Below are 57,671 nucleotides of genomic sequence, written 5' to 3' on the forward strand. Positions count from 1 at the left end.
ATTAGCTGAGTTAAAAGCAGATTATGTGTTGAGTGGCGCACTTGAAAAATATATAAAACAAAGGATTGATTTAACTAACGATCAATCTTAGGTATCATTCATTATTTTGTCTTTTACTATTCTGGCAGCTTTCTTTAATGATTCAAAGTCGTTTTTATTTAGTTTTGTACGTTGTATTTCCAATTCTATAAAACAACGCAATGCTTCGGAATCCTTATGTTTAGACATAAGTTCCTTTTTAATTTGGTCAATATTTTTTATTGTATCATCAGTCATTCAGAGTTTCCTCTATCTTACCTAAATTTTCCTTTAAATCTTCGCTTGTAACAGATGTCATTGCTTTATAAGAGACAGTTTCAGATGTTTCAGGAATAATATCAGCTAAATCGCTAACAAAATCAATATTTCGCTTTAAAGGGTTCAACTGTTGTCTTAAGGTTTCTAACTTATTGAAATCTTTAGATATAATTTTGAAAATGTAGTATAGAATGGCAGTGATAACAATGGATAGTAGTGTAATAGTCGTATAATATATACTTTCGGGGAAGTCTTGACGATCCCAAAGTGTCCACGTTATAAAATAAGCACCAGTAATAACAAATGGTATACTCATGCATCTAATTGCATATATGATAAGTCTATGTTTAATGAATGTGGATAGAAGAATAAGAAGAGAGGAAACAAATAGTGCCACAGGAAGTCCAATTGCATACAAAAACCTTCTAACGTTAGTAAAACCAACGAAACTGTATTTTTCTTTTAAAATAGCCTTTTGAGCAGAATATTCATCTTTATTGATTATCCCATCATCATAAGATTTCTCTAGTTGAATTAATTCTGGAGCTTTTTTGTCATAAAACATGTGACTGTAAGGAGCAGTGATACCAATTATAGATATCACTGCTATGAATATTACAAATATTATAACTATCCTAGTTCCCGCGATCTCCTGGATCTTCCACTTCTTCTTTGTCAATAGCGAATGTTGTGTCATAATTTTCAGTTTCTTCAGCTATACTTGTTGGTGTACAAGATGTTACTGATGTCAATACTAATAATGTTGCTGCTACTAATAATAATAAATTTCTCATATCTATAAGTTTATTTTAGATTTATAATACTTAAAGGTACTATAAAAAACTTATAGATATGGGTTAGTTAACAGTTGATAAATAGAGGGGAATCTAATTTTCTAACGAGATATATTATTCAATAATGCTAATATAAAAACTATTAACATAAAAGCCATTCAGCGGACTATAAAATCGATAAAACGCACAGCTTATTTTATTTTTCAAGTAAATTAACGTAAGAAGAAACTTAATTTTATAGTAATAGTTCAATTTTGAGTTATTGACATTAGTTATTGTAAGTTGTTTGATGAAAAATGAACATTAAGTGTTTAATGATGTATATTATCCGTTTAATTAATGAACATCAAATTAACACTAATTAATACAATTAATCGCTTCGTTTTTTTTCAAAATTAACCTAAATACACCTAAACCTTTTATTTATAGCGATTTACATGTAATTGTTTGATATTTAAAATTATACGCTTCGTTTTACCCCCTATAAAATTAGTGGTTTATGTTGTGTTTTTGGTTTTTAACTTTATTTCGATAAAAAAGAAAGGAAAAATTAACTTTTTATAAAAATCCTCTAAAATTTTGTATTTTGGCGATTCAAACTTAATGCGAAACACAACTAATGGCAAAAAAACTAACTCCATCTAAAATCAATACCTTCTTACTTTTCAAACTTCCTTCTGCATTTTTTTCTGGTGTGCGATTGAAAGAAATCACCGAAGAAGCTGCTACTGTAAGTGTGAAGCATCGCTGGATCAATCAAAATCCTTTTAAATCCTTGTATTGGGCTACACAAGGAATGGCTTCCGAATTGGCTACAGGTGTTTTGGTGATTCAGGAAATTGAAAATTCTGGCGAAAAAATTTCAATGTTAGTGCGTTCGCAAAAAGGGACTTTTACCAAAAAAGCGACCGGAAGAATCAATTTTGTGTGTAATGATGGAGCAAAAGTGAAAGCGGCTATTGAAGAAGCTGTGAAAACGGGAGAAGGGCAGAGTTTAATATTATTTGCAGAAGGTTTTGATGCTTCTGGCGAATCTGTTTCCAATTTTGAATACGAATGGGGAATTAAACTCCGAAAGAAAAAATAGTGTAACAAATGCTGTTTTTTTCTATCTAATTAAATATTCAATCAACACTTCGACTTAGTTCAGTGTAAAAAAACTTAAAAAATGACAGCACACGAAATAGACTACCACATTTATGGCGAAGAAATGCAATATGTGGAAATTGAACTTGATCCGCAAGAAGCCGTAATTGCCGAAGCTGGAAGTTTCATGATGATGGACGATGGCATTAGTATGAATACTATTTTTGGCGATGGAGCCAATCAGGAAAAAGGAATTTTGGGGAAATTATTCTCCGCTGGAAAACGAATTTTAACAGGCGAAAGTTTGTTTATGACTTCTTTTTTAAACGAAAAAGCATTTGGTGTTCGAAAAGTAAGTTTTGCTTCTCCGTATCCCGGAAAAATTATTCCAATTGATTTAACAGAATTTCAAGGCAAATTTATATGTCAGAAAGATGCATTCTTATGCGCTGCAAAAGGCGTTACCGTAGGAATTGAATTTTCTAAAAAGCTGGGTAGAGGATTTTTTGGAGGCGAAGGCTTCATCATGCAAAAGCTAGAAGGCGACGGAATGGCGTTTGTACATGCTGGCGGAACGATGGCACGAAAACAACTAGCACCAGGCGAAACATTGCGTGTTGATACAGGCTGTATCGTAGGATTTACAAAAGATGTAGACTATGATATAGAATTTGTGGGCGGCATTAAAAACACACTATTTGGCGGCGAAGGAATGTTTTTTGCCACCTTAAAAGGTCCGGGAATTGTGTACATTCAATCCTTACCATTTAGTCGTTTGGCTGGGCGAATTATTTCTTCGTTACCAAGTGGTGGTGGAAGCAAAGGTGAAGGCAGTATTTTAGGGAGTATTGGCGATTTGTTAGACGGCGATAATCGCTTTTAGAGGAGTTATATAGACTTAATAAAACCTTAAAGTTTCGTCTAAATTCTGTTAAAGTTTATAGTTAGAAGTGTAAACATAACTTTTTTTTACTACTTTTAAAGTATAAAACTGAATGCTTATACACGAAAACTACGCTAAAAAATTTTAACCTTAATCCTCGTTAAATATGGCAAGAGCGATGTTTGATTACACCAAGACTGTGCTTAAAAAAGTAAGTTTTGATCCTTCACTTTTTTGTAAAGAATTACAAAAAGCTTTGCAACGGTTGCTACCGCACGAGATCGAAGAATTGAAAATATGGATCAATTCACTCGTCACAGCAAATCCACAATTAGATCAATGTTTAATCTATTTAAAACCATAAAAAAAGCCGCGATACGTCGCGGCTTTTTTAGTGAACTCATTTAAACGAGTCTAATATATCGTTCTTTTTTATTGTTGTACAGGACTAATAATTTGCACATTGTGAAACGCAATCGCACCGCGTACAATGCCCATAATCACACCGCGCAAGGCTTCAATAATTTGCATCTTCAATTCACTTTTGTGGAATAGTAAACTTACTTCTCTCGCAGGTCTTGGTTCTGCAAAATGGCGTAAATATTTACGTTCCGATTCTTTAATATCTAACGTATGCAAGTAGGGAAGAAGCGTCATGCCCAAATCTTCATTCGATAATTTAATTAAGGTTTCAAAGCTTCCACTTTCCAGTTGAAAATGATCGTCCACAATAGCTCTAGGCGTTTTACACAAGTTGATCACGCCGTCTCTAAAGCAATGTCCGTCTTCTAGCAATAAAATATCATCAATATCTAAATCGCTAGTTTCCAGTTCTTTTTTGTCATACAAACGGTGGTTTTCTGTCGTGTATCCCACAAAAGGTTCGTAGTATAACACACGTTCTTTAATTTGATCGTATCCCAATGGAGTTGCAGCAATGGCGGCGTCTAAATGTCCATCGTTTAATCTTTTAATAATCGTTTCAGTTGTAAGTTCTTCTATTTTCAGATTGACTTTCGGATACTTTTTTATAAACGTTTTTAAAAACATTGGCAATAACGTGGGCATAATGGTCGGAATAATTCCCAACTTAAATTCGCCGCCAATAAATCCTTTTTGCTGATCTACAATATCTTGCATTCTTCCAGATTCATTCACAATATTTCGTGCCTGCTCTACGATTTTCTTTCCAATTTCCGTGAGTTGAATGGGTTTTTTGCTCCGATCAAAAATCTGAATCTCTAGTTCGTCTTCCAATTTTTGAATTTGCATGCTCAATGTTGGTTGGGTGACAAACGATTTTTGAGCAGCTAGGGTAAAATTTTGATGTTCGGCGACTGCCAAGACATATTGTAATTGCGTGATTGTCATTAGTATAGGTTTGAGTGATAAAAATATAAAAACTATCAATAAAACTTATACTAAATCGCGTTAAATGTTAATTAAATCTTCTTAAACAAAAAATGAGCCGTTTGTGAGTTATAAATTTCACGAGTTTATGATTGGTAACGTTACTTTATACGATGTTGTATTCCCTCAGAAATATAGTTCTTGGTGATTTTTAGATTAGCTCTTTTTCAGCATATATAAAAGCAAAAAGCGACATCGTATATGTCGCTTTTCTAATAATTATACATAATGTCCTATGAAAGTTTCTCAATACTAAACTCTCAATACTCACTACTAATTATAAGATGATTTGTAAGGTAACATCTTCTTTGCCCACAGCAAACTTTGCTGGATCAAATTGAGGCGGTCCGTAGCTCATAGGATTGTTTGAAGTTCCATAATCTTCTAAAGGCATTCTACTCTCGTCAAAATCCATTTGTCCGTTGTTATTTTCGTCATGAATGCAAATAATTGCGTATTCACCTTTAGGAACGTCTGTAAATGTAACCTTTACTTTGTTGCCTTCAATTTTGCTGGCTGTTGCTTTCACAGGATCCGTTTTCATAAATGTACTTTCTGTGTATAAAGCAAACAATACTTGTCCGTTGTTGTTTTTAAGTTTATCAACAGTTACGGTAATAGTAGCACCTTCTTTTGAAGTAGTTTGAGCGGTTGCTGTAAAAAGTCCTGTAACGAAAACGGCGATTAAAAGTAAATTTTTCATGTGTAATTGTTTATTGATTAATGATTTATTTTTTTATTCAGTAACACTGAACTGAGTCGAAGTGTTGTTTGATGATTCAAAAGTGCATAGAAAACGGAAGAGTGCACAAAAAAAGATACCAAGTTGTATTTTTTGATGGATGAATTGTAATAAATGGTATTATTTGATTTTTCATCACACAAAAAATAGATAAAGTAAGGGAAAACCATATTGAATTAATTCAACTTTAAGCTAATTTGTGAAAAACAAAAAAAAATAGATTATGAAAAAACTTATTTATGTATTGGGGTGCTTTTTACTCCTATTTTATTCTTGTACAAGAGATGATAGTTTTAAAGTGATTCCAGAAGAAACTGAGGGATCAAGTAAAAATGTTGAAAATTCAGGCATTATACATGAACGTATGGTAGAACTGGGAGCGCAATTGCAAAATCCCTACACTGTTGAAAATATGCGAGAAGCTTACCAAGAAATAATTGCAGAAAACCCAAGTTATGACTTAGGAGTAAATATTACTAAAAGCCATTATTACATACGATTTCTACCTAAAGATACGATTCAACAAGGTGAGTTAGAAAATTACGATCAGGAATTAGAATTGTATGATTATCCGCTAGATTATAAAATGATTGAAGGCGGTATTTATTATCATGATCCTACCTTACCTGAAGATGGATCTACATGGCAATATACCGTAGTTGATGTAAATTATAGGATTCCAAATATCCGACATGAAATCCTTGCTGAATTATATATTCCAGAAATTTTAGAAGAAGACAGAAACTCTATATTAGCTAGCAATCCCGAATTTGTTGTGACGCTAGTTGATCAGGCACTTCGTAGAACGGGAAACTTGGAGGAAACCACTGAAAAGTTTTGGGGACCAAGCCGTTGGACTCCGAAAGGGAGAATACGCGTATGGGAAGATATCGCAGGTAGTCAGGTGCCACTACATGGCGTAAAAGTTAGAGCAAGGAGATGGTTTACAATAAAAACAGGATTAACTGACGTGAACGGAAATTACCAAACAGGAAGATTTAGAAGAGATGTTAATTATAGCATTAAATGGAAAAGGAGTAAATATAGCATTAAAAAAAGCACCATACATTTTGCGGCAATTTATAATGGACCTAAGAGAAGAGGCGATTGGAATTTAGATATAGGTAAAAGTTCTAGAACCTTCAACTTTGCACACATACATAGAGGTGCGCATCGCTACTTTTACAAGAATATAGGAACTTTAAAAAGACCAGGCATGTTCAACAGTTTACGAATTGTGAGCAGCAATGGTCAGGGCACAGGCGTAAATTACGGAAATAATTGGCAATTTATAAGTCCTATTACTTTCTTAGCGTTTCCTAACATTAAAATTTGGCGGTATAATAGTAGTGGAAATCAGAAAAACTCAAATACAATTTTTGAGACTACTGTCCATGAAGTTGCCCACGCTTCTCACATAGAATTGATGAATGGAGGTCTTATACAATACGCGCAAGTAGATAAAAAAATATACGAAAGTTGGGCAACCTGTGTTGAATGGTTTATAGCGAAAATCGAATATAACGAAGCTGGTTTTCCAAATTACGGAAATGCCAGCGTCAGTTCAGAATATAATACTAGACGTGGTTTGCATAGACAGCAATGGCCTGTAACGCCTACAAGTGCAGATTATACACCTATATTTATTGACATGATAGACAACTTTAATCAATCACTAGAAGCATCAGGTCAACCGAGCAATAAATGCCCAGATGGTGGATGGTTTGATGGAGCGAATTGCTATATTGGAACGCCACCTAGTGGTACAACGGCTTTTATTTGGAGTGATAATTTTTATTACAGTGGCAGTAATTGCACCTATCCAAACTCTTGGTTTGATGGAGCAAATTGCTTTTTACAAGACATTCCAAACAATTCTATTGGATTTATTTGGTCAAACAATTGGTATTTAAGACCTGCGGGGAATAGTTCATATCCGTATGATGAGATAAAAGGGTACGATATTGGGCACATGGAAAGTAATGTGGTAAAATACTCGTATGGATTAACTAGTCTACGACAAAAATTAAAAGCTAACAAACCATCAGGAGTTACAGACAAAAAGATAGATGTGTATTTCAATTTTGCATTTTAACAGGAAAATAGCAAAAAAGTAATTTTCTGGGAACTTTTTTAAAGTCATAAGCGTCTATATACATAACAAGCGCATAGAAGTACGATGGTATAAAAGCAACGTTTTTTAGGTTATCAAATTATATTTTTAGGCTTTCACACTATGTATGTGCATTGTTGTTAGTTATTGATTTAGGTTGGCAAACTCCGTTGCAAAGCGGAGTTTTTTTAGATAAGAGATACTTGTCATGATAAAGTGATCTTACACACTTTATGTAAATTATTTATGTATTTTATATGGAATATATTTGTTACTTATTATTCAAGCTTTTTAAGCTAATTCAGAAAAAACAATTATTTTAGTCAAATATTGTCAAGTCAAAAATAGGCTTGTGAAAAGTGTAGAGATATATTACGTGGATTAAGTGAGTCCAAATAGTTTTATTAAGTAAAATAGAGAAAAACAAACGAATGCCACAAAAAACTAGTAAAAGTATTTTCCGAGTTTTTATAAATATGAAAAAATGGAATAGTTATAGCTTGGCTAATCGATACACTTGTTTATGAACTCCAACACGAAAACTTAGGCTTACTTGCAATCAAAGTAACTGAAAAGAAAATAGAATATCTAAAAATTCAAAAAGAGCTAATGAATATCACAATAGACACGGCCAAAAATAAAGCAGAACTCTTGAAGTATTTTAGATATCGATCAAGTGAATTTATAGCAGAAGTAAATAAGGAATATGGAAATACTGAATATAAAAAGAAAGCTAAAAAACTTAATACACTAATTAGTAGAGCCCGAAATACTATAATTGAGATTGTAGAACAAAATGGGAAAAGTGATAATTGGTCTAATCAAGAAGTTTTAGAATGTGTTCTAATGGTTACATACTGTAATTTTGTAGTCATGTTAGAGGTTAGAAATTCTGTTTGGCCTTATGAATACATGGCATTTTCAAGAAGGGTTGGAGAATTATGGGAGCCATTTTGTAAATTAACTTTTGAATATCCAATTAACGACTTAAAATTATTTGTTCCACCTCTTTTTGCAGATGTTAAAAAACAATTGGCAGACGAAGTTCAAGAATATATAACTAATCTAGATATTTTAGAAGAACAAAAGGAACAACTTACTAAATACTATGATAAGGTTTGGGGTTTGGTCATGTCAGGTGAAATTCAACTTGAACTAGACTTACACTTTATATTTGAGGGTAAAAAATATGTAGTAGATTTCAAAAGTGGATTTGGCTCAAATGAGAAAGGGAACGTTAACAGACTTCTTCTAGTTGCAGGTATTTATCATAATTTAGAAGATGATTACGAACCTTTAATTTTTGTACGAGCGACTGAAAATAATAATTATTTCGACACTTTAAAGAATTCAAAAACTTGGAGTGCATTCTCAGGGACAGACACTTATAAAGAGCTTCATAAATATTCTGGATATGATATTAGTGCATGGATTGTTGACAATATAAATTGGATAGAAGACTTAGACAGTGCTTTTGTGAAGCATTTGAAAGAGAATGACTTAATTCAATATTTAACTTGGTAGAATTATGGTTAGTGAACAAAGAATATTTCAGGCATATTATACAAACTCAGAGTCAATTGTATCTTATATGGTTGATTTGTTGGACTTAAATGGAACGGAAACCATATTTGAACCATGCGCAGGAGATGGAGTTTTTATCGATCCTATATTGGATAAATATCAAAATATTCAAATAGATGCATTTGAGTTAAACGAAAGTGCCTGCGCTAATTTAAAATCAAAATATCAAGATTTAGAAAATATATCTATTAAACAAACAGATACATTAACAGATTTAGATTTAGAGCTTTTATGTTCAATAGGTGGTAAATATGATGCTGTTATTGCAAATCCTCCCTATGGAGCATGGAGAAATCCTATTGATAGAGCAACTTTAAAGAAAAGATTCAACGGATTTTATGCAAAAGAAAGCTACTCTCTTTTTCTGTATCGAAGTATAGAATCATTAAATGAAGGAGGAAAATTAGTTTTTATTATTCCTGATACATACTTAAACTTAAATATGCACAAGGATATTAGAAAGTATATACTATCTAATACTAAAATAAAAGAAATCGCTTTATTTCCATCCTCATACTTTCCAGGAGTAAATTTTGGATATGCAAATTTATCAATCATTGCATTAGAGAAATCTAGTGATTACAAATCAAATATAGAAAACAAATTTGAAATCATTAAAGATTACAAATCTGTTGAAGAGCTAGGAAACAATAAATTAAAGCATCTAACAAAACTAAATATTAAACAGAAAAATGTTTTAAATAATCAAGGCTATACTTTTCTTATAAATGCAAACCCAAATGTTTCGGATTGTATTAAACAGACAAAAAAGCGTATTGGAGATATTTGTGAATGTGTAACAGGTTTTTATTCTGGAAATGATAAGGAGAGATTAAAAGTTCTTAGCAAAGAAATTCGTAATTCAAAACGGTATGATGAAGTTGACAAAGAAAAAATAACTTACGACTGTAGTATAAGACCTTTAGATGGTATAAATAATGAGAAAATATATGTCCCAATTGTTAAAGGCGGAAACGTAAGATATTACAAAACGGATAATTGGTTTATGGAATGGTCAATTGATTCTGTAAGTTTTTATAAAAAAGATAAGAAAGCTCGTTATCAAAATGCTTCTTTCTATTTTAAAAGAGGCATTGCTGTACCAATGGTTAGTTCAAGCGCAATAACAGGTGCCATAATTGAAAATAGGCTATTCGACCAGTCAATAGTTGGAATATTTCCAAAAGAAGAAAACCTTATATATTACTTGTTAGCATTTTTCAATTCACCAACTTGTAATAGGCTAATTAGAACAATAAATCCCTCAACTAATAATTCGTCTAACTATATAAAGCGTATTCCGTTTATTCAACCTAGCACTGAACAAGAAAAAACTATAACGAAAAACATTAACCAAATTATAGAACAAGTCAAAATTTCTGGAGATTATAATGTAAGTCTAGAAGCTGAAAATAGTAATATAATTGCTGAACTATATGGATTTTAGTATAACAACTAATTCTAAATAATAACTTGATTACTAAAGGAAAAGACTGAATGAAATTCGAAGTGGTCCACTATCGTAAATAAAAAAACTTTGAACTTTGGTAGTATCCAAGAAACTATAATGCTTACACCAACCCACGAGCCTTCATCTCCAAATACTTATTAATAGCATCAATAGTTAAATTTTCTGGAGTCGTGAGAATAGAATGAATTCCATACTTTTTAAGTTCGTTGACAATCAAACGTTTTTCAAAGGAGAATTTCTCGGCAATGACTTTGTCGTATGCTTCTTGAATGGTGGTGGCTTCGTTGTCGATCAACTGGTCTAATTCGGTGTTTTTAAAGAAAATAACGACCAATAAGTGACTTTTGGCAATTCCTTTTAAGTACGGCAATTGTCGGTTGAGCGCTTCTACGGTTTCAAAATTTGTGTACAACAATAGTAAACTACGATGTTTTATGTTTTGTTTTATGTTCGCATACAAACGCCCATAATCGGATTCGAAGAAATTGGTGTCAATATTGTACAAAGATTCCAAAATGAGGTTCATTTGTGAACTGCGCTTTTCCGCAATTACAGTATTTTCAACTCTTTTGGAAAATGTAAACATGCCTGCCTTGTCCTGTTTTTTTAACACGACATTGCTCATCACCAAGGTGGCATTGATCGCATAATCGAGCAGACTCAATCCGTTGAATGGCATTTTCATCATGCGCCCTTTATCAATCACGGAATACACAGGTTGCGATTTTTCGTCTTGGTATTGATTCACCATCAAGTGTCGCTGTTTTGCGGTGGCTTTCCAGTTAATCGTTCGCAAATCGTCGCCAATCACATATTCCTTAATTTGTTCAAACTCCATGGTGTGTCCAATACGACGAATTTTTTTAATTCCGTACATCGTCAAATTATTGCCAATAGCGAGCAAATCGTACTTTTTTAATTGTAAAAATGCTGGATACGTGGGCACCATGACTTCACCATCAAAGAAAAATCGACGTGAAATCAATCCCAATACAGAATGCACATAAATATTCAGTCTTCCAAAGGTATATTCACCGCGTTCGGTAGGACGTAGTTTGTATTTTAATTCAATGACACTCGACGCTTTTATTTTCTTTTCAATAGAAAAATTACGCACCTGAAATTGTTCTGGAATTTCGTCAATGATTTTTGTAAAAATAGGGAAGGTGTAGTAATTCTCTAAGCGTAAAAAAACATCGTTTTCATCGCCATTAGAAAACTTATCAGGCACTTGACGCGTTCCCGTAATTCCTGTTTTCGTTACGTATAAAATAAAAATGTCCAGTATGGTAAACGTTGCAAAAACGAGTAATAATAGTTTGGAAATATAAAAGAGCTTCGGGAAAATAAAGCTGATAATGAACAACAAAATAATTCCCAAAGAAATGTAAAAGAAACGTTCTCGGATATATAAAGATTTAAAAAATGCTTTGATAACTGGCACTCGCTCGTGGTTTTAACTACAATTATCGAGGAATCTCAATAGTTTGTATGATTTGATTGATAATTTGCTTTGACGTCATTCCTTCCATTTCGCGCTCTGGCGTCACAATGATTCGATGTTGCAACACAGGAACCGACACATTTTTGATATCTTCTGGCGTCACGAAATCACGTCCATTAATGGCAGCATACGCTTTGGCAGCTTTTAAAATAGCAATGGAAGCTCTTGGAGACGCGCCCATATACAAAAATTGATTGCTGCGCGTGTTGATGATGATTTCTGCAATGTATTTTAACAAATGCGGCTCTACAATAATGTCGTTTACTAAATTTTGATATTTTATAATTTGTGCTCTGCTCAAAAATGCATTGATTTTATCTACTTTTTTCGTGTCTTTTAAATCGTGTTCACGCGCAATGATTTCGATTTCTTCTTCTAAATTCGGATACTCCACGTTGATTTTAAACAAGAAACGGTCCAACTGCGCTTCTGGCAAACGATAGGTTCCTTCTTGCTCAATTGGGTTTTGTGTCGCTAATACCATAAACGGCGCTTCTAAGGTATATTTTGTGCCATCCATGGTAATTTGTCGCTCTTCCATCACTTCAAAAAGGGCAGCTTGTGTTTTCGCTGGTGCGCGATTGATCTCGTCAATCAATAGCATGTTGGTAAATACAGGCCCTTTTCTAAATTCGAATTCCGACTTTTTCATGTCGAAAATAGACGTTCCTAAAATGTCACTTGGCATTAAATCGGGCGTAAATTGAATACGTCCAAAATCGACCGTGAGCGATTTCGCCAATAGTTTAGCCGTGATCGTTTTTGCCACACCAGGCACACCTTCAATGAGTACGTGACCTTTGGCGAGCAAGGCTGTAATGAGCATATCAATCATGCCTTTTTGTCCCACAATTACTTTAGAGAGTTCTTGTCGTATTTTGAGAATTCCTTCTTGTAATTCGGTCAAATCAATTCGGTTGGTAAATGACAACGGAGTATTTTCTTGTGCTTCGTGTTCGTTCGTTTCTCCTGTAAAGTCCATAGAATGCGTTTCTTATTGTAAATTAATAATTTAATTGTCTTTTTTGCGGAAATTTTCAATAGCTACGGTAATTTTGAGTACATCATTTTCATCAAAAAATAGTTTGTTTTGTAATATTTTAATGAGTTTGACGAGTCTTTCCGTTTCTTCCAGTGATTTCCCTGATTTTTGATGCAAGCGTTTGCAAAATTTTTCATCGAGTACTTGTGTATCCATAAAATATTCGGTGCGCAAGTATTCCAAGAAATAGGTAATTTTTTTATGTACTACGTTTTGATGATCTTTCGTTTCATAGAATAGATTTCCAATGGTTCGCGTAAAATCTAGCGTCGTGTTATCTAGTGGTTTTACAATGTTGACGATGCGTTGTTTTCGTTTCGCATTAAACAATATAAAGATTAGTAAAAACAACAAAGATAAATACCAAGCCCAACGTAATGGAGGTTGTGAGTCTATAAATCGAAATCTTGAATCGTTAGTCGTACCATCAGCATTGATGATTTTATTTTGTGAATCGAAAAAGACGTCTTCATTGGGAATGTACGCCAAAACTCCTTCAGAATATCGGTGATGATTTTTGTTTAGCAATGTATGATTGGTAAACATAATCGGTTGTGTATGCAGTAGGAATGAACCTTTGCCAACGGGAACTTCAATGAAATTGGCATACTTTGTTTGTATGGAATCATTTTCAAATTCTTGATAGCCTAATACAGAAGTTGTCAACGTATCAATGGAAGAAAAATAAATGTTTTTAACCCCTTTTTCTAGTGTACTATTTCTATTTTTTAGACGATCATTGGCAAATGAAAGCGTTGCTTTGCTGGCGGCTCTAAAGTCGTATTCTAGGGAGAATCCTAAAGAATCGCTTAGGTAACTTGGCATGTCGTTCGCTGAAATAAACACGGTGTTTCCTCCGGAAGCATAGTCAAGAATTTCATGGATAGATGAAAAATCTACCAAATAATCTTTGGTAATGCTCATGTACGTTCCTTCAATTTTGTATTCGTAAGCACTCCAATCGTATTGATCGTTGAAAAATTCGTACGGTGTTCGGTAGATGTTTTTAATTTTCCCGTCGTACAAAATCGTTGCCAATTCCTTGTGAAATATTTGTACATCAAACGGCTTGGTTTGTCGTTCGTTGTAGGTTTCTCGCCAATCAATGGGTGTAGGTTTGGAGATTTCTACAAATGCTGCGGCAATAATAATTGCTGCCAAAATGCCCAGGTATATTTTCATTCGTTTACTCATGCGGCAACATTTTTTAGTAAGATATTGAATGATTCTTGAGCTTTTTCGTATTGTGCTTTGTCAATTTCAAATTCGCCATACCAAATATAATTGTAAAGGTATGATGTATATTGAAATTGTTCTCTCAAGCCTTCGTTTTGAATTTCGTAGGTGTAATCGAGATTTGTTTTTTCTGGGTCAAATGCAATCAATTCAGCAGCGCTTAATCGCTTTAACATGTTGAGGTATTGGTATCTAATTGCCAAGCGGAAGTCACTTTGTGTGGTTGCTTCTTTGATCAATGCGTTGAAATCGGTCACGTGAATGTCCGTATCTACATCTTCATAGCGTACAATACGTCGGTCGGATCGTTTTCCGAAAACCCAACGACCTTCGCCGTTCATCATCGTTTTTACAATGAAAAAGACGACCAAAATGATGACAATGACATAGAATATATTCACGGCACTTTGGACAAATTCAGAGGCTTCTTTTCGCGTGCCGAAATCAAACCAATCTTGTACAGTTTCTTCTACCCAATCAATCAAACGTGAGAGCCAGCTATCTTGTATTTCGTCGGTGTTGTATTCGTATTCACTACTTTCATACCGTTCTTTAAAATCGTCGTCGTACTTTTTGGGTTGTATGTACGATTGATCTTCTTTTACAGGCGTTTGCTGTATACGTATCGCTTCTGGAGTAGCAGCATTTCCTGTATGAAGCGACACAGCGAACATTCCCGCAAGGAGAACAGTATAAAAGATATGTTGTAAATGTTTTGGCATGAATGTTAGTTTCTACCGATCGTATCAATAGTATCTTGTGTGTGAATGTTTTCGCGATCTTCTTTTAATCCATAATACACAATGGCTTCATGAATTTGCAAGATTGCTGAATTTAGATAATTGATAAGTGATACAATAATTTGAAGTAAGAATGCTACAATAAAAATAATGGATGTCTTGTTTAAATCACTTAAATATGTTGGACTGTCTAGCACTGAAACTCCCAAGAAATATAATATAGTTCCTTGAATGAAGCTAATCACATATTGAAATATGATAATTATCAACATAAATATACCAACCGCACCAATGGAATGGAAAAACCGATCAAAACAAAGTTGAATGCTATATCCGTAACAATCAAAAACGCCTTTGTCTTCTGTTTTTAAATATTCCATTAATGAAGAGTGAAAGAATAGTGAAAGCAATGCAATTATAAAGATGATGAACGGAAATCCAATGATGGTAATTGCCATAATAAATACGACAATTGAAAAAGCAATTAGTAGCGGAATGGATATTAAAATGGTTACTAAAATGAATTTGAATAGTTTGCCAATATTGTCCATTAATTCCTTTACAACTTCTTTAGAAGAAAAATTTGGGCCTTTGTGTTTTTCATACAATTTAAAGTAGAAAGGAACATAAGCAAACGCCAAAACTCCAAATATAATAGAGACGATAAGGTACAGAATTCCGTACGTAATAAAAGCGTCTGAGTTTCGTTTAATGTACTCTAAAAGTGCTCTTTGGTTGGCTTCGTCTAACAATCCTTGTGCGTCCATTTCTGCAATGGATGAAAATGCAATGTAATTCATCGCAATAAGAATCGCCAAAAATAGGCCATTTACGATCAAATAGTTTTTGAAAAAATGCTTTCCGTGCATTTTTATAAACGCAAAGGTATCTTTAAAAAATAACGAGAAATCTCTCGATTTATATAGTTGGAACATGAGTTCTTAGTTTTTTGTGAACAATGTGTGGATAAATTAAATAATAAAATGAGATGAGTCCTAAGGTCACTAAAATGATTCCGACTGAAAGCCAATTGGGCATGGTATTGGAATACCGCGTGACAAATCCTTCCAAAAAACCAGCCATAAAAGTAAAAGGAAAGGTACTAATGAGTATTTTGATGCCCGTTTTGAGTCCCATCTTAAAAGACGCCATTCGCGAATAAGTTTTGGGGAATAAAATGCTGGCGCCTAATATCAATCCGGCAGCACCTTCTATACCAATGGCAAAAATTTCCATGGAACCGTGAATCCAAATACCGCGAACACTTTCCCACAAAACACCTTGGTCGTAAAAGAAGTATTGAAAAGCACCAATCATGATGCCGTTGACCATGAGTACATAGCCTGTTCCGATGCCGCCAAAAACACCAAAAACAAAGCACAGCATTCCTACATATAAATTGTTGACGGTGATGCCGATAAAACTTCCCCAGTTGCTTCCGCTTTTGTAAATGGCGACGGGATCGCCTTTTTCTATGTTTTCCAATGTTTCATTTACATACCCATCTCCTAAAATCAATCGTACAAATGAATCGTCATACGCAGCAGAAACAGCACCAATCGTTATAAAAGCGCCAAATATGAGAAAAGCATAGAACACATAACGACGATACTCAAACATAATGAGCGGAACTTCCGTTTTCCAAAAAGAAATAAAACGATTTGTTTTGGTACGTTTGGTTCTATAAATACGTTGAAAAGCTGCAGCAGCCAGTTGATTTAGATAGCTAATAGTTTTACTCTTAGGGTAATACGTTTGCGCGTACGATAAATCGTTCATCAACTGAATATACAAAGATGAAAGTTCATCGGGATTTTTAAACTGATTATTATAAATGGTTTTTTCAAAGTTTAACCATTTTTGCTTATTTTGCTTGATAAATGCAACTTCTCTCATAGATACGCTAAAATAATACATTATATGTCAGAGATACAAATTAATACTACGCAAAATGTGAACATAAATTTCACATTATCCTCTATTGGGGAACGTGTTGTAGCTCATATTATCGATTTGATTATCAAAATTGCGTATGGCTTTGTCATCGTTTGGTGTTTTGAAGCGATGTTTAGCACTGATGATTGGTTTTATGAGTTGGATTATTGGTCGCGAGTCGCCATTTATATCGTGCTGATTTTTCCTGCGTTGATTTATACGTTAGTGTTAGAATCTTTGTGGGAAGGACAAACCGTTGGGAAAAAAATATTGAAAATAAAAGTGGTCAAAATAGACGGCTATCAAGCTACTTTCGTCGATTATTTAATTCGATGGATTTTTAGAATTGTCGATCTCAACATATTGAGTGGTTTCATTGCTTTAATCACGGTAATTATGAGTGACAAAGGACAGCGTTTGGGTGATATGACCGCAGGAACTGCTGTTATTTCAAAGAAAAATAAAGTTTTGATCTCACATACTATTCTTGAAGAACTCGGAGAAGATTACAAGCCACAGTTTCCTACTGTCATCAATCTTTCAGACAATGATATGCGCATTATTAAAGAAACTTTTGTCATTGCCAAAAAAGGGAAAGATTATGAAACCTTGAAGAAGCTTCGCACCAAAGTAGAGCAGGTTATGGAAACAAAGTCAGACAAAGCTACTGTACCTTTCTTGGACATTGTGATTAAAGATTACAACTTCTACACTCAAAACATGTAATGCTATTTTACGCACTTGATATTATCGGAACATTTGCCTTTGCCATTTCAGGCGTACTTGTGGCTATGCAAAAACGCTTGGATCCGTTTGGGATTTTAATCATTGCTTTTGTTACGGCCATTGGTGGCGGAACGTTGCGCGATGTACTTATTGGCAGAACGCCTGTAGGTTGGATGAACGATTTGAATTATGTATATACCATTGGTTTGGCATGTGTTTTTGCGGTATTACTTCGGAAAAAATTGAACAAACTCCGAAAGTCACTATTTTTATTTGATACGATTGGTTTGGGTGTTTTCACCATTATTGGTGTGGAAATAGGAATCTCCGTTGACCTGCATCCGATTATTTGCATCGCTTTGGGAACGATAAGCGCAAGTTTTGGTGGCGTTATTCGCGATATTTTATGTAACGAAATTCCAGTGATTTTTCGAAAAGAAATCTATGCAACACCTTGTATTTTGGGCGGAATTACCTTTTTTGTGTTACAATACGTTCATTTGGAAGAAGACCTAATCTATATTTTTACAGCATTGATAGTGATTTCCATTCGTTTGATTGCGGTAAAATTTAAAGTGCAGTTGCCATCTATTTATCAAAAATAAAGTGGCTGTCTGAAAAGTGTTTTGAAACGTCATTCTAAGTTTGATTCAGAGTCTCATCGTGTTGATTTTCAACTGTTATGGGAAACCGAATCAAGTTCGGTTTGACGAAATCTTTACTTTTTAGACAACCACTTTATGTATATTGTGTTTAATTTCTTCTTTAAAAAATAGTATATCCTACGGTAAGAGAAAATTGATTCAATTCAATTCTTGATCCGCCACTATCTTGTAGTAAGTCTCTACTTGGAAGGTAGCGAGCTTCAATAGAAAATTTATCATAACTATAACCAACTCCAAGGGAAAATCCTGCGCCAGCTGAAAATCTTTCTTTCTCAATAGAAACATTTCCACTTCCTTCTGCATCTAATATGATGTCAAAAAGTACGGCACCACTTAAAAATAGTTTGGAATCATCGTTTAAAAACATGTAATGACGAGCTCCAACAGGAATTTGAATAGCACTGTATTCAAGTTTATAGTTTCTTCTAATAGCCAAATCTAAGAAATTACCTTCACCTTCATATGCGCTGTAATTAGGAGCTATAAACGCCGCCCACTTATTTCTATTAAAAGGCAATACATATTCGAATTCTACACCAAAAGTAGGTGCCCAAGCTGCATCAGTTTCAACACCTCCTGCAAAAAATGCAGATATACCCAAATCGGATACACTGGTACTGTTATAGGCTCCAGCAAATACTTTCAAATGAAACTTTCCTTTCTTTGGTTTTTTAAATTCTTTACTTTCTACACCTTTACATTCGTTATAATCTTTAAATAACGATCTTAAATCACTCGCATGATACGCAACTCGCACCAATCTTTTTTCAGTAATTCCCGTACAAGGTAATTCGGTTAGTAATTGCTGTTGATAGCGATTGTTATACAAAATTTTACGATCTTCATTTGTGTATACATTGTACACCAATACCTGAATGTCTCCACCGTCTTTTGAATAATAAAAAGCTCTTTTATCTTCATCTCTGTACGAATATAACGTTGCTTTTCCTTCTAGTAATACGTTTAGCATCAAGGTGGTATCTTTGTAATCAGGACTTCGTTCAAACTTTAATTCTTTGAGATCTCTTTCAGAATCATCAAAAGGAACGGTATGTTTTTCTAATTTGAAAGCCCCCGTAATTTCTATTGTTTTTAGGTTGGTAGTTCGCAATACTTTCGTCTTGCCATTTGGCGTAAGTCGGTATTCAAATTTTGAAGGATTGTTTATCCAACCTTCATTTTTAATGTAACAATTGGTTTTTTGACCATTTTCAGTAACAAAATAGCCTTTTTCAAAGTTGATTTGTGCAAAAACCCCTGAGGTAGTCATCAAGAAAACAAGTAATGCACTTGCGTAATTTTTCATATAAGTTTTATGTTAATTTCTTGCAAAGCTACTAATTTCTCGTACAATAAGATAAAAAAGTTTATAAGCGTACCTAATGTAGAATCAATCTAATACTTTCACGCCACGAATCATGATATTTTGTTGTGGCCATTCGCCTTTGTCTGTGGGTTGATTGGCAATTTCGTCCACCACATCCATGCCTGCAATTACTTTTCCAAAGGCAGTATATTCGCCATTTAAGTGATGTGTGCCACCTTTTTTCTGAACGATAAAAAACTCATAAGGAGAAGCAAATTTGTAGGCGCGATCAATATCGCCGCTTGGCATAGAAATTACACCTCTGTCATGTCGGAATCCTTTTTTTGTATCAGGCGGAAGCAAATATTTACCAATTTTTTGACGCTTTTTTGCAATGCTCCAACCGTCGGAGTTTCCACCTTGAATTACAAAGTTTTTTACCACGCGATGAAACTGAGTACCTTCAAAATAATTACGTTTGGCAAGCATGATAAAGTTAGCGCGGTGATACGGAGTTTCTTCGTACAATTCTAAATCAATATTTCCAAAATCTGTAATAATTCTAACTTTCTTTTCAGGATTTTTTTTGCCATATTCAATCATGTAATCCAACACATTGTCGCTGGTAATCATGATTTCTTTTTTTGGCTTCTTTTTTGGCTTTTCGACAGGTTTTTCGGGTGTTTTTGTCGTTTCAGTTTTTTTTGATTCTTTCAAATCAGGTGTAGAAGTTTTAGTATCTTCGCAACTACATAAAACGCACAACACAATCAATACAAAGCAAATCTTTTTCATAGATGAATTTTGATAATTTTACAAAAATCCTTCCAAAAATAGCAAAAATCCCGCTTCCAGGCACAGCTTCTCAATTGAAAATGGCGCCATCTATGCGTGAAAAAGAGTTGCAAGCGATGAAAGTTCGTATGCAAAACGCTCGTAAGTCTGCGGTAATGGCTTTATTTTATCCAAATGCACACAGAGAAACCAATTTTGTATTAATTCTACGGAAAACCTATAATGGCGTGCATTCTAATCAAGTTGGGTTTCCTGGCGGAAAAGCAGAACCGGAAGATATTGATTATGAAGCCACCGCTTTGCGTGAAACAGAAGAAGAAGTTGGCGTGCATGTACACTCTATAGAAATTGTTCGGAAAATTACTGCGACTTACATTCCACCAAGTAACTTTATCGTTCAGCCATTTATTGGGATTGTTCAAGAAACACCCACGTTTATCCCACAACCTTCCGAAGTAGAAGATATCTTGGAAGTTCCACTTTCAGATTTTCTTTCTGAGCGTGCAGTAATTGAAAAAGAGCTGACAACTTCTTACATGAAAAAAATACAAGTTCCTGCATTTTATTTGAACAAACACGTGGTTTGGGGAGCAACAGCTATGATGTTAAGTGAAGTTAAAGACATCATTTCTGAAGCCATTTCAAATTAGTTTTTGTAACTTTGTAATTCGCTTAAAAATTAAACATACATGGGATTATTCAAAAGAAATCCTTTCGGACATATACTCTTTTTAAAAAAATGGTTGATTAGAATTGCAGGAACAATGACGCATAAACGTTATCGCGGTTTTAATGAATTAAAAATTGAGGGTTCAGAAATTTTACGATCCTTGCCAGAAAATAATGTATTGTTTGTTTCCAATCATCAAACATATTTTGCGGATGTAGTGGCGATGTTTCATGTATTTAATGCGAGCTTAAAAGGGCGTGATGATAATATTAAAAATGTAGGCTATTTGTGGAATCCGAAGCTGAATTTGTATTATGTAGCCGCCAAGGAAACTATGAAATCTGGATTCCTACCAAAAATATTAGCATATGCAGGCTCTGTAAGTATTGAACGTACATGGCGTGCCAATGGAGAAGATGTCAACCGACAAGTAAAAATGAGCGATATTTCAAATATCGGAATCGCATTAGACGATGGTTGGGTAATTACGTTTCCACAAGGTACTACGAGACCTTGGAAACCTATTCGGAAAGGAACCGCACATATTATAAAACGGTACAAACCCACTGTTGTTCCAATTGTAATTGATGGTTTTAGACGTTCTTTTGATCGAAAAGGATTGCGTATCAAAAAGAAAGGAATATTGCAATCTATGGAAATCAAAGAACCGTTAGAAATTGATTATGATAACGAAAGTGTTTCTGAAATTATAGAAAAAATAGAATATGCCATTGAGCAACATCCATCATTCTTAAAAGTAATTCCACAAGAAGAAATTGAAGCAATGGAGAAACTCAATGAAAAGCGTAAATGGGAATATTAATTTCTTGAAATTATATACATAAAAACCTGTCTAAAAGTGTAAAAGCATTTAGACAGGTTTTTTTAATTATATATAGTTTCATTAATTATTTATCAGAATCTGAATCATCAGAAGTAGCTTCTCCTTCAGAAAAGGCTTGTCCGACTTTATAAAAAATATTGTATATAAATCGAATAATTCCACCATTATTTATAGTATACATGGACGAATGTGCCGTTGTAGGTTGAACTAATGATGTTCCAAATTGTTGTTGAAAACTTTTCGTTTGTTCATGTGCGCTTACTGAGACAGTGAACATTATAGCAGCGATTAAAAGAAAGAAATTTTTCATGGTATATGATTGATTTTAATGTTTAAATGGTGTACTAGTTTATGGTTTTAACTGTTTCAATTCTTTATAGTTCTTTTTAAGTTTTTTGGTAAGAAGTCCGTACAGTAAATAATATACTCCGTAAAATAATGCGACAACCAAGCACGCCGCTACAATTGTTCCAATAGCAAGCATTAAGTACTCAGAAAGTGTTGCTTCTGCTGTAAAATCTTCCATGCCACCTTTTCCTTCAATAAATCCTGTAGGGATAGCAATACATACGGTAAAAGCAATTACGCTCAAACTGTACATGACGTAATGTTTTACGGTTCGGCGTGTGACAATAATATTTTGCATCAAATCTTTAATAGAACTCGTAGTAGAGATCTTTTTATAGTTAATGAAAAACTTGTAAATAAAATAAAATACAACCGCAGAAGAAGCGTAGAAGAACCAATTGAGCCATGAAGGCATACTGGAGTCGTTCAATAAATCGGGCTGTATTAACAAGGCGAGAAGCACAATGGCAATTCCGAAGCTAAGTTCTAACAAACTGACATAAAAAACCCACTTTACAAGTGAAGAGGATTTCTTCAACATCATATTGTCAATATCTTTGTAGGATAGCTTCGGCTGTTGCGCCTCTTGCTTTTTCCAATCTTTTTTTAATAAATCTAATTCTTCCATGTTGTTATGGATTTAAAATCTTTCTCAATTTGGTCTTAATTCGGTTCATCTTCACACGTGCATTCACTTCCGTAATACCAATTGTTTGGGCTATTTCTTTATAATTTTTATCTTCTAGGTATAAAAAAATCAATGCTTTCTCAATATCTGATAATTGCTTAATTGCTTTATACATTAGTTTTAGCTGTTCTTCTTCTGTATCATCATAATCCTCGGAGGAAATTTTAAAAATGACACTTTCATAATCTTGTGTTTTTACCCTACGTTTAGACTTTCTGTACAGTGTAATCGCAGTGTTTAGTGCGACACGATACATCCAAGTACTAAACTTAGAATCGCCTCTAAATTTCGGATATGCTTTCCATAATTGTATCGTAATTTCTTGAAAAAGATCGTTGTGCTGATCTTTATTTGAGGTATAAATACGACATACTTTATGAACGATATTCTGATGGCGTTCTAATTCGGTAACAAAATTATGTTCGAGGTTGTTGCTCAATTTTTGATGGTTAATTTGACTATAAGTGTTTTCAATCACAAATATGTTACATATTTTCCGAAAAAAAATTAGAAACCTGTATTTTTGTCGTGTAAAGGAACTTTTTTTATGAACATACCAAGAACAAGTTACGAAAGAGTCGTCATTATTGGTGGCGGATTTGCAGGAATTTCGCTGGCAAAACAATTGGGCAAACAGGAAATGCAAGCCGTATTGATTGACAAGCATAATTACCACACATTTCAACCTTTACTCTATCAAGTGTCTACGGGCGGATTGGAACCCGATTCCATCGCATATCCAATTCGGAAAATTATCAAAGATTATCCTAATTTCTATTTTCGAATGGGAAATGTGGAAGCCATTGATACTGAAAATAATTGCATAACCACAGATATTGGCGACCTGAGTTATGATCATTTGGTCATTGCAACAGGTTCTACCACGAACTTTTTTGGCAATAGTGACATTGAGAAAAATAGCATGGTGATGAAAACGATTCCACAATCGTTGAATCTCCGCAGTTTGATTCTTGAAAATTTTGAACAAGCGATTCTAACTTCCGATTTAGAGGAACGCAACGGATTGATGAATTTTGTCATCGTAGGTGCAGGTCCAACAGGCGTAGAATTGGCAGGCGCTTTGGCGGAAATCAAAAAAGGAATTCTTCCAAAAGATTATCCCGATTTAGACATTCGTCAGATGAAAATTAATTTAGTGCAAAGCTCGGATCGTATTTTACCTGCAATGAGCGAACAAGCTTCCGAAAAGGCTGAAGATTATTTGCAAGGACTTGGTGTAGATGTTTGGAAAAATTTACGTGTCACCAATTATGATGGCGACTGGGTAACAACCAACAATACTGTCAATTTTAAAGCGGCAACGGTTATTTGGTCTGCTGGTGTAAAAGGAGCAACCATTCCTGGTGTGGATGGAGAAGAACTCATTACGAGAGGCAATCGTATATTAGTGAACGAATTCAATCAAGTCAAAGGATTTGACAATGTGTATGCATTGGGAGACATTGCAGCGATGCAAAGCGATGACTATCCGTACGGACATCCAATGATGGCACAACCAGCCATTCAACAAGGGAAACACTTAGGAAAAAACTTCGTAAGACGCACCAAAGGGAAAGAAATGAAGCCTTTTCACTATTTTGACAAAGGTTCTATGGCAACTGTGGGAAGAAACAAAGCTGTGGTCGATTTACCAAAGTTTAAATTTCAAGGCGTTTTTGCTTGGTTTGTGTGGATGTTTGTACACTTATTCTTTCTGATTGGTTTCCGAAACCGAATGGTTGTGTTTATCAATTGGGTATACAATTACATTCGCTTCGATCGTGAAGCACGCTTAATCATCCGACCGTATAAAAATCGAAAACGATCGTCATTACACTAAAAAACGGTCTTCTTTATTTGTAATATGATTTTTCATCATTAAAATGCCAAGAATAATTAGCAGTTGAGAAGTTCCATAAAATAGCATGATATAAATATCTTTGTACGGGACGGCTTCACAAAACTGATTCAATCCAATAATAATTTGTGCTACAGTGAAACATGAAACGCCTATAAAAACCAAGCGATAGCTTTTTAAATTCACATTTTTATAGCGTAAATAAGCAAGCTTTAAAAAGTTTAAAACGGTTGCCATATAAATCATTACTGGAATGAGTAGATTATTTAGTTTCTCAAACATAAAGTAAAACAAGGCCAAAGAAATTAGCAAAGAAACTGCTAAAAATGGAATCAATCGGTCAATGTTATAAAGCGTTTGTTTGTAAAAATACAAGGAGTAGAGTAGAATAGAACCCAAAAACAAGGAAAGTCCCGTCATAAAAGAATAAAATGGCATAGTTTCCAGCAAGAAAATATCACCAATACACAAGGCAGTTAGCGCACCCAGAATGATCAACCGTTTTTGAAATTTGATCTCGCTACTATTCAAGTAGAAAAAAACTCCCAGCAAAATCGTAATCAAAGGTTTCGTAACAATTCTGCATTGAGATAATCCTTCAGCATTGTTAAAAAAAATGTCTAAAGAAAGGTTTAATAAGAATAGTACTATAAAAGCTTTAAAAAATTTCATAAAATCAGCGCCTTCTCAAAAAAGCTAGACAATTTAATAAAAAAGCGACACACTTGTAGGAAATTAGTTAATTAAGATGTTGATTTAATAGTTTTCTAATTTCAGCACTGTCTGGACCTGGAGCATTTTCATGAATCAATTTTCCATTGGTATCAAACAGAAGGTATCTAGGTATTGTATTAATTTTCAATTCTTTGAAGAAAGTAGCTGTGGTGTAATTTGTCGCTAAAAAATTTGATTTTGTATGGTTTAAATTCTCATCAATAACGGCTTTTTTCCATTGTGCTTTATTCCTATCAATAGAAACATACGAAAATACCACTTCTTTACCAGCGTATTCTTTTGCCAATGCTTTAGAATCGGGCATTACGGCACGGCACGGCGCACACCAACTCGCCCAAAAATCAACATATACAAGCTTTCCTTTATGCTGTTGCAGAAATGTATCTAATTGTGTTGAAGTTTCTTTCGTATCAGTCAAATACACAGTAGCCGCATCTAGCGAAGTGATACTTTTAGACAATCCGTAATCTTCCTGAATTTTTTGAAGATAGCTCTCATATTTTTCATCGGGAAACTCGCTTGAAAAATTCTCTATGTAGGTATTCAATGTGGCTTTTGAAGCATTTTGTCGCGCATCATTATAAATACAAACAATCTTTCCCAACGCCAATAATTCTTTATTTTTAATATAATTAGGAAGCGAATCAAAAGCAGTTTTGTAATCTACTTTTCGTTTAAATTTTTGCTTGATTCTTTTATTTTTCAGAATCACTTTTTCAATATACGTGTTCAGTTTTTTATACAATATCGTTTCTGTAATAGTACGGTCGTTAAAAAAGACATCAGAAGCAATGATATCTTTCACAGCTTCATTTTTTGAATACGAATAAAAACGATTCAACTCAAAAAAAGCAGCATAATTCAATTCATCTTTTAAAAGATTGTAATAAGCAGTTTTTTCGGGATGAATGTTGCGCAAAGAATCATATTTTGTATTCAAAAGCGTCAAACGGTCTACCAAACGGTTTGACAAATGAACCAATTCCTTAGATTTCATCTTAAAATTTTTTCGGTCGATACGCAATGGGAAAATCGGATTCATCTTTTGGTATTTGTCTGATTGTAAATTAAAAGGCGCCTTATAATCAATATAATAAAATGTTTTTGTCAAAGAATCAATTTCGTCATTTCGAAGTGTATATTCGGGAAGTGTAAGAGGTTGTTTTCGGTCAATTTTTAGTTGTTTATCCTTCAAATTAAGATAAATAGTATCTCCGTTTTTTACGTGCAATGTATCTTTCGCAGAGAATTTTGAGCTTATATATACAAGTTCTCTTTCATTGACTGCCAATTGAATAGTATCAGCGGGCTTTTCAGAAAATACGTGTTTATCTTCTGAAAACGTATCAAAGTTCAAATTTCGATACACAGAAACAAACTCGTTTCGCATAGTATTCGAAATAATAAAAGTAACAGGAGCTGTATTTTTAACCGTTTTTTCTTCGCTAATATTTTCTACAATAAATGCCGCTGGAGCATTTTTTTCAGTTTTCGTATCAGAAGCACACGAAAAACATAATACACATAAAAGTGTGACAATACTAAATTTAGTCATAAGGTATAAAAATAAAAAAAGAATTTTAAACAGAATACAAATGGTAGAAAGTGAAAGGCGGTTTTTCTCAAAACCGCCTTTTATTATGTATTAATTCGCGCAACTTGCACAGCAATATCCAGATGCAGTATATCCGCCTGCATATTCCATTCCGTCCCACTCTGAAGAAGCTTGTTCGTAGGAAACATAATCAGACCAGTAGCCTCCACCATCAGGATTGTTGATGTATAGTCTACACTTGTCATATTGTGCTTGTGCACCTCCTAAAATTGACTTTTGCTCTTTTTTGTTTAAAGCGCGAGCGTTTTCTAAACTTAAAATGTTTTTTAACATGGTTAATGAGTTAAAATTGTTTATATACCTGATCATTTAGTGACTGTCAGGCACTCAGTCCACCTTTCGCGAAAAGATGTTTTTAAAATCAAAACAATTTTGCAACCAATGTTTTATAAAAATAAGGGAATTGTTCACTAAGAACTTTTTAAATATAAGAATAAAAATTGAAAATAATACATGCTCGTGTATTATTTTCTTGAAAGTCTTTGTAAAACCTCTTATTTTTTGAGGTTGATTTTTCTCAGAAAATAATGCAATATTAACAAGCTGATAGCAGGAATTCCAATGTAAAAAGCCTCATTTTGAAGCACACGTACTCCATATTCGCTAAAAAATCGTCCAACACCTAAAGGAGACACCAAAATCGGTCGCCATGAAAAAAAATGACGAGTATTGTCAAAAGGAATAAAGAATCCAACGCCTTTTCCGCCATTGGTACACGCGTCTAGCAAACTGTGTGAAAGTGTCGCTACTAAAAAAACGATGAAGAGTTTGATTCCAAGTTTGGAGAAGAATTTAACCTTGCGGTAAAATATAATTCGAATTAAAAACGCCAATAAAAAAGCAAACACAATGCTGTGTGTAAATCCACGATGTCCCAACGGATGTGCGTACGAATATCCAAAATTGAACATAATAACATCTGCGTCAGGAATGACTGAACAAAAAATGACTAAAAGCGATAATTTTACAGGATTTAGTTGGGTATTCGCAACTTTTCCAATGGCAAATGCCGCGAATGCGTGTCCAAAAATAGAAGCCATTATTGGGCGTTTTGGTCTAAAAATGCTTTTTCTTCGGGAGTTAAGCTTTCCATACCGTCGTTGCCGATTTTTTCTAAAATTCGATCAATCGTTTCTTGTTTCTGTTTTCGCTTTGCGTTGAATTGGTCATCAATAGATTCAAACTTATTCCCAAGCTTCTCTGTAAATGCTTCCGCATCTTTCTTGGGTTTGAAAAATTTGATGTAAATAAAAATTGCAATAACTGCAGCAGCAAGATACGCCATTAAATCCATAAGCAAATACTAATTGAAGCGATTGTAAAAGAAGTCAAATGTATGATATTTCTAAATTTTCTGCAATTTCTTAAAAAATACAATTCATCCCAAAATTACGACAATTCAGTAGTTCTGTTTTTCTAAACGTTTCAAATTGCAGGAGATTTGTTCCATCATCAATCACACTTCGACTCAGCTTAGTGTAAAATCAGAAAAACAATCTCATGAAAAAATTACTCGGACTTATCGCTTTTTGTTTTTGCAATTTCATCCTAGCACAATCCACAGTTTCAGGAATCATTACCGATCAATCAAACGAACCTATTTTTGGTGCCAATGTCTATTTAAAAGGAACGTATGACGGCGCTTCCACCAATGAAAAAGGCGCATTTAGTTTTACCACAGAAGAAAAAGGAATACAAATTTTAGTGGTTTCTTTTTTATCGTTTGAAACGAAAGAAGTGTCCTTAGATGTGTCAAAAATGCAAAACATCACTGTGAAACTCCGCGAAAATGTTGATGCATTAAACGCCGTCATTTTAAGTGCAGGTTCATTTGAAGCAGGCGAAAATGCCAAAGTAACTGCGCTAAAACCTTTAGATATTGTCACAACCGCAAGTGCGTTGGGCGATGTTGTGGGCGCGTTGCAAACCTTACCAGGAACCAGTACTGTAGCGGAAGACGGACGTTTGTTTGTGCGTGGAGGAAGCGCGGGAGAAACGCAGATTTTTATTGATGGCATTCGTGTATTTACGCCGTACAGCAATACCACAAATAACATTCCTGCGCGTGGACGCTATTCACCATTTTTGTTTACAGGAATTACCTTTTCCGCAGGTGGATATTCGGCAGAATACGGACAAGCGTTGTCGGGTGTGTTGGAATTGAACACGATTAATGAACCTACCCAAGAAAAAACAGATATTTCTATCATGACGGTTGGTGGTGCGTTGGGACATACCGAAAAGTGGGAGAAAGGTTCGGTAAGTTTTAGCACATCGTACATTAATTTAGCACCGTATTTGGAACTATTTCCAGATCGTAACGATTGGATCAAGCCGTTTCAAGGCGGACAAGGAGAAAGTGTTTTCCGTCATCATTTTGAGAATGGAACGTTAAAATTTTACACGGCGTTTGATATTACCGATTTTGAACTCGACCAAGAAAGCATCAATGTTGACGAATTGGTTCGCTTCAAGCTGAATAATAATAATTTGTACATGAACGGTTCGTATAAAGGCGTGTTGAACGACGATTGGGGAATTGCAACAGGATTGAGTTACACGCGCGATCAATCGAAAATTCGTATTATTGACGATCGCATCAACAGTTTGCAAAATTCGTTTCACTTTAAAGCGAAGTTGAAAAAGAAATTTAGCAACCGATTCAAATTAAATTTTGGAGCAGAATATTTCACGACTGATTTTGATGAAGAATTTGAAAACCCATCTGTTTCAGCCATTGATTACGGTTTTAAAAGCAATTTGATTGGCGCTTTCGTGGAATCGGACATTTTCTTCTCAAAAAAGTTTGCTGCCAAAGTCGGAGTTCGCTTAGATCATGCGTCTTTACTGAATGAAACTACGATTTCGCCACGATTGTCCGTAGCGTATAAAACGTCTGAAAAAGATCAAGTGTCGTTTGCATTTGGACAATTTTACCAGAATCCAACAAATGATTTTTTAAAATTTCACACCGATTTCCGACCAGAAAATGCGACACATTATATTGTAAACTATCAATATTCGCATGAAGGCAAGACGTTTCGCGCGGAAGCGTACCACAAAAAATACAACAATTTAGTCACGTTTTCGGGAGAATTTCCACAATTTGGAAGCGATTTTGCAAATGATGGATTTGGTCATGCAACAGGACTGGACCTTTGGTGGCGCGATAATACTAGTATCGAAAACTTAGATTATTGGGTTTCGTATTCGTACTTAGACACCTCGCGAAAGTTTGAAAATTTCCCAACGGAAGCCATGCCAAATTTTGCAACACAACATAACTTTTCACTCGTGACAAAATATTGGGTAGATTCGTTAAAAAGTCAGGTAGGATTCAGTTATAACTATTCTTCGGGAAGACCGTATACAAACCCAAATAGGACTTCATTTTTAGGCGAACGTACCAAAGACAATCACAATTTGAGCGTGAATTGGGCATATTTAGTGTCCGATCAAAAAATTCTATATTTCTCGTTGAATAATGCGCTTGGACTTCGAAATGTATTTGGATATGAATACGCGAATCAGCCAGATGTAAACGGAACATTTCAGCGAAGAAGCTTACGTCCTGCACAAGATCAATTCTTCTTTATCGGTTTCTTTTGGACCATTAGTGATGATAAAAAGAGCAATCAGTTGGATACGTTGTAGGGTATATAAGCGTTAGCGCGAGTCTGAGACTTTCGCTATAGTTTAATAAACCAAATACATCACATAATTTGGATTGTAGCGTGTTTCAGAAATTTTAAAATCATATTCGCCCACAATTTGAAAGTTGTTTTTTGTGTAAAAACGCAACGCGCGTTCGTTTGCAATCAACACGTACAACCACATTCCGCGTTGCTGTTGTTCTTTTGAAAACTGTACAAGATGATTGAAAAGTTGCGCACCCAATTTGTGTCCATGAAATTCTTTCAATACATAAAACCGTTCGAGTTTGGTGAGTTGAGGTGTTTCAAGCATTTCGTTTTGAGCATTGAGTTCAATCTTACCATAACCAGCGAGCGTTTCATCTGAAAAGATTATAAAATAGTGAATGCTTTCAATGTTAAATTCCGCGCGAAGCGTATCCAAATCAAACGCAGTTGCAACAAAAGATTCCACTGCTTCTTTTGGCGTATTGGGCAAATAAGTTTCTAAAAAAGTTATGCGACCAATTTCAGCAATACGTTCTAGATCATCAATAACGGCTTTTTCTATGCGAATCATTTTTTGAGATTTATAGTTTCAAAAGTACGCAAATCTACGTGCTTTTTAAATTTGGATAGTACTACGCTACTCTATGAATTATTTAGCGACTATATTTGAGTAATATAAAACTAAACCTTTTTACAATGGAAAATACCTCAGTTCATAGCCACAGTGATGTCGTTACAGCCTTAAAAACACTACTTGACGCAAATCCACCGATGAAAATTGCTTTAGAAGCTTCGTTAATTGCTGCGAGAATTTCAGCAGAAACAAGCCTAAATTCAGATTTATACAACGCGTATAATGATGTGTTTAACCAAAATGCTTGGCCAATTACCATCGAACATTATTATGATTATTTAGATATGTATGTCCGTTTGGTGCCAGACGAAAGCGACGATCCAAATTATCCAAATGCTTGGAAAAGTACCGATACTTCCAACGGTTATAACCAAAAAGTATACGATTTACTATGTCAATTCTATTGGCTAGTCGATCAAAAAGTGCCCGATACGGATTTGTCGATGCAAAGTTTTCCAGAATTTGCAGATTGGTTGGTAAAATTTGCCGTTGCTTGGGGAAGTTTCCTTGATACGACCGAATCATTGACCAAAGATAGTTTGTATTCGTTTAAGCACAACGCGATGTATAACTATCCGTTGTATGCTGATAATGCCTCTACTTGGACAACATTTAATCAGTTTTTCTACAGAGAATTTAATCATGCAGATGCCAAAACAGGAATTTCACCATTGCGCCCAATTGCTGCGCCAGATGATAACGCAACTGTTGTTGCTCCGGCAGATTGTACTTTTAAAGAAGATTATAAAATTGACGATGAAGGAAACGTATTAGACAAAGATGGAAAAGTCACAAAAAATCGTTTGAAACATACGCATGCTATTGGAACCGTTAAAGAACTATTAGACAATAGCGAATACGCAGAAGATTTTTACGGTGGAACCTTTGTACATTACTTTTTAGGACCGTACGATTATCACCGTTTCCATACGCCAATCGGTGGAAAAGTATTGGAAATTAAAGATATTCAAGGAAAAGTATATTTGAATGTAGAAATGATTGACGGACAATGGGACGCACCAGATGGAGCAGGAGATGGATACGAATTCAATCAAGCACGTGGATTAGTGATTGTTGATGGCGGTGAAAAAGTTGGAAAAGTAGCAATTTTACCTATCGGAATGGCGCAAGTTTCTGGTGTGATGATGTATACAAAAGACAATCCACCTGCTGGTGTTCCAGAAGAAAACTTAATTGCAACAGGCGATACCGTTGTTAAAGGACGTGAGTTTGGAAAATTTAGATTTGGAGGTTCAGACATTATCATGCTTTTTGAAAAGCCACAAAAAGATTTATACATGTTTAAAGCAGATCCTGGACATGTGCCAATTCATTTTCAATATGGACAAACGGCAATTTATGTTCAATAAAGTATCAGATTATTTACAATTAAAAAACGCCACAGCAAACTTGTTGTGGCTTTTTTTTAGTATTAAATATCTGTGTTTTTTGCGATATCGTCAATCTCATCAATAACTGTTTTCTTTTTAAAATATTTTCTTGAAGAAATATGGATGAATAAAAATATAAGTGCTAAAAAATCTAAACGTATGTATTGTTCTAAAGCGTTATCACTACCTATCATTAAAGAAGTTTGAAATCCATAGTAAAAATCGAACCAAATACTTACGCTGCCTATTGTAAAGTTGAAGCTAAACGTGATCGCCATAAGCCAAATCAACATTAAAACCCAAGCAGCTTTTTTGCGAATAATTAAAAAGTAATTTAAAGTTAGGACAAGTACGACAAAAACACCAAAAAACAAACTAGAAGGAAAGGTCAAAAAGATAATATATAAAACAACCAACGTTTGAATACTATTGTATAGTAATACTGCTTTTATTTCTGCTGGTAACTCTTTGAGTTGTGATAATATATTTTTTTTCAAAGGCTTGGAAAGTTTCAACACTGTGAATTTATTTAAAAAGTACCATAAAAGTATAGTTTTTTGAATAAATTATGGTTTTATAAAGTATCAGACTTCATAAAACCATTAACGATAACAAAACACTGCGTGCAAAAGAAAAACTCAAAAAGACTGATTCGAAATTTTTATTTGATTGCATTTATTATGAATGTAGCCCTTCCTTGGACATTTGCTTTGTTCAAGATTGGAAATGCAGAAGGCGAAATTATACTTGCATACATTGCTTTTGCCATTTGGTCCGTTGCTTGTCTGTTTTTGTATACAATCTATTTTGCGATTCCTGATTTTACAAAATCTTGGGAAACATCTGCGGCATTTGTATTTCCTTCTGTGTTTTTAGTGCCCGTATTATTTTGGGGAATTGAACTTTTTAGTATTCCTTTCGGGATGAATCTTTTATTTAACTGTATTTGTCTGTTCATCTACAAAAAGCGGATGCGCAACGGCTAATTCTTTGCAGCAGAAGATGAATTTGACCAAAGTAAAACGCCCAACACAAAACCTAAACTCATATAAACAAGATAGATTGTAGGAAGAACGTTCGCAATGGCTTCTTCTGTAAAGAGTTGCACAATCTCTGTTTGTTTGAAAAAAAGCACAATGGTGATGGCGAGCAAAATTCCCAAGCCCAACAATTCGTTGATCCAGTGTTTTTTACGTGTAACAAAAAGATGTCCTGACAAAAATCCCCAAATCCATGGAAGTATGGAAAGTTCTTCGAGTTCTGTTTTTGCTGTTTTGTGATAAACCATCATACAAATAAAAAGTAGCACCAATAGAAATTGTTGAAACCTTCTAATGTTTCTATTTTCTGTTAACAATTCTTTTTGAAAGCAGAAAAATACTGTTTTTAAAAAATTATAGGTCAATATTACATAAAGCGTTATCGACAAAAAATACGCCATGATTGCTGAAAACTGCATGTGAAAGTTGTTTCGGTTAAGTAGTTTAAAAATACGCAAATCACAACGCTGTGAAATACCTAATGGTAGGGAGATTTTTTAGCAGTATTGAGAAATTTCAAAACAGGTCAAATTCAATGTGTCAATTTGATGATTCATTAATTTGAAATTTAATTACATACAAATCTAAAGGAGTGAATTGCTGTTAAGAAATTAGTATTGAGATGTACTATAAACAATGCTAACTTTCAAAAGAGTTCTAAAAACAGTCTTGAATTGCGCACAGCGAATCTAAAAAAGTCTAAAAAACAACAAAACGACGATTCATCCTCAAAATATTACAATTCGGTAGTTTCTTTTTTTGGAACAGTACGGTTTATTAGATATTTGAACCATCAATCACACTACGACTTAGCTCAGTGTAAAAAATCAATCAAAAAATGATCAGTATCGCATTCATCATCATCGAATATGTATTTTCAATCATCTGAAAATTCATGCAAACAAAAAAGTCAAATCATCAAAAAACCAACACAATGAAGAAAATTGTATTAATGTTAAGTTTCGTTTTTTTAGGCAGTATTGCTACTGCGCAAACAAAGTATGAAAAAGGTATGGAAAAAGCGTTTTCATTACTGAAAGAAAAGAAAACAGTAGAAGCGATCAACTTGTTTGAACGGATTTCTTCGGCGAGTCCAACGGAATGGTTGCCATCGTATTACGCAGCTAGAATCAATGTGGTCAATAGTTTTGCCATCAAAGATAAAAGCAAGTTAGCACAGCAACTAGAAAAAGCACAAACATTAATTGATCACGCGTCTAGTATTTCACCGAACAATCCAGAAATTATGGTGGTACAAGCCCTATTATACACGGTTTGGGTTGCGTATGATGGAGCCACTTACGGAATGCAATATGCGCCAAAAGTAAGTGAAATTTACGCGAAAGCGTATGCTATCGACAAAAATAATCCGCGAGTTGTATTGAGTAAAACCGAGTGGGACATGGGAAGCGCACGTTATTTTGGAAAAGATACTACGCCGTATTGTAAAGAACTGGAAAGAGCCAAAGCACTGTTTGAAACCACCACTAAAAAAGACGATTTTAGTCCAAATTGGGGAAAAGAACGTGCTGAAAAATTGGTTTCAGCATGTAAAAACTAAAACCACCGTTTAAAAATCATTAGTATATTTGGTAAATCAATCAAACACACAAGCATGAAAGCGTTTAACAAAGTTATTTTTATCGGAATTGTTATTGGATTTGTTTTATGCGCTATACAATTGATTTTTGATTTTACGGCGGGAAAACCGATACGCATCAATCAAGAATTACTGATTGACTTTGGATTGTATTGTTTGTATTCGATTCCGATTAGTTTGGTAAACTCTTACTTTTTTGAATACATGAATAAACGTGTCGTGTGGACTAAATCAACGCAGCAATATCGAATGTTCATTGGAATTGTAGGGTCGGTTGTGTTAACGATTGCAACTATTTTTATAGCACGATTGGTACATTTGCTCGTTATTAATGGCGAAACGTATGAAGTTTTTATGAAAAGTCAAAGTGCAAATTTTTATTTACAAGCACTTTTAGTAACGGTCTTTTTCTCCGTGTTTTTTCATGCGATTTACTTTTACAAGGAATTGCAAAAAAAGAAAGTTACCGAGCAAAAAATCATTGCAGGAACCGCATCCGCGCAGTTTGATGCCTTAAAAAATCAACTCGATCCGCATTTTTTGTTCAACAGTTTAAATGTACTTAGTTCTTTAATTGATGAAAATCCGCGTCAGGCACAGAAATTTACTTCCGGACTTTCCAAAGTGTATCGGTATGTGTTAGAGCAAAAAAATAAAGAACTCGTTACGGTTGATGAAGAATTGAAATTTGCCAAAACGTATATGAGTTTATTAAAAATGCGTTTTGAAGACAGCATCATTTTTGAAGCTCCTGAAGCGGCAAGCAATCCCGATAGTAAAGTAGTGCCATTATCATTGCAATTGCTGTTAGAAAACGCTGTAAAACACAACATGGTAATGCCGTCAAAACCATTGCACATAAAAATATATGAAGATCGTGGAAACTTAATTATTGAAAACAATCTTCAAGAAAAACAAATTGTAAAAAAGAGTAGTGGCGTAGGTTTAAACAATATCCGACAGCGATATAATTTACTCACACAACGCCAAGTATATATTAACAAAACAGCATCGGATTTTCAAGTAGCGATTCCGATGCTTACAAAACAAAAAGAAATCATGAGAAATGAAATGGTACCACGAATCGAAAGAAGTGGACTAGACGATAGATATATCGAAGCTAGAAAGCATGTAGAAAAACTAAAAGAATTTTATTATAATTTACTATCCTACTGTTTGGTGATTCCGTTTTTGGCATTCATCAACTGGAAAACAAGCTGGGAATTTCAATGGTTTTGGTTTCCAATGCTCGGTTGGGGAATCGGTTTAGCATTTCACGCCATGAGCGTATTTTTTGAAGATGGAAAATTTGGAAGAAACTGGGAACAGCGCAAAATCAAAGAGTTTATGGAACAAGAAGAACGCAAAAGATGGAACTAATGGACGACAATAATAGAGATCAAGAAAGAGCCGAACGTTATTTGCGAGCTCAAAAAAGAGTAGACGATATCAGAGGTTTTTACATTCACTTATTGGTGTATATCTGTGTAAATTTGTTCATCAGCATAAAAAAAATAATGCGCAACATGGAAAATGGAGAAACCTTTGAACAAGCCTTTTATGACTTTGGAACTTATGTTGTGTGGTTAGCTTGGGGAATTGGACTGGCGTTTCACGCGTTCAACGTTTTTTTCAAAAATGGAGTGTTTGGCAGCAATTGGGAAGAACGCAAAATTAGAGAATATATGGAAGATGAAGAAGACAGTCAAAATTGGTATTAATTCTATATATTTTAACAAAGGATGTAGCATAGATAACACAAAAAATAAAGAATCATGGAAAGATTACCATCAAACATAGATACTTCAAATTCATCAGAAACTTATAACAGAGATTATAAAAAAGAGGAAGCGTACTTACGAGCAAAAAAGAAAGTAGAAAAAATCAAAGGTTTTTATGGACATTTGGCTTCGTATGTCATCGTCAATATTTTTATACTTTCAATGATTGGATTCAACTTGGATACAGGCGAAACGTTCTGGAAATTCGGACATTTTTCCACGGCATTTTTCTGGGGAATTGGATTGGCGTTTCACGCAGCAGGCGTTTTTGGACCTGATTTCTTACTAGGTAAAAAGTGGGAAGAACGAAAAATTAAAGAATATATGTCTGATAACCGTCGTAACTGGGAATGACTTTTGAAATGATAAAGGCTTTAGGTTTTGGGAATTAGGTATTAGTACGTTTCTCAAGAACCAACTCTTAACAAATACACAAAATAACAAATACACAAAACAACGAAGCAAAGCGACCACCTAAAAACCAACACCAAAAAATGAAAGTAATCATCATCGAAGACGAAAAACCATCTGCACGACGACTCAATCGAATGTTGGAACGCGAAGAAATGCAAGTGGAAATCATGCTACACTCTGTGGCAGAATCTATTGAATGGTTTCAGAATAATGTACATCCCGATTTGATATTTTTAGACATTCAACTCTCTGACGGATTGTCCTTTGAAATCTTTGAAGTCATAGAAGTCACGTCAGCAATCATCTTTACAACTGCGTATGATGAATATGCGTTGCAAGCTTTCAAACTGAACAGTATTGACTATTTGCTCAAACCGATTGATGAAGACGAATTGATTACTGCGGTGCAAAAATACAAAGCGCGCACGCCAAAAGCACAAAATGTGCAACTCAACTTTGAAGACATCAAAAAACTATTGGTCAATCCGATAGAACGCACTTATAAAAAACGTTATACTGTAAAAGTGGGACAACACTTAAAAATGATTCCTATTGATGAAATTGAGTGTTTTTACAGTGAAAACAAAGGAACTTATGCATATACCGTTGAAGGCAGAAACTATCTGCTAGAAACTTCTTTGGAAAACTTAGAAAATGAACTATCTCCAGAAATCTTCTATCGTGTCAGTAGAAAATTTTACGTAAACATCAATGCGATCAAAGACATCATAAGTTACACCAATTCCCGTTTACAAATAAAACTACACAACTTCCACGAACAAGAAATCATCGTAAGTCGCGAACGCGTAAAAGACTTTAAAAATTGGTTGAATTAAACTTCGACTTCGCTCAGTTTACTTATTTTTTGAATAATGAATACTGAATAATGAATAACGAATAATGAATAATGAATAATGAATAATGAATAACGAATACTGAATACTGAACAACGAATACTGAACACCGAATACTGAACACCGAATACCAAACGTCACCTCGAGTGGTTTTTCGAAATGTTTATATTGAGCGTAGTCGAAATGAAATGAAGAAAAAGTGTATCGAGAAGTACTTTGAAATTATAAATGTAAAATCTAAAAGCAAAGCGCTCTAACATTCTAAGAGTAAGAACGAGTCTAAGAGCGCCAGCAAGTCCAAATTACAAATTAATCGCAAACAACAATCCAATTGTATTGATTCCGGTAATTTTTTGTTCATCCACAATTCCTTTATTAGGATCGCTATCAATTCGGTTAAAATCTCCTTGTGTATTAAACATGATACCAAGACTTGTTTTATGATTGAAATTGTATGACAAGCCAATTCCTGTTTGCAAACCAAAATTCCAACCTTCATAAACATCATCTATAGTTCCGCCAACAAAGCTGTATTCATCTTTGATAATGGTTTTTCCATACACTCCAACATTGGCAACCAAGCGTACTTTAGGCGATAAATTATAATTCACGCTTAACAACAACGGAATTCGAAGCGTATTGCGTTCATGATAAAAATTTCCACCAGCATTAAAACCAGTTCCATTCAATTGATCAAAACCAATTCCTGTGGCAATTCCGTAGCGTTTTCCAATTCTATAATGCAATAAAAAGTCGGCGGTATTAGCATCCAAATTGTAATTTGGTTGATTGTCATTGTCAACAACTGCATATCCAATTCCTCCATACGCTAAAAAGCTAAACTTTGCATCCGATCCGTGGTCTTTATCACTATGATCATTTTGTGCGTTTAGCAGGGTAAAAGAAAAAATAAGGGCTAAAAAGGTACTAAAATTAAGTTTTTTCATTGTTGTAAATTTTTTGATTTCACAACGTGAAGCTACTTAGAATATTTCAATTTTAAATAAAATAATAGTCGTGATTCATAAAACAGCGGTATAACTTAACTAGATTTAGGAATAGAATATGCTGTATGGATGATTTCATTTTTTTGCGTGCACGCAAGTCGTAAACAAAAATTGGCAACTAGTTTTTTCTTTTACAAAAGAATAGTATCCAATCACATAACATACTTGTCCACTTACTCATTTATTTTTTCTTTTTCTTAACAATCAAACATCTTTGAACTGTGATTAATCCAAACAAAATACTAAAGGCACACGCTGAAAAGCCTAAAATAGAGTAAGCATTCAATCTAAAAAATTTTAATTATGAGTTTAGTAGGAAAATACACAAACGATGATTCGGGAGCAGTATTAGAAATTGCAGAAGCAAACAACGCTAACGGACAAGGTAAAGGTAATTTTATATTGGGAGAAATAAACATTCCAGTTTCAATTCATTACCATTTTGTTGCAAGTGGCTTTAAAGGGACAACACTGGTATTAAGTGGATTTCAAGACGATCCAAACCATTATGTAGGTATCGCAGGCGCTACAGATACAACATCTGGAGAAAACGGAATTCGCTTGTCTGGTGGAGTAGCTGTTGAAAATATTGTAATTCCATTTTCAGGAAGTTTTAAAAAGTTCAAAGTATAAATATACATGTATAATAAAAGCATTCTTTTATAAAAAAGGATGCTTTTTTAGTTTACGAAAAGGAGGAAGCGTTCTAAAAAGATTTCTTCCGAAAGTAAAAACAAGTTTAAAAACCTACTCTTCTTCGTCCAAACGATTATCGTCAAAACCTGAAGGCAAAATATTTGGAATGTACTTAATCACAATTGGAAGTAATAGCATGCCGCCAGGCAACATAAAAATCGCCAAACTCGGAATGCTTTTAAAAATATCTAGCAACTGTTCTTTCACTCGTTTTTGTTCTTCATCAGAAAGCGAGCGTGTGGTCGATTGTGTTAATAAAACCATCAATTCTTTACTTTCATACATTTCAGTAGCCAACCGTTTTTTATTCCGATTGATCAGCTTTGTCACCATATTGCTAGAGTTCTCATAAAAACTCTGAATCATATTGCGCGATTTTAACAAAGCGACCTCATCCTTATTTTTCTCATAAAAAAAGTGAATATCGTCAATGGATTTTTGCAATATTTCTTTGGGAATTTCTAAATCTTGTACCAACTGATCTAGAAATACACGTTCATCATCATCAATTACAGTGTCGGTCCAAAAGGTCATACACACCAAATCAATGATGTAATATTTTGTGAGCGGATTGTAAATATTTTGAATCACATCGTCATAATGCAGTCGTTCTCGATGCTCATAACGAAACGAAGATTCAAAAAGCTTGATGAGACTTTTATCATATTGTGTCTTTTCTTTCTTTAAATCTAATGCGATAAAAATGATGGTTTCAATGGTGGCTTCTAAATCTCGTAAATACTGATCAGTAACATCGCCAGTTTGCAAATATTTTTCATACGCCAACACATCTACAAATAGCAACGTGTTGGTAATTAAGTAATTGAAGTTCTTCGTGATGACATTATCATCAATGGCAATTCGCTTAGTAATCATGCTTTCCAGCAGATCGTATGATTTCTTTTTTCCCAAAAATAATTCTTGAAAAAAAGAACGTTTAAAGTCATCAACAATATTATAGAAATCGGTGACAGAATCTACAAAATCGCGTTCGCAATGATAATTTTTGTGAATAAAATCAAAGGCAAGCACCATATTAACTTTGCACAATTCTTCATGTGTCAAATCGGTGCGTTCCACACTATTAAAAATGGCCTTCAAATTTGTTCCATACACAAAACCACACGCTTTCAATTCGTTATACAAATCATCCAACGAGTAGGCAGTCGAGAATATTTCCTTAGATTTTGATTCGGCTAATAGTTTTTTGATCCAGCCTTTGGCAGATGGGTTCATGGTTCTTTTAGGTTCTATACAAAATAAAGCTACTCTGAACAAAGTAGCTTTATCAATACACTATTTCTTAATTTCTTATTGAATAATTCCACCACAACTTACACGTGCGCCAGCAGCTCCCGAAGGTTGCGATGTATAATCATCCGCACCTGCGTGTACAATGATTGCTTTTCCAACAATGTTTTTAGTTTTATCGTCACAGCCAATACACCATTCATCCGTTGAAAACTCCATTTCTGCGTATCCATCATCATCAGCTTCAAAGTTTCCAATATCGCCTTTGTGATATCCTTTTGGAGAACCCCATTTTCCATGTGGTTGTGCCGTTGGATTCCAGTGTCCACCAGCAGATTTTCCATCCGCAGAAGAACAATCAGCTTTTTCATGAATGTGAATTGCATGCACACCAGGTGTTAAACCATTCATCACTGCTAACATTTTTACTTTACCTTCTTCATTTTCTGTAAAAGTGACATTTCCTGTAACTTTACTTCCGCTTTTTGCTTCCAAATCAAACTTAATTTCTTTGTCGCCAGAAGAACAACTTACAGTCATGAACAACACTCCTGCAAGCATCATGAATATTCCTTTTCTCATTATATTTTTGGTTTTGAATTAGTATTTCTAAAATTTGTTTAACAAGGTAAGTAGATATTAAAACAAAAACAAACGAAATTCAGTGCCTAATCTTTAAATTCTTCTTTCTTCTTTAGATATTTGTCTAAAAATGAGAGGATTCGACTGTACGCTTCTATTTGATTTTCTTTTTTTACAAATCCGTGACCTTCATCTTCAAACAACACATATTCTACAGGAACACCATTTTTCTTCACGCCAGCTACAATTTCATCAGATTCTACCTGTAACACTCTTGGATCTTTGGCGCCTTGCAACACCATTAAGGGTTTGGTAACTTTATTCGTGTGGAATAGTGGAGAAATTCGTTTCAAGCGAACAGAATCTTTGGTGTTTGGATTGCCTAATTCCTTGTACAATGATTCTTTATACGATTCCCACCATGGCGGAATGCTTTTCAAAGTACGAATCCAATTGGTGACTCCAAAAATATTGACACCAACTTGAAACGCTTCTGGTGTGTACGTCAACGCTGCCATGGTCATATAACCGCCATACGAACCGCCAATGATTCCAATTTTATCGCTGTCAATTTCTGCTTGTTGGGCAAGCCAATTTTTTCCTTCTACACAATCTTGCAAATCGCCTTCACCATGATTTAAATCGTCCATTTTGTAGAATGTTTTCCCATAGCCACTACTTCCACGATTGTTCACGGCTAAAATTGCATATCCGTGATTTGTCAAGTATTGAACTAATGCACTAAACGACTGACGCGATTGTCCGCCTGGACCACCATGCACCCAAACCAATGCAGGAACTTTCTTGTTTGCAGACGCTTGTTTTGGCAAGTAATAAATCGCAGGAATTTCAGTATCATCAAACGATTTGTAACGAATGACTTTTGCCGTCACTAGATCATCAATATTAACAGCTTTGTTCAGTGTATTGGTCAATTGTGTTAACTTTTTTGTTGCCAAATCGTACACATATAAATTTGACGGCGTGTTTGATCCGCCCACATACATGCGCATCATGCTTTCATCTCGCGAAAAACCAACATTGGTAATACTTTTACTGCCAAAATCGGGCAATTCCAAGGGTTTTCCTGTGGCAACTTTCGTGATTTCAATGGCGTTTTTAGCATCTTCATTGATGTAGGTGACGCGATACGTTCCTTTATCCGTGATGTAACTTCCCATGATGTCCCACGATTTTTCTAGCACTTTTTCATGTGTTCCAGCTGCGATATTAAATTTCATCAAATATGAAAATTCGCCATCAGCATCTGTGGTATAATACAGAGAAGCATTGTCGCTTGAAAATTCTTCTGCATCGTTCGCACTTAGTTTCTCATTAACATTGGTAAACTTTTTTGAAGCCATGTCATACACAAATAAATTGCTATCATTTGTGTTGATACTCTTGCCAAGTGCCAAATACGATTTATCATCCGAAATACTTTCAATACTATAGCCGTCTTCATTTTTAAACATGAGTTTTGGCGTAAAAGTAGCAATGTCCATTTCATACAAATCCATAAAACGTTTGTCACGTTCATTCGATTGATAGAAGAAACTTTTCTTGTCTTTTGACCAACCTGCAAAGGAAGCTCTGGCACCTGCTGTCGTGGTCAATTCTTGAGCAGTTCCATCTGTGTTTTTTACGAACAAATGAAAAATTTCGTCTCCATTATTGTCCATTCGGTATAAAATACGTTCGTCTTCTGGGAAGAAGGAAATAGAGTATACTGAAACACTGTCGGATGCTGTAATCGGTGTGTATTCGCCACCTTTCACAGGAATTGTATACATGTTAAAAATTCCAGAACGGTTACTTCTAATCAATAGTTTCGATTTATCTGGAGAAAAACTTCCGCCAGATACACTTTCGTTGTCCATCATCTGCTCAATCGTGTATTGTTGAATCGATTGCGCAGTGTCTTTTTTTGTTGGTTTTGTATCGTCTTTACAAGAAATAAAGAAAATACACAGTACACAAAATATACTTAGCTTTTTCATGCGATTAATTTTTTAGTTGAATTGTAGTAGTTTCTTTAAATGGTGTAATGTCAATCTGTTCCATCTGAGAGCGATAGGCATTCCATTCTTCTGTAAAAAATGCATTTGTTTTGTCCAATGCATCTTTGAGTGCGTCTTCCGCATGTTGCATTAATTGCGTTTCGGTACTTGTTAATCCAGTTTTGCGCGAACCTGCATAACGACCAGCAACACCAATGCGTTGCATGACATTTACTTCAGGATTTCGTGTAATTCCTTGACGTTTGTCTACTTTTCCTAAATACAAGGCAATCACTTCATCAATTCGTTTGATGATATTTTTAGATGCTGTAATCGCTTCTTTGTGTTTTTTCTTGTCTAATTTGCTCAGCGTTTTTTGATAGGTTGTTGCTGCATTTTTGCTTTCCACCAATTGTTTTACAGCATCTGCAGCAGTTTGTGTCATGCGTTGAAGTTTCTTCCCAGCAGCATACGTTTCATCAATATTTTTTTGAGAAACGTTCAATCGTGGATCGCTTGCTACTTTAATATTTGTTTCTGTAGTTTGATCGCCGTAGGTCATTTTCAACTGATACATTCCGGGCTTTACGCGCATTCCGCCTGGTTCACGTCTGCGTTTGCGAATGGTTCTTGATGGTCTATCCACACCTTTTTCGTCCATTCTCCAATACAAACGGTTGATTCCGTTTTCTTTTGGAGCTTTACTTTTTAAGGTGCGAATCAACTTTCCATTGTTGAAAACTTCTAGTTTGATGGAATCCCACTTCACTTTCTTTTCGTCTTTCATATCATCAGCTTTCTTCTCTTCTTTAGAGTCTTTTTTGGCTGGTTTTGGCATGTCTTTCTTCTGAAAATAATACGAAATCATCGCACCACCTCTTTTATTTTCACCATGATACGTTGCATCTGCACCAAAACGACTTCCCGTAGGTTGTTGATACGCCGCTTGATATGCGGTTGGCGGTTCAAACAATGCAATATTTTTTGTAAGAATGCTTTGATCTGCGGCAATAGCACGCAACGGACGAATATCGTCTAAAACCCACGCAGCTCTACCAAACGTTCCAATCACCAAATCATGTTCCCGTGGTTGAATTACCAAGTCTTTCGTAGAAACGGTTGGATAACCTGCCGTCCATTTTTGCCATTTGTTTCCAGCATCTAAGGAAATATACAATCCATCATCCGTTCCTAAAAAGAGTAAGTTTCTATTTTCAGGATCTTCCACAATGGAGAGTGTATAACTTTTTACATCAGAAGCATCTACAATGCGTTCCCACGTTTTTCCATAATTGGTTGTTCTGTACGCATACGGTTCGTAATTGAAACGTCTATAATCATTGGCAACCAATAACGCTTCTCCTTGTTTTTTGTTGGAAGCTTTCACTTGCACAATCCAGCTTCCTTGCGGTAGACCTTTGATGTTTTTGGTAACTTCTGTCCATTCTTGTCCGCCATTTCGTGTGATATGAACGCGTCCGTCATCGGTTGCTGCCCACAACATATTTCGTTCTAGGGGAGAAGGTTCAATGACTAAAACAGTACAGTGATTTTCCGCTCCTGTAGCGTCCATCGTCAATCCGCCACTTTCCGCTTGTTTTAATTTTTCTGGATCGTTTGTTGATAAATCTGGAGAAATTACTTCCCATGTCAAACCTTTGTCGGTGCTTTTATGCACAAACTGACTTCCAAAATAGAGCGTACTATTGTCAAAAGGATCAATATTTATCGCTGCATTCCAATTGAAACGCAATTTTACATTTGCATTTGGATGTGTTGGTTTTACTGTATAATTATTTCCTGTCATCCAATCGTAACGCGATACAAAACCTTGCTGACTCATGGACCAACCGTAACGTGAATCGTCTTTATCTGGCACTACGTCAAAACCATCTCCAAACGAAATTTCTTGCCAATACGAATTGCGAATTCCTTGCGCGCGCCATACATACGCTGGTCCACGCCATGAACCGTTATCTTGCATTCCGCCATATACATTGTACGGATATTCATTATCTACATTGATATGATAAAACTGTGCAACGGGCAAGTTTCCTATAAAACGCCAGGTTTGTCCACGATCTTTGGTAATGTTCATTCCACCGTCATTTCCATCAATCATAAATTTTCCGTTTTCGGGATGAATCCACCATGCATGATGATCGGGGTGTACGCCATTATCAACTCCGTACGCTGGCATCAACTGTTTGAAGCTTTTTCCACCATCTTCCGAAACATTTACATACGTAAAAATGGTATACAATCTATTTTCATTTTGCGGATCTACATAGATTTCAGAATAATAAAACGGACGATTTCCAATGCCCGCTTTATCATTTACTTTCTTCCATTTGAATCCGCCATCTGTACTTTTGTAGAGTGCGTTCTTTTTAGCTTCTATCAATGCATAAATTATGTTTGGACTGCTTGGCGCAATGGCAACTCCGATACGTCCCAAATCACCTTTTGGCAATCCATCTTTATCGCTCAGTTTTTTCCAAGTTTTTCCACCATCATGTGTGATGTGTAAACCAGAACCTTTTCCACCAGATTTGAAAAACCAAGGATCACGTTTGTGTTCCCACATCGCCGCGATTAATTTATTCGGATTTGTTGGGTCCATAATTAAATCGGCAGTTCCAGTTTTGTTATTTGCGAATAGAATTTGCTTCCAAGTTTCGCCACCGTCGGTTGTTTTATACACGCCGCGTTCTGGATGTTCGCCCCAAGGAGAACCAATTGCGGCAGCATATACGATGTCAGGATTTGTCGGATCAATAATCACACGATGAATATGTCTGGTTTTCTCCAATCCCATGCGTTTCCAGTTTTTTCCGCCGTCTAAAGATTTGTAGATTCCGTAACCACCGTTGAGACTGTTTCGTGGATTTCCTTCTCCAGTTCCTACCCAAATCACACTTGGATTGGATTGTTGAATGGCAACAGCACCGACAGAAGCTGTGACTTCTTTATCGAAAATCGGCTTCCATTTGATGCCACCTGAAGTAGATTTCCAAAGTCCGCCTGAAGCCGTTCCGACATACATCACATCAGAATCGCTGTGCACAACATCAATGCTTGTGACACGTCCACTCATTCCGCCAGGACCAATGTTACGCGGTTTCATATTTTTGACCGTTTCCATAGAAAATTCCTGTGCAGAAAGATTCCAAACGGAAAAAGTAAGTAAAAGTAGGAGTAATTTTTTCATTGTATTTTAGGTTGGTTTTTTTAGTTGTTGGTTGTTGGTTGTTTGTTGTTTGTTTTTTTGTTACTGGTTATTCGTGTTTAAGTATTACAACCGTCAGTTCGTGTGCTAAATCTGTGATTTAGTGTATCGAGAACAGCTACGATTCTGTTATGGTTTTACATTTAATATTTAGCATCTCGACTGCGCTCGATGTGACACATTTTACATTTATAATTTCAAAGTACTTCTTGATACAATTTTTCTTCATTTCATTTCGACTACGCTCAATGTAAAACATTTCGAAAAATCACTTGAAGTGACGTTCCGAGATCATTTAAAATTTCAAAAATCGTCAATCAAAAATCAAAAATCGTCAATCAAAAATCTATTGATGTCCCAAATGACAACCACATCCTGGACGCATAAAGCTGTTGGCTTCTTCGTGCCAAGGAAATGCTGCGTTGTATTTGTTGTTTTCCCAATAGAATTTGCTGCGTTCTTTGGGTTCATTGCCAATTTCGTTCATGGTTTCGGTATCGTACAAACGACCGTTGATCATCGTATGTGTAATGCTTTCTGTATTTCTGATATTGTCTAGCGGATTTTTATCCATGATGATTAAATCTGCTAATTTTCCAACTTTCAGCGAACCGATATCGTTTCCTGCACCAATATATTCCGCAGGATTGATGGTTGCAGTTTTCAATGCTTCCATCGGTGACATGCCGCCTTGTTCCATCATCCATAATTCCCAATGCGCGCCGAGTCCTTGTAATTGTCCGTGTGCGCCCATGTTTACTTTGACACCTTTGTCAGACAAAGCCTTTACCGTTTTTGATACCAAAATGTGTCCATTTTCGTATTCTTCATCAGGTAACATCGTGCGATGTCTAGAACGCGCATCAATAATGCCTCTTGGTGTGTATTGTAGTAATTTTTCGTTTTCCCAAACGTTGGTGTTTTGATACCAATAATATTCACCATTGACACCGCCGTAGTTTACAATTAACGTTGGCGTGTAGCCAGTTTTGCTATGTCCCCATAATTCTAACACATCTTTGTATGCAGGTGAAACTGGAATGTTGTGTTCCACGCCTGTGTGTCCGTCCATAATCATAGTCATATTGTGATAAAAAGTAGAACCTCCTTCTGGAACAACTAAAATGCCTTCTTCGCGTGCGGCTTGCAATACTTGTTGACGTTGTTCACGACGCGGTTGGTTGTAACTTTTTACCGATAATGCGCCAAAGGCTTTTGTTCTTCTGATAGAAGAGCGTGCGTCTTCTAAATTATTGATCACAGCTTTAAAATCGCCATCAGCTCCGTATAAGATAAACCCAGTAGAGTAGAGACGTGGTCCAACGAGCGTACCATTTTTAACCAATTCCGACAAGGCAAAAACCGTTTCTGTATTCGCCGATGGATCGTGAGCTGTCGTGACTCCAAACGCTAAGTTTGCATAGAATTGCCAATGTTTTTGAGTGGTTAATCCGTAACGAAATGCGCCAATATGTGCGTGTGCATCCACCATGCCTGGCATGATGGTTTTTCCCGTCATGTCGTAAATTTTTGCGCTTTTTGGAATGCGAATATCTGTTCCAATGGCTTTGATACGGTTGTCTTTTACCAAGATAGTTCCGTTTTCTATGACTTGCTCATTTTCCATCGTAATGATGCGTGCATTTGTAAAAGCGATTTGACCGTTTGGTTTGTCTGTTTTTAATTGTAGATTGATCTTTGTGCCTTTTGTCGTAATTTCAGGTGTTTTTACTGGCGAACCTTCTAAGAATGTAAATTTATCTTTGATGTCGTTTGAAAAATATGCGTCACCCAAGGTCCACATTACTTTTTTACTGTCTGGCGACCAATGTAAGTTAACACCAGCATCTTTTGCGATTTGTGCCACAGGAAATGCCTTGGTTTTATTGTCTAAATTAACTGTTTGTCCTGTCAAGATCATTGGTGCTACATACGCTTTGTGCAGTTGCGAAAAAGCAATCCATTTGTTGTCTGGACTTGGCACCATTCGGTTTGCATATTTTGAGGTAAAGTGTGTGCGTTTGTCATTTCCTTGAAGATTCACACTGTGCAATGATTTTGTCAAGCTTCCAAAATACGTTCCGCCCGTTTGTAGAAAGATACGTTTTCCATCCGCAGAAAATATTGGGTATTCCCCTTGTGTGGTGACAAGTTTTGCATTACTTCCATCCGCTTTCATCGTATAGATTCCCGTATTTTTTGCATAGGTAAACCCTTGATCGCTGTTTCCACGTTCTTTTCGGTAGACAATATGTGTTCCATCTGGCGAAAAAGCAGGTGTTCGGTAACTTCCTTTTTCAGAAGATAGCTGCATGGAGTTTCCTCCATTTACTGAGATTTTTCGAACTGAACCTAAGTTTAAATCATTCCAAGTAACATACACAATTTCTTTTCCGTTAGGAGAAAAACTAGGTTCCGATTCAAAATCAGTTCCTTTTGTTAAGCGCTGAGGTGTTCCATTTGGTAGTTTCTTCTTCCATAAATACCCAACCGCATTAAATACAAGCATTTTTCCATCTGGAGAAGTTACCGCTTGGCGAATGACTTTTGCATCAAAGGTATCTGGTGCCACAGGTGTTTTAAACGAAATGGCATCTGCAATTTGAATCGTCGCGTTTGCCGTGAACGGAATGTTGGTTACTTGCAACGAAGCGACATTTATTTTCTGAATTTTTCCACCTGCCCAAAACACAATTTCTTCATTGTTTGGCATCCAACTAAAGTTTGGATACACACCAAATATTGCCCACGCTTCTTGCTGATCTTTGTCTAAAGCATCATATAATGGCCATTCTTCGCCCGTTGCTAAATCGTGTAAGTACAATACTGATTTTGTACGCACTCTTTTGATGAAGGCTATTTTTTTTCCATCTCTAGATATTTGTGGACGCGATGCGCCGCCAGGTCCGCCCGTAACTTGTGTGGTTTTTCCTGTTTGAAAATCGTAGCGTTTAATCACGTAGATTTGCTTGTTTGGATCTTTGTTGTATTGAAAGGATCCGCCAGGATATACATCTTCACTATAATATAGATAGCGTCCGTCAGGCGAAACAGAAGGTTCGTTTACGTCTTGCTGTGCATTTTTCTTTTTGGTGAGTTGTAAACCAGATCCGCCCGTAATGTGGTATTGCCATAGTTCTCCAGCACCAAGCGAACGCTGAGATGTGAAGTGTTTTCGAGCAACAAACGCGTTTCCATCGGGCATCCACGTAGAATTGTTAAGCAAGCGAAAATTTTCTTTGGTAATTTGTTTGGCATCAGAACCATCGGCATTCATTACCCAAATGTTATCGCCGCCGCCAGCATCACTTGTAAAGAGAATTTTAGCACCGTCAGGACTGAAATGCGGTTGTATTTCAAACGGAATTCCAGTGCGTAACGCTTTGGCAGTTCCCCCAGTAATGGGAATGGTATAAATATCACCCATCATATCAAAAACGATGGTTTTTCCGTCTGGACTTACGTCTAAGTTCATCCAAGTTCCTTCATTGGTAGTAAACGAATGGTCTTTGTAATTGAAGTCACCTTTAGGATTAGAAACATCCCATTTGTCAGTATTTTTTTTGTCTTGTGCAACAAGCATGCACGCAAAGAAAAGTCCAAAAAGGACTGAAAGATTGGCTCTTAACATTAGGTTTTTGGTTTAAACTCCCAATTTAGCCAATATCGTGTTAATATTTCTTAAAAGTGTGTTAAGGTGTTTTTGGGAAGTCTTAAAAAAAGGAAGTTCGTTGCTGTGTTATAAATTTTCATAAACGAAGTGTACAAAACACAGTGAATTTTAGGGTGTTTTTACCCTTGAAACCTTATCAGAAAACAACTACTTTTATACATTAAAATTAAAAAAAGTCATGAAGCTACAAAATAAGACATTCGTTAGATGGAGTATGGCAATTATTGTATGTTGTTTGTTTTCATCTTGTTATACTGTGCGATTGAAGAATGTATACGGTGATGCAAAGCCCGATCCTATGAACGATAGTAAGGATTATTACAGATATATGGATGTTGAAGAAATTGATACTGTCATCACCATAAAAGCTACGGATAAGGATTTTACCATGTTGATTAAAGATTGCGGAACCAGTGGAATTCATACCATAGAATATCGAAATACGTTTGGCGGTGTGTTGTTAAGCGCAGTCACTTTTGGACGGAAACGCAGAGTGCGTGTGAAATATGTATGTATGAAACCTCAAAACTAAGGAAGCATGGCAACGACAAAATCACACCCAAAAAGTTCTTGGGATACCTTGCACAATAATGGACCTTTTCCATTGAAAACCTTGCATGTGACCGAATTGGAAGGTTCAGCAAATATGTTTTCCAAATATGATCGCTACAATGATGCCGCCAAAGAAATTCAGCGTTTACTTCGCGAAGCCGCCGATAAAAATGAAGGTTTTCGTCCGTATGGTTCTGCGTGGTCATTATCACATATTGCACATCAAAAAGACAATATGCACTACAATGGTTTTATGAGTATTCATATTCCGATTCCTGAATCATTATCGCATGAAGATTCCGCGTACGCGAATGAAAACTTATTCTTTTTTGAATGTGGAAATACGATCAAACGGATTTCAGAAGTGTTAAGTTCGCATGGGAAATCGCTCAAAACTAGTGGTGCAAGCAACGGACAAACGATTGCAGGTTGTATTTCTACAGGTGTTCACGGTTCGGCGTTGAATGTGGGTTCTATTCAAGACTATGTTGTGGGATTAAACATCATTATTGGTGATAAACCAACGGATATTGTGTATTTGGAGCGACATACGAAACCTGCACTAAACGATAATTTTGCAGAAAAAATAAACGCCCGCGTCATTCGAAACGATCATTTGTTTAATGCTGCTTTGGTTGGTTTGGGCGCGTTCGGATTTATACACGGCGTTGTCATTGAAGCCGAAGATCGCTTTCTGTTGAAACGTTATGTAAAGAAAATAAAGAAAGAATTGGCATTGGAATTGGCAGATACGATGGATTTTGAAAATTCTACTTTTAAAATTGAAGGTGAAGTAACTGCTGATGGCAAACCAAATCGTCCGTATCACTATAAAGTATTCATCAATCCGTATACAAATGAAAGCGAATATGTGGTGGAAGTGATGTATAAAAAACCGTATCAAGTTCCGTATCCTGATCCGTTTCCTGTGATTAAAACCTCCTTATATAAAGACTTGATTTATTTGTTGATTAAAATTTCGGAGAAGTTTCCAAAAAGCATTCCTTGGTTCATTAAGCAATTGCGCAAAACCATTCTTCCTGCAGTCAATGAAGAAACCTTGGGAACGTTGTACGAAACCTTTTGGGACGCACCATATCAAGGTCCAGCGTTTGCCTGTTCGGTAGGAATTGATCATACACATTCGTCCAAAGCCTATAAAGTATTGGAAGAAATGACACAGAAAGAAGGACCAATTCCAGGGATTTTTGCCATGCGATTCGTTAAACAAACTGAAGCAACACTCGGTTTTACAAAGTTTCCAATTACGTGTATGTTAGAGATTGATGGCGTGTTATGGGAAAAATCTCGAAAAATAATGAGTTTGACAGAATATTCACGACGTATGATTGAAGTATTGCAAGAAAACGACATTCCATTTACCATTCATTGGGGAAAAAATTCGGATTGGCAATTTCCGAATTTGGTAAAAGATATGTTTGGCGACAAAGTAACGGAATGGAAAAGCTATCGCAACGGATTGCTTTCCACAGAAATGCAAAAAGTATTTTCAAACGGTTTTTTAGAAGACACAAAATTGAACGAGCCAAACGAAACAAACGAAGAAGATTTGATTGTTTCACTGTAAAGACAGAAACTTTTGTTAAGGAAGTTGTGAAAACTATTAGAATTTAATAATTTAGAAACGCATTAATACAACTGATTTTGAGTTATGCTGTTAACTTTTTCGAAACGCATTCGGTACAGACACCGAATATTGATGCCAGCGAAATCGAAAAATTTACGGTGGCTGGTTTAGAGGTGTCAGATTATTATTTGACGTATGAAAAATACAGTGTACTTCAAAATCCGTTTCGAAAATTCCCCTATTATTCAGCCGTCAATGTGAATGGAAAACAGTTCCATAAACTAAAGAGAGCGAGTATTTTTGAAGGAAGTGAGCGTTGGGCAAAAGACGAGCGTATTCCGCCAGAAACACAATGGGGAAATGCGTTGTATAATGCTAAAAAGTATGATTTTGACAGAGGACATCTCGTAAAACGTGAAGATGTACAATGGGGAAATGATGAAGAAATTGCACGTTCGGCAGCACGTTCTACCTTTTATTACACCAACGCAGTGCCGCAGGTGAGTAAATTGAATCGAGGTGTTTGGAAACGTATTGAAAATTATATTTTGCACCATGAAGTGGTAAAAAACGATATGAAAATCTGTATGTTCAGCGGTCCTGTTTTTCGGGAAGACGATCCTGAATTTTTAAAAACTGTCAATGATGAAGTCGTTCGGTTGCCATATTTGTTTTGGAAAGTGGTGTATTATGTAAAGAATGGAACATTGCACAGAGCAGGTTTTTTAACGAGTCAACACCGACAAATGCAGAAAAAGCGCATCATCAAGCCTGTAAGTCGCTCTGAAGAAAGTGCTCGAGTTGCACATTTTAATAGATTTAAAGATGCAGAAACCTATCAAGTAACCGTATCTTTCATAGAACAAATTAGTCAGTTATCGTTTGAAGCTGCGGCAGAAATGTTTCAAAATGACGATCCAGAACGTATTATTCTATCGCGTGTAAACGTTCGCAGTAGTAATAATGAAAGTGTACAATTAGAAGCACAAGCAAATAGTATGAATTTAAAATTATAAAGTTATTTCAAATACAATTAACATATTATTCATTAAAGCCAATCCAATTGACAGTGATACACTGCGTTTGGATGTGGAAGAAAATGCCATACGTGATGTTTTAGGAAGTAGTGAGGATAAAAATAAATTTGATTTTGAATCGAGAGGCGCTGTTACCAAAGATCTTCTCATAGACCATTTACTTAAAATAAAACCCAACATTTTGCATATTTCTGGACATGGAAATACCGATGAACAATTATTATTGGAAGATGTAGAAGGCTATACCGAAGAAGTGTCAATTCAGAAATTATCAAACGTTTTGTCAGGTTTCAAAGATCACATTCAGTGTGTATTTTTAAATACCTGTCACAGTTTGGCTGGAATTGAAAATTTTAATGAAAACATCGCGTATATCATTGGAATGAACAAAGAAATTCCTGATGATGTGGCGATTAGTTTTTCAAGAAACTTCTACAATGCGTTGTTTAATGGGCGAACAATTAAAGATTCTTTTAAAATTGCGTTATCGCGAATTGCCATGACCGATCAAGGTGATGAACACATTCCGAAATTGATTGTGAATGTTGAAGCAGTCGTACATGCAGGAAAAGAAATTGAGCAGCAGAATGAAAAGAGCGAGCACAATTTGATCAATACCATCATTTCAGAAGCAGAAATTGCCGAAGCTAAAAATAGCTATAAACGCAGTATTAAATTTCATTATAAAATCATTTTTGGTGCTATTGCGGTGAGTATTGGATTGTTCATCTTTTTATATATGAATGGAAATAATGACTTAACATCGTCACTTATTGGTTTGATTCCGAGCGCGTTGGGGAGCTATCCGTTTATGGAAATTCAGAAGCGAAGAAACAGAATTACACTCATACGCGTATTTGAATTGAAGCGCAAACGTCTCATCAATGCGCTGTCACAATTATCTCCCACGGAACGTCGCGAATTGAACGAAGAATTTAAGCGATTGATCATTATTTAAAAAAAATTACATGAAAACCTATAAATCCATAGAAGAAACCATTGCAGACGTTCAGAAAAAGGACAAGCGCTATAATTATATTGTAATGATTGTGATGGCATTAATGGCTGCGTTTATTGTGACGGTAATTGTGTACGATCAACAAGTAAAAAAGCAAAACGATGTCATTCTAAAAAGTAGAGTTACGATTGATCAGTTGAAAACCAAAGAGCTTGAAAATGAATTTTTGCGTGAACGTGATTCGATCCGAACAGATTCTATTACGGGTTTGGTAACAACTTTACGTCAAGAATTATCGGTTATAAAGAAACAGCTGGCAAAAAATAATAGATCAAATAGCGAGCAAGCTGTAGTAATGGCCAATATAAACTTGGCGCAAGATAAGCTGAATCAAATCACCAATAATATCAGCGATAATACAATTGTACGTTATTACAAACGCAAAGCCGATGGCAATCGAATAGAAGATTTGATTCAAAACATGAAGAATCCAAGTTTCCGATTAAATCTAAAAGATGTACCGAATGATAACGGACGTTACAAAGTAAATACAATATGGTTTGGTGCCGATGTCAATAGAGTAGAAGTCTCTAAATTAATAGCGGCTTTAAAGAAAATTGGTGTTCGTATTTCTAATGTAAAAGAGTTCGATAATCCAAAAACGAAAGATTGGAAAAAAGCTGCTATCGAAATTGGGTATGCACCAGTCAACTCTTCATCAACGAAACTCTCCGAAAGTGAAGTTAAAAATTTAAGAGTAAACAATAATAATATAAAATATAATGTTCGATTTTATTCTTATAAACCTGATCAACGGATAAAAAATAGGCTGACAACATTGATTAAGAAAGAAAATTATGCGATTAAAGTATATCCAGACTGGAAAAAGCAATATAGTTTCTTTTCCAAAGTTCCTACCGTTTTCTATTATGACAAAGACATAAAAGATATTGCCGAAAAATTGGCAGCTACCTTATCTAGCTATGTTAAAGGAGTAACTTTTAAAGCTCAATTTGGAAGTGGTTACGGAATTAAACAAAACGAAAAGAAAAATACGTTTATCATTCATTATACGCAGTAGTTTTTTCATAACACTTTTACCTTATCGCGTATTTCTACTTTTAATATTTGCAGCACATAATCGAATGATTTCTGCAATGCGCTTTTCGCGTGTTGTGGCTCGTTTCGCTTGATTCAACCAATATAAATAACTTTTACGATAGGATGGACTGAAATTTTGATAGTTTTCAAACGCGGTCGGATTGGCTTCAAAAGCTGTTTGCAATTCTTTTGGAATGACGCCGTTTTCTACATCGTCCAATGCTGTCCACGAACCATCTTTCATCGCAGCAATCATTTTCAGAGAACCACTTTCGTGCATTTTTTCTGCGGCGATCAATTCCACAATATAACTCTTGTTAAGCTTGCTCCAAACACTTTTGGGATTTCGCGGACAAAAATATTGTCGCCTGCGTTCCTCGTCTAGTTTTTTCACCGTGCTGTCAATCCAACCAAAACACAGCGCTACTTTTACCGCTTCTTCCCAACGCATACTTTCTGTTGCCGAACTTACTTTGTAAAAAATTAAATACACACCCGAAGACGTATCGTGATGTTCTTCCAACCACGCACGCCATTCCGTATCGTTTTTAAAATAGAGTTCTTCGCGTGTGTTCATTGAATACTATCTAAAAATTTTCGCAGGAAATACAATCAAGCTTTCATGCCCGTTTTTGCTCACTGTAGCAATTCCAAAATAATAATTATCAATCACAATTCCTTTTAGCGTATATTCAGTTACATCGCCCACAAAACGTGAATGTTGCCATTGTGGAGCGGTTGTATCGCGCCAGTAGATTTTATAGCCAACGACATTTTCATCTTCCGATTTTTTCCATTTGAATTTTGCACTTGGTTGTACAATCCCACCAATTTTTACATCTTGTGGCGGCAATGGTGACCACGCCAAACTCGCTAAATTGATGGCATTTACTGCTGTGAGTTTCTTCGCATAAGCGAAATTGACACCTTCAATAACATCTCCATAGTTGATGCCGTTTTCTTCTCGAATGTCTTGATGTTGGCGATTGTAGTTTTCATGCGCTTCCATGATTCTGATTCCTGCAAAACCAAGATCGTTAAACGGTCTGTGATGCCCACCGCGACCAAATCTGTCCAAACGATAAATTAGCATTGGATTCATTTCAGGCATGTACGTTTGCGTTTGCTTGTGAACGTATCGTGCTAATTGACGAGAAATTCCATCCACTTCACCACCGTAAAAACGGCGTGATCTGCGTTGGCGCTCAGTTTCATTCGCAGGAACTGGCTCTGAGAAAATTCGGAACGACCTGTTATCAATCACGCCATCAACTCCTTCAATATTTCCGATCATATCATTGTTTAATACACCAATAATGTCCCAACCTTGATCTTTCGCATACTTCGCCAATCCTTGTCCACCAAACAAGCCTTGTTCTTCGCCCGACAATCCCACGTAAATAATACTGTTTTCAAACTTATATTTTGATAATACACGTGCAGCTTCAATTGCTCCAGCCATTCCAGAAGCGTTATCGTTAGCACCTGGTGCGTCTGTGGTAAAATCCATGGTGTCGCTGGCGCGCGAATCAATATCGCCACTCATAATCACATA

The 57,671-nt window shown here is 35.5% G+C and carries 58 protein-coding genes (2 of these 58 only partly in view); 26 read left to right on the plus strand and 32 right to left on the minus strand.

Going from position 1 to position 57,671, the window contains the following annotated elements; genetic code table 11:
- Nucleotides 1-91 carry the end of a hypothetical protein gene (locus tag KORDIASMS9_RS13105; protein ID WP_114903267.1) on the plus strand. 407 nt of this gene lie to the left of the window's left edge, so the window shows 91 of its 498 coding nt (coding positions 408-498); its start codon lies beyond the left edge, outside the window; the stop codon is at nt 89-91.
- On the opposite strand, the gene KORDIASMS9_RS13110 is transcribed toward KORDIASMS9_RS13105, so the two are convergent.
- From KORDIASMS9_RS13110 to KORDIASMS9_RS23330, 3 genes are read right to left on the minus strand one after another with little or no spacing between them, the layout of a single operon-like run.
- Nucleotides 88-228: a hypothetical protein gene (locus KORDIASMS9_RS13110; protein ID WP_162819943.1), complete on the minus strand. Its 141-nt coding sequence runs from the start codon at nt 226-228 to the stop codon at nt 88-90. The genes KORDIASMS9_RS13105 and KORDIASMS9_RS13110 overlap by 4 nt on opposite strands.
- Before the next feature lie 40 nt (nt 229-268).
- Nucleotides 269-901 (minus strand): hypothetical protein, encoded by a 633-nt coding sequence (locus tag KORDIASMS9_RS13115; protein ID WP_114903269.1) that lies wholly within the window; start codon nt 899-901, stop codon nt 269-271.
- Nucleotides 902-932: 31 nt separating this feature from the next.
- Nucleotides 933-1,091, minus strand: a complete 159-nt coding sequence (locus KORDIASMS9_RS23330; protein WP_162819944.1) for a hypothetical protein — start codon at nt 1,089-1,091, stop codon at nt 933-935.
- Between the two features lie 619 nt (nt 1,092-1,710).
- Between KORDIASMS9_RS23330 and KORDIASMS9_RS13120 the strand changes: the two genes are divergently transcribed.
- The 3 genes from KORDIASMS9_RS13120 (at nt 1,711) to KORDIASMS9_RS13130 (ending at nt 3,424) form a co-directional block, all read left to right on the plus strand.
- A complete protein-coding gene (locus KORDIASMS9_RS13120) occupies nt 1,711-2,178 on the plus strand; it encodes a DUF4442 domain-containing protein (protein ID WP_114903270.1) in 468 nt (155 codons plus the stop codon).
- An 81-nt stretch (nt 2,179-2,259) separates the two neighbouring features.
- Nucleotides 2,260-3,060 carry a TIGR00266 family protein gene (locus tag KORDIASMS9_RS13125; protein WP_114903271.1) on the plus strand — a complete coding sequence of 267 codons (801 nt, stop codon included), beginning with the start codon at nt 2,260-2,262 and terminating at the stop codon, nt 3,058-3,060.
- A 166-nt stretch (nt 3,061-3,226) separates the two neighbouring features.
- Nucleotides 3,227-3,424, plus strand: coding sequence for a hypothetical protein (locus tag KORDIASMS9_RS13130; protein WP_114903272.1), 198 nt, complete (start codon nt 3,227-3,229; stop codon nt 3,422-3,424).
- Nucleotides 3,425-3,492: 68 nt separating this feature from the next.
- Here KORDIASMS9_RS13130 and KORDIASMS9_RS13135 read toward each other — a convergent pair whose 3' ends face one another.
- A complete protein-coding gene (locus KORDIASMS9_RS13135) occupies nt 3,493-4,431 on the minus strand; it encodes a hydrogen peroxide-inducible genes activator (protein WP_114903273.1) in 939 nt (312 codons plus the stop codon).
- Between the two features lie 316 nt (nt 4,432-4,747).
- On the minus strand, nt 4,748-5,173 hold the full coding sequence (locus KORDIASMS9_RS13140; RefSeq protein ID WP_114903274.1) for a DUF2141 domain-containing protein: 426 nt from the start codon (nt 5,171-5,173) through the stop codon (nt 4,748-4,750).
- Between the two features lie 262 nt (nt 5,174-5,435).
- On the opposite strand from KORDIASMS9_RS13140, the gene KORDIASMS9_RS13150 reads away from it, so the two are divergent.
- The 3 genes from KORDIASMS9_RS13150 (at nt 5,436) to KORDIASMS9_RS13160 (ending at nt 10,356) form a co-directional block, all read left to right on the plus strand.
- The gene (locus KORDIASMS9_RS13150) at nt 5,436-7,307 is read left to right on the plus strand and encodes a hypothetical protein (protein ID WP_114903276.1); all 1,872 of its coding nucleotides are present in this window, start codon (nt 5,436-5,438) and stop codon (nt 7,305-7,307) included.
- A gap of 627 nt (nt 7,308-7,934) precedes the next feature.
- Nucleotides 7,935-8,849, plus strand: a complete 915-nt coding sequence (locus KORDIASMS9_RS13155) for a hypothetical protein (protein ID WP_114903277.1) — start codon at nt 7,935-7,937, stop codon at nt 8,847-8,849.
- 4 nt (nt 8,850-8,853) lie between these two features.
- Complete coding sequence (locus KORDIASMS9_RS13160) at nt 8,854-10,356, plus strand: Eco57I restriction-modification methylase domain-containing protein (protein WP_114903278.1); 1,503 nt, start codon at nt 8,854-8,856, stop codon at nt 10,354-10,356.
- A 124-nt stretch (nt 10,357-10,480) separates the two neighbouring features.
- Here KORDIASMS9_RS13160 and KORDIASMS9_RS13165 read toward each other — a convergent pair whose 3' ends face one another.
- The 6 genes from KORDIASMS9_RS13165 to KORDIASMS9_RS13190 are packed head-to-tail and all read right to left on the minus strand — an operon-like array spanning nt 10,481 to nt 16,798.
- Nucleotides 10,481-11,815 carry a DUF58 domain-containing protein gene (locus tag KORDIASMS9_RS13165; protein ID WP_205318075.1) on the minus strand — a complete coding sequence of 445 codons (1,335 nt, stop codon included), beginning with the start codon at nt 11,813-11,815 and terminating at the stop codon, nt 10,481-10,483.
- A 31-nt stretch (nt 11,816-11,846) separates the two neighbouring features.
- Nucleotides 11,847-12,866 carry a MoxR family ATPase gene (locus KORDIASMS9_RS13170; RefSeq protein ID WP_114903279.1) on the minus strand — a complete coding sequence of 340 codons (1,020 nt, stop codon included), beginning with the start codon at nt 12,864-12,866 and terminating at the stop codon, nt 11,847-11,849.
- A 30-nt stretch (nt 12,867-12,896) separates the two neighbouring features.
- The gene (locus KORDIASMS9_RS13175) at nt 12,897-14,120 is read right to left on the minus strand and encodes a DUF4350 domain-containing protein (RefSeq protein WP_114903280.1); all 1,224 of its coding nucleotides are present in this window, start codon (nt 14,118-14,120) and stop codon (nt 12,897-12,899) included.
- The gene (locus KORDIASMS9_RS13180) at nt 14,117-14,884 is read right to left on the minus strand and encodes a DUF4129 domain-containing protein (RefSeq protein WP_162819945.1); all 768 of its coding nucleotides are present in this window, start codon (nt 14,882-14,884) and stop codon (nt 14,117-14,119) included. Before KORDIASMS9_RS13180 ends, KORDIASMS9_RS13175 begins: the two co-directional genes overlap by 4 nt.
- A 5-nt stretch (nt 14,885-14,889) precedes the next feature.
- The gene (locus tag KORDIASMS9_RS13185; RefSeq protein WP_114903282.1) at nt 14,890-15,837 is read right to left on the minus strand and encodes a hypothetical protein; all 948 of its coding nucleotides are present in this window, start codon (nt 15,835-15,837) and stop codon (nt 14,890-14,892) included.
- Nucleotides 15,821-16,798 carry a stage II sporulation protein M gene (locus KORDIASMS9_RS13190; RefSeq protein WP_114903283.1) on the minus strand — a complete coding sequence of 326 codons (978 nt, stop codon included), beginning with the start codon at nt 16,796-16,798 and terminating at the stop codon, nt 15,821-15,823. The genes KORDIASMS9_RS13185 and KORDIASMS9_RS13190 overlap by 17 nt, the downstream gene beginning before the upstream one ends.
- A 24-nt stretch (nt 16,799-16,822) precedes the next feature.
- On the opposite strand from KORDIASMS9_RS13190, the gene KORDIASMS9_RS13195 reads away from it, so the two are divergent.
- Together KORDIASMS9_RS13195 and KORDIASMS9_RS13200 are read left to right on the plus strand one after the other, a co-directional pair.
- Nucleotides 16,823-17,563: an RDD family protein gene (locus tag KORDIASMS9_RS13195; RefSeq protein ID WP_114903284.1), complete on the plus strand. Its 741-nt coding sequence runs from the start codon at nt 16,823-16,825 to the stop codon at nt 17,561-17,563.
- Nucleotides 17,563-18,168, plus strand: coding sequence for a trimeric intracellular cation channel family protein (locus KORDIASMS9_RS13200; protein WP_114903285.1), 606 nt, complete (start codon nt 17,563-17,565; stop codon nt 18,166-18,168). Before KORDIASMS9_RS13195 ends, KORDIASMS9_RS13200 begins: the two co-directional genes overlap by 1 nt.
- A 160-nt stretch (nt 18,169-18,328) precedes the next feature.
- Here KORDIASMS9_RS13200 and KORDIASMS9_RS13205 read toward each other — a convergent pair whose 3' ends face one another.
- Entirely contained in the window at nt 18,329-19,534 is a 1,206-nt protein-coding gene (locus KORDIASMS9_RS13205) for an outer membrane beta-barrel protein (protein ID WP_114903286.1), read from the minus strand.
- Between the two features lie 84 nt (nt 19,535-19,618).
- Complete coding sequence (locus KORDIASMS9_RS13210; RefSeq protein ID WP_114903287.1) at nt 19,619-20,329, minus strand: peptidylprolyl isomerase; 711 nt, start codon at nt 20,327-20,329, stop codon at nt 19,619-19,621.
- 2 nt (nt 20,330-20,331) lie between these two features.
- Between KORDIASMS9_RS13210 and KORDIASMS9_RS13215 the strand changes: the two genes are divergently transcribed.
- Nucleotides 20,332-20,979 (plus strand): CoA pyrophosphatase, encoded by a 648-nt coding sequence (locus KORDIASMS9_RS13215; RefSeq protein WP_114903288.1) that lies wholly within the window; start codon nt 20,332-20,334, stop codon nt 20,977-20,979.
- 39 nt (nt 20,980-21,018) lie between these two features.
- Nucleotides 21,019-21,822 (plus strand): 1-acyl-sn-glycerol-3-phosphate acyltransferase, encoded by an 804-nt coding sequence (locus tag KORDIASMS9_RS13220; RefSeq protein WP_114903289.1) that lies wholly within the window; start codon nt 21,019-21,021, stop codon nt 21,820-21,822.
- A gap of 85 nt (nt 21,823-21,907) precedes the next feature.
- Here the strand turns inward: KORDIASMS9_RS13220 and KORDIASMS9_RS13225 are convergent, their stop codons facing one another.
- The 3 genes from KORDIASMS9_RS13225 to KORDIASMS9_RS13235 all read right to left on the minus strand — a co-directional run bounded on the left by KORDIASMS9_RS13225 (nt 21,908) and on the right by KORDIASMS9_RS13235 (nt 23,318).
- Nucleotides 21,908-22,120, minus strand: coding sequence for a hypothetical protein (locus KORDIASMS9_RS13225; RefSeq protein WP_114903290.1), 213 nt, complete (start codon nt 22,118-22,120; stop codon nt 21,908-21,910).
- A gap of 72 nt (nt 22,121-22,192) precedes the next feature.
- Nucleotides 22,193-22,819: a hypothetical protein gene (locus tag KORDIASMS9_RS13230; RefSeq protein WP_114903291.1), complete on the minus strand. Its 627-nt coding sequence runs from the start codon at nt 22,817-22,819 to the stop codon at nt 22,193-22,195.
- Nucleotides 22,820-22,823: 4 nt separating this feature from the next.
- Nucleotides 22,824-23,318, minus strand: a complete 495-nt coding sequence (locus tag KORDIASMS9_RS13235) for an RNA polymerase sigma factor (protein ID WP_114905246.1) — start codon at nt 23,316-23,318, stop codon at nt 22,824-22,826.
- Nucleotides 23,319-23,426: 108 nt separating this feature from the next.
- Between KORDIASMS9_RS13235 and KORDIASMS9_RS13240 the strand changes: the two genes are divergently transcribed.
- Nucleotides 23,427-24,719: an NAD(P)/FAD-dependent oxidoreductase gene (locus KORDIASMS9_RS13240; RefSeq protein WP_114903292.1), complete on the plus strand. Its 1,293-nt coding sequence runs from the start codon at nt 23,427-23,429 to the stop codon at nt 24,717-24,719.
- Here the strand turns inward: KORDIASMS9_RS13240 and KORDIASMS9_RS13245 are convergent.
- From KORDIASMS9_RS13245 to KORDIASMS9_RS13265, 5 genes are all read right to left on the minus strand, one after another.
- Entirely contained in the window at nt 24,711-25,409 is a 699-nt protein-coding gene (locus KORDIASMS9_RS13245; RefSeq protein WP_114903293.1) for a lysoplasmalogenase, read from the minus strand. The two genes, KORDIASMS9_RS13240 and KORDIASMS9_RS13245, sit on opposite strands and share 9 nt — an antisense overlap.
- Nucleotides 25,410-25,476: 67 nt before the next feature.
- Nucleotides 25,477-27,027, minus strand: coding sequence for a TlpA disulfide reductase family protein (locus tag KORDIASMS9_RS13250; RefSeq protein ID WP_114903294.1), 1,551 nt, complete (start codon nt 27,025-27,027; stop codon nt 25,477-25,479).
- Between the two features lie 90 nt (nt 27,028-27,117).
- Nucleotides 27,118-27,360, minus strand: a complete 243-nt coding sequence (locus KORDIASMS9_RS13255) for a hypothetical protein (protein WP_114903295.1) — start codon at nt 27,358-27,360, stop codon at nt 27,118-27,120.
- 221 nt (nt 27,361-27,581) lie between these two features.
- Nucleotides 27,582-28,127: a metal-dependent hydrolase gene (locus KORDIASMS9_RS13260; protein WP_114903296.1), complete on the minus strand. Its 546-nt coding sequence runs from the start codon at nt 28,125-28,127 to the stop codon at nt 27,582-27,584.
- Nucleotides 28,127-28,381, minus strand: a complete 255-nt coding sequence (locus tag KORDIASMS9_RS13265; RefSeq protein WP_114903297.1) for a DUF6576 domain-containing protein — start codon at nt 28,379-28,381, stop codon at nt 28,127-28,129. The genes KORDIASMS9_RS13260 and KORDIASMS9_RS13265 overlap by 1 nt, the downstream gene beginning before the upstream one ends.
- A gap of 206 nt (nt 28,382-28,587) precedes the next feature.
- On the opposite strand from KORDIASMS9_RS13265, the gene KORDIASMS9_RS13270 reads away from it, so the two are divergent.
- Nucleotides 28,588-30,741 (plus strand): TonB-dependent receptor, encoded by a 2,154-nt coding sequence (locus tag KORDIASMS9_RS13270; RefSeq protein ID WP_114903298.1) that lies wholly within the window; start codon nt 28,588-28,590, stop codon nt 30,739-30,741.
- A gap of 42 nt (nt 30,742-30,783) precedes the next feature.
- On the opposite strand, the gene KORDIASMS9_RS13275 is transcribed toward KORDIASMS9_RS13270, so the two are convergent.
- Nucleotides 30,784-31,299, minus strand: coding sequence for a GNAT family N-acetyltransferase (locus tag KORDIASMS9_RS13275; RefSeq protein WP_114903299.1), 516 nt, complete (start codon nt 31,297-31,299; stop codon nt 30,784-30,786).
- 125 nt (nt 31,300-31,424) lie between these two features.
- Between KORDIASMS9_RS13275 and KORDIASMS9_RS13280 the strand changes: the two genes are divergently transcribed.
- Nucleotides 31,425-32,732, plus strand: a complete 1,308-nt coding sequence (locus KORDIASMS9_RS13280; RefSeq protein ID WP_114903300.1) for a phosphatidylserine decarboxylase — start codon at nt 31,425-31,427, stop codon at nt 32,730-32,732.
- Nucleotides 32,733-32,794: 62 nt separating this feature from the next.
- Here KORDIASMS9_RS13280 and KORDIASMS9_RS13285 read toward each other — a convergent pair whose 3' ends face one another.
- Nucleotides 32,795-33,250 carry a hypothetical protein gene (locus tag KORDIASMS9_RS13285; protein WP_162819946.1) on the minus strand — a complete coding sequence of 152 codons (456 nt, stop codon included), beginning with the start codon at nt 33,248-33,250 and terminating at the stop codon, nt 32,795-32,797.
- A 183-nt stretch (nt 33,251-33,433) separates the two neighbouring features.
- On the opposite strand from KORDIASMS9_RS13285, the gene KORDIASMS9_RS13290 reads away from it, so the two are divergent.
- A complete protein-coding gene (locus KORDIASMS9_RS13290) occupies nt 33,434-33,739 on the plus strand; it encodes a hypothetical protein (RefSeq protein ID WP_114903302.1) in 306 nt (101 codons plus the stop codon).
- Here KORDIASMS9_RS13290 and KORDIASMS9_RS13295 read toward each other — a convergent pair.
- Nucleotides 33,736-34,212, minus strand: coding sequence for a hypothetical protein (locus KORDIASMS9_RS13295; protein ID WP_114903303.1), 477 nt, complete (start codon nt 34,210-34,212; stop codon nt 33,736-33,738). The two genes, KORDIASMS9_RS13290 and KORDIASMS9_RS13295, sit on opposite strands and share 4 nt — an antisense overlap.
- A 515-nt stretch (nt 34,213-34,727) precedes the next feature.
- On the opposite strand from KORDIASMS9_RS13295, the gene KORDIASMS9_RS13300 reads away from it, so the two are divergent.
- From KORDIASMS9_RS13300 to KORDIASMS9_RS13320, 5 genes are all read left to right on the plus strand, one after another.
- A complete protein-coding gene (locus KORDIASMS9_RS13300) occupies nt 34,728-35,354 on the plus strand; it encodes a hypothetical protein (RefSeq protein ID WP_114905247.1) in 627 nt (208 codons plus the stop codon).
- A 54-nt stretch (nt 35,355-35,408) separates the two neighbouring features.
- On the plus strand, nt 35,409-36,773 hold the full coding sequence (locus KORDIASMS9_RS13305; RefSeq protein WP_205317989.1) for a 2TM domain-containing protein: 1,365 nt from the start codon (nt 35,409-35,411) through the stop codon (nt 36,771-36,773).
- Complete coding sequence (locus KORDIASMS9_RS13310; protein WP_114905249.1) at nt 36,773-37,114, plus strand: 2TM domain-containing protein; 342 nt, start codon at nt 36,773-36,775, stop codon at nt 37,112-37,114. The genes KORDIASMS9_RS13305 and KORDIASMS9_RS13310 overlap by 1 nt, the downstream gene beginning before the upstream one ends.
- A gap of 54 nt (nt 37,115-37,168) precedes the next feature.
- On the plus strand, nt 37,169-37,528 hold the full coding sequence (locus KORDIASMS9_RS13315) for a 2TM domain-containing protein (RefSeq protein ID WP_114903304.1): 360 nt from the start codon (nt 37,169-37,171) through the stop codon (nt 37,526-37,528).
- Nucleotides 37,529-37,668: 140 nt separating this feature from the next.
- Nucleotides 37,669-38,424: a LytTR family DNA-binding domain-containing protein gene (locus tag KORDIASMS9_RS13320; protein ID WP_114903305.1), complete on the plus strand. Its 756-nt coding sequence runs from the start codon at nt 37,669-37,671 to the stop codon at nt 38,422-38,424.
- Nucleotides 38,425-38,744: 320 nt separating this feature from the next.
- On the opposite strand, the gene KORDIASMS9_RS13325 is transcribed toward KORDIASMS9_RS13320, so the two are convergent.
- Nucleotides 38,745-39,389, minus strand: coding sequence for an outer membrane beta-barrel protein (locus tag KORDIASMS9_RS13325; RefSeq protein ID WP_114903306.1), 645 nt, complete (start codon nt 39,387-39,389; stop codon nt 38,745-38,747).
- Between the two features lie 363 nt (nt 39,390-39,752).
- Here KORDIASMS9_RS13325 and KORDIASMS9_RS13330 point away from each other — a divergent pair, with 363 nt between their 5' ends.
- Nucleotides 39,753-40,082 carry a hypothetical protein gene (locus tag KORDIASMS9_RS13330; protein WP_114903307.1) on the plus strand — a complete coding sequence of 110 codons (330 nt, stop codon included), beginning with the start codon at nt 39,753-39,755 and terminating at the stop codon, nt 40,080-40,082.
- 114 nt (nt 40,083-40,196) lie between these two features.
- Here KORDIASMS9_RS13330 and KORDIASMS9_RS13335 read toward each other — a convergent pair whose 3' ends face one another.
- The 5 genes from KORDIASMS9_RS13335 to KORDIASMS9_RS13355 all read right to left on the minus strand — a co-directional run bounded on the left by KORDIASMS9_RS13335 (nt 40,197) and on the right by KORDIASMS9_RS13355 (nt 50,838).
- Complete coding sequence (locus KORDIASMS9_RS13335; RefSeq protein ID WP_114903308.1) at nt 40,197-41,381, minus strand: LETM1-related biofilm-associated protein; 1,185 nt, start codon at nt 41,379-41,381, stop codon at nt 40,197-40,199.
- A gap of 75 nt (nt 41,382-41,456) precedes the next feature.
- Nucleotides 41,457-41,936: a superoxide dismutase family protein gene (locus KORDIASMS9_RS13340; protein ID WP_371412773.1), complete on the minus strand. Its 480-nt coding sequence runs from the start codon at nt 41,934-41,936 to the stop codon at nt 41,457-41,459.
- A 128-nt stretch (nt 41,937-42,064) separates the two neighbouring features.
- Nucleotides 42,065-43,978, minus strand: coding sequence for a S9 family peptidase (locus KORDIASMS9_RS13345; RefSeq protein ID WP_114903310.1), 1,914 nt, complete (start codon nt 43,976-43,978; stop codon nt 42,065-42,067).
- A gap of 4 nt (nt 43,979-43,982) precedes the next feature.
- The gene (locus KORDIASMS9_RS13350) at nt 43,983-47,189 is read right to left on the minus strand and encodes a hypothetical protein (RefSeq protein ID WP_114903311.1); all 3,207 of its coding nucleotides are present in this window, start codon (nt 47,187-47,189) and stop codon (nt 43,983-43,985) included.
- Nucleotides 47,190-47,553: 364 nt separating this feature from the next.
- A complete protein-coding gene (locus KORDIASMS9_RS13355; protein ID WP_114903312.1) occupies nt 47,554-50,838 on the minus strand; it encodes an amidohydrolase family protein in 3,285 nt (1,094 codons plus the stop codon).
- Nucleotides 50,839-51,058: 220 nt separating this feature from the next.
- Here KORDIASMS9_RS13355 and KORDIASMS9_RS13360 point away from each other — a divergent pair, with 220 nt between their 5' ends.
- The 5 genes from KORDIASMS9_RS13360 (at nt 51,059) to KORDIASMS9_RS13380 (ending at nt 56,096) form a co-directional block, all read left to right on the plus strand.
- The gene (locus KORDIASMS9_RS13360; protein WP_162819947.1) at nt 51,059-51,412 is read left to right on the plus strand and encodes a hypothetical protein; all 354 of its coding nucleotides are present in this window, start codon (nt 51,059-51,061) and stop codon (nt 51,410-51,412) included.
- 6 nt (nt 51,413-51,418) lie between these two features.
- Nucleotides 51,419-53,020: an FAD-binding protein gene (locus KORDIASMS9_RS13365; protein WP_114903314.1), complete on the plus strand. Its 1,602-nt coding sequence runs from the start codon at nt 51,419-51,421 to the stop codon at nt 53,018-53,020.
- 77 nt (nt 53,021-53,097) lie between these two features.
- Complete coding sequence (locus tag KORDIASMS9_RS13370; protein ID WP_162819948.1) at nt 53,098-54,036, plus strand: DNA/RNA non-specific endonuclease; 939 nt, start codon at nt 53,098-53,100, stop codon at nt 54,034-54,036.
- Between the two features lie 73 nt (nt 54,037-54,109).
- Nucleotides 54,110-55,015, plus strand: coding sequence for a CHAT domain-containing protein (locus tag KORDIASMS9_RS13375; RefSeq protein ID WP_162819949.1), 906 nt, complete (start codon nt 54,110-54,112; stop codon nt 55,013-55,015).
- Nucleotides 55,016-55,025: 10 nt separating this feature from the next.
- Nucleotides 55,026-56,096: a hypothetical protein gene (locus KORDIASMS9_RS13380; RefSeq protein WP_114903317.1), complete on the plus strand. Its 1,071-nt coding sequence runs from the start codon at nt 55,026-55,028 to the stop codon at nt 56,094-56,096.
- Nucleotides 56,097-56,117: 21 nt separating this feature from the next.
- On the opposite strand, the gene KORDIASMS9_RS13385 is transcribed toward KORDIASMS9_RS13380, so the two are convergent.
- On the minus strand, nt 56,118-56,693 hold the full coding sequence (locus KORDIASMS9_RS13385) for a YdeI family protein (protein ID WP_114903318.1): 576 nt from the start codon (nt 56,691-56,693) through the stop codon (nt 56,118-56,120).
- A gap of 6 nt (nt 56,694-56,699) precedes the next feature.
- Nucleotides 56,700-57,671 carry the 3' portion of a M28 family peptidase gene (locus KORDIASMS9_RS13390; RefSeq protein WP_114903319.1) on the minus strand. It continues 366 nt past the right edge of the window, so only the last 972 of its 1,338 coding nucleotides appear in the window; its start codon lies off the right edge, out of view; it ends in the stop codon at nt 56,700-56,702.

The sequence above is a fragment of the Kordia sp. SMS9 genome (assembly GCF_003352465.1).
Taxonomy (GTDB): Bacteria; Bacteroidota; Bacteroidia; order Flavobacteriales; family Flavobacteriaceae; genus Kordia.

Bases quoted from the DNA above. Each gene is read 5' to 3' on its own strand.
- KORDIASMS9_RS13320 (WP_114903305.1), top strand. From the start codon at position 37,669: ATGAAAGTAATCATCATCGAAGACGAAAAACCATCTGCACGACGACTC.
- KORDIASMS9_RS13315 (WP_114903304.1), top strand. From the start codon at position 37,169: ATGGAAAGATTACCATCAAACATAGATACTTCAAATTCATCAGAAACT.
- KORDIASMS9_RS13225 (WP_114903290.1), bottom strand. From the start codon at position 22,120: ATGTTCACTGTCTCAGTAAGCGCACATGAACAAACGAAAAGTTTTCAA.
- KORDIASMS9_RS13380 (WP_114903317.1), top strand. From the start codon at position 55,026: ATGAAAACCTATAAATCCATAGAAGAAACCATTGCAGACGTTCAGAAA.
- KORDIASMS9_RS13175 (WP_114903280.1), bottom strand. From the start codon at position 14,120: ATGAGTAAACGAATGAAAATATACCTGGGCATTTTGGCAGCAATTATT.
- KORDIASMS9_RS13360 (WP_162819947.1), top strand. From the start codon at position 51,059: ATGAAGCTACAAAATAAGACATTCGTTAGATGGAGTATGGCAATTATT.
- KORDIASMS9_RS13385 (WP_114903318.1), bottom strand. From the start codon at position 56,693: ATGAACACACGCGAAGAACTCTATTTTAAAAACGATACGGAATGGCGT.
- KORDIASMS9_RS13205 (WP_114903286.1), bottom strand. From the start codon at position 19,534: ATGAAAAATTACGCAAGTGCATTACTTGTTTTCTTGATGACTACCTCA.
- KORDIASMS9_RS13130 (WP_114903272.1), top strand. From the start codon at position 3,227: ATGGCAAGAGCGATGTTTGATTACACCAAGACTGTGCTTAAAAAAGTA.
- KORDIASMS9_RS13110 (WP_162819943.1), bottom strand. From the start codon at position 228: ATGTCTAAACATAAGGATTCCGAAGCATTGCGTTGTTTTATAGAATTG.
- KORDIASMS9_RS13210 (WP_114903287.1), bottom strand. From the start codon at position 20,329: ATGAAAAAGATTTGCTTTGTATTGATTGTGTTGTGCGTTTTATGTAGT.
- KORDIASMS9_RS13240 (WP_114903292.1), top strand. From the start codon at position 23,427: ATGAACATACCAAGAACAAGTTACGAAAGAGTCGTCATTATTGGTGGC.
- KORDIASMS9_RS13305 (WP_205317989.1), top strand. From the start codon at position 35,409: ATGAAAGCGTTTAACAAAGTTATTTTTATCGGAATTGTTATTGGATTT.
- KORDIASMS9_RS13135 (WP_114903273.1), bottom strand. From the start codon at position 4,431: ATGACAATCACGCAATTACAATATGTCTTGGCAGTCGCCGAACATCAA.
- KORDIASMS9_RS13325 (WP_114903306.1), bottom strand. From the start codon at position 39,389: ATGAAAAAACTTAATTTTAGTACCTTTTTAGCCCTTATTTTTTCTTTT.
- KORDIASMS9_RS13295 (WP_114903303.1), bottom strand. From the start codon at position 34,212: ATGCAGTTTTCAGCAATCATGGCGTATTTTTTGTCGATAACGCTTTAT.
- KORDIASMS9_RS13125 (WP_114903271.1), top strand. From the start codon at position 2,260: ATGACAGCACACGAAATAGACTACCACATTTATGGCGAAGAAATGCAA.
- KORDIASMS9_RS13365 (WP_114903314.1), top strand. From the start codon at position 51,419: ATGGCAACGACAAAATCACACCCAAAAAGTTCTTGGGATACCTTGCAC.
- KORDIASMS9_RS13300 (WP_114905247.1), top strand. From the start codon at position 34,728: ATGAAGAAAATTGTATTAATGTTAAGTTTCGTTTTTTTAGGCAGTATT.
- KORDIASMS9_RS23330 (WP_162819944.1), bottom strand. From the start codon at position 1,091: ATGAGAAATTTATTATTATTAGTAGCAGCAACATTATTAGTATTGACA.
- KORDIASMS9_RS13340 (WP_371412773.1), bottom strand. From the start codon at position 41,936: ATGACTGTAAGTTGTTCTTCTGGCGACAAAGAAATTAAGTTTGATTTG.
- KORDIASMS9_RS13310 (WP_114905249.1), top strand. From the start codon at position 36,773: ATGGACGACAATAATAGAGATCAAGAAAGAGCCGAACGTTATTTGCGA.
- KORDIASMS9_RS13345 (WP_114903310.1), bottom strand. From the start codon at position 43,978: ATGAAAAAGCTAAGTATATTTTGTGTACTGTGTATTTTCTTTATTTCT.
- KORDIASMS9_RS13350 (WP_114903311.1), bottom strand. From the start codon at position 47,189: ATGAAAAAATTACTCCTACTTTTACTTACTTTTTCCGTTTGGAATCTT.
- KORDIASMS9_RS13140 (WP_114903274.1), bottom strand. From the start codon at position 5,173: ATGAAAAATTTACTTTTAATCGCCGTTTTCGTTACAGGACTTTTTACA.
- KORDIASMS9_RS13275 (WP_114903299.1), bottom strand. From the start codon at position 31,299: ATGATTCGCATAGAAAAAGCCGTTATTGATGATCTAGAACGTATTGCT.
- KORDIASMS9_RS13195 (WP_114903284.1), top strand. From the start codon at position 16,823: ATGTCAGAGATACAAATTAATACTACGCAAAATGTGAACATAAATTTC.
- KORDIASMS9_RS13265 (WP_114903297.1), bottom strand. From the start codon at position 28,381: ATGGATTTAATGGCGTATCTTGCTGCTGCAGTTATTGCAATTTTTATT.
- KORDIASMS9_RS13120 (WP_114903270.1), top strand. From the start codon at position 1,711: ATGGCAAAAAAACTAACTCCATCTAAAATCAATACCTTCTTACTTTTC.
- KORDIASMS9_RS13280 (WP_114903300.1), top strand. From the start codon at position 31,425: ATGGAAAATACCTCAGTTCATAGCCACAGTGATGTCGTTACAGCCTTA.
- KORDIASMS9_RS13245 (WP_114903293.1), bottom strand. From the start codon at position 25,409: ATGAAATTTTTTAAAGCTTTTATAGTACTATTCTTATTAAACCTTTCT.
- KORDIASMS9_RS13255 (WP_114903295.1), bottom strand. From the start codon at position 27,360: ATGTTAAAAAACATTTTAAGTTTAGAAAACGCTCGCGCTTTAAACAAA.
- KORDIASMS9_RS13150 (WP_114903276.1), top strand. From the start codon at position 5,436: ATGAAAAAACTTATTTATGTATTGGGGTGCTTTTTACTCCTATTTTAT.
- KORDIASMS9_RS13180 (WP_162819945.1), bottom strand. From the start codon at position 14,884: ATGCCAAAACATTTACAACATATCTTTTATACTGTTCTCCTTGCGGGA.
- KORDIASMS9_RS13200 (WP_114903285.1), top strand. From the start codon at position 17,563: ATGCTATTTTACGCACTTGATATTATCGGAACATTTGCCTTTGCCATT.
- KORDIASMS9_RS13355 (WP_114903312.1), bottom strand. From the start codon at position 50,838: ATGTTAAGAGCCAATCTTTCAGTCCTTTTTGGACTTTTCTTTGCGTGC.
- KORDIASMS9_RS13290 (WP_114903302.1), top strand. From the start codon at position 33,434: ATGAATGTAGCCCTTCCTTGGACATTTGCTTTGTTCAAGATTGGAAAT.
- KORDIASMS9_RS13230 (WP_114903291.1), bottom strand. From the start codon at position 22,819: ATGGAAGAATTAGATTTATTAAAAAAAGATTGGAAAAAGCAAGAGGCG.
- KORDIASMS9_RS13190 (WP_114903283.1), bottom strand. From the start codon at position 16,798: ATGAGAGAAGTTGCATTTATCAAGCAAAATAAGCAAAAATGGTTAAAC.
- KORDIASMS9_RS13250 (WP_114903294.1), bottom strand. From the start codon at position 27,027: ATGACTAAATTTAGTATTGTCACACTTTTATGTGTATTATGTTTTTCG.
- KORDIASMS9_RS13260 (WP_114903296.1), bottom strand. From the start codon at position 28,127: ATGGCTTCTATTTTTGGACACGCATTCGCGGCATTTGCCATTGGAAAA.
- KORDIASMS9_RS13215 (WP_114903288.1), top strand. From the start codon at position 20,332: ATGAATTTTGATAATTTTACAAAAATCCTTCCAAAAATAGCAAAAATC.
- KORDIASMS9_RS13185 (WP_114903282.1), bottom strand. From the start codon at position 15,837: ATGTTCCAACTATATAAATCGAGAGATTTCTCGTTATTTTTTAAAGAT.
- KORDIASMS9_RS13335 (WP_114903308.1), bottom strand. From the start codon at position 41,381: ATGAACCCATCTGCCAAAGGCTGGATCAAAAAACTATTAGCCGAATCA.
- KORDIASMS9_RS13155 (WP_114903277.1), top strand. From the start codon at position 7,935: ATGAATATCACAATAGACACGGCCAAAAATAAAGCAGAACTCTTGAAG.
- KORDIASMS9_RS13330 (WP_114903307.1), top strand. From the start codon at position 39,753: ATGAGTTTAGTAGGAAAATACACAAACGATGATTCGGGAGCAGTATTA.
- KORDIASMS9_RS13270 (WP_114903298.1), top strand. From the start codon at position 28,588: ATGAAAAAATTACTCGGACTTATCGCTTTTTGTTTTTGCAATTTCATC.
- KORDIASMS9_RS13160 (WP_114903278.1), top strand. From the start codon at position 8,854: ATGGTTAGTGAACAAAGAATATTTCAGGCATATTATACAAACTCAGAG.
- KORDIASMS9_RS13170 (WP_114903279.1), bottom strand. From the start codon at position 12,866: ATGGACTTTACAGGAGAAACGAACGAACACGAAGCACAAGAAAATACT.
- KORDIASMS9_RS13220 (WP_114903289.1), top strand. From the start codon at position 21,019: ATGGGATTATTCAAAAGAAATCCTTTCGGACATATACTCTTTTTAAAA.